Source organism: Pseudomonas sp. DE0010, assembly GCF_007680745.1.
Classification (GTDB): Bacteria; Pseudomonadota; Gammaproteobacteria; order Pseudomonadales; family Pseudomonadaceae; genus Aquipseudomonas; species Aquipseudomonas parafulva_B.
Genome location: NZ_VEJQ01000024.1, coordinates 1 through 56,279, shown reverse-complemented (window position 1 = coordinate 56,279; position 56,279 = coordinate 1). Strand labels below are relative to the sequence as shown.

Annotated in this window: 52 protein-coding genes and 1 other RNA gene (1 of these 53 running past the window's edge); 16 read left to right on the top strand and 37 right to left on the bottom strand. The window is 62.8% G+C overall.

Annotation, left to right across the window (positions count from 1 at the left end):
* A protein-coding gene (gcl, locus tag FS767_RS17530; RefSeq protein ID WP_144967058.1) for a glyoxylate carboligase crosses the window boundary here: on the bottom strand, positions 1-169 show its 5' end (the start). It extends 1,607 nt beyond the left edge of the window; 169 of the gene's 1,776 nt are visible here — the first part of the coding sequence; it begins with the start codon at positions 167-169; the stop codon falls past the left edge of the window.
* Positions 170-415: 246 nt separating this feature from the next.
* Here gcl and FS767_RS17525 point away from each other — a divergent pair, with 246 nt between their 5' ends.
* Positions 416-868, top strand: a complete 453-nt coding sequence (locus tag FS767_RS17525) for a heme-binding protein (RefSeq protein WP_144967057.1) — start codon at positions 416-418, stop codon at positions 866-868.
* Positions 869-949: 81 nt separating this feature from the next.
* Here the strand turns inward: FS767_RS17525 and FS767_RS17520 are convergent, their stop codons facing one another.
* Positions 950-1,561 (bottom strand): TetR/AcrR family transcriptional regulator, encoded by a 612-nt coding sequence (locus FS767_RS17520; RefSeq protein ID WP_027915993.1) that lies wholly within the window; start codon positions 1,559-1,561, stop codon positions 950-952.
* 298 nt (positions 1,562-1,859) lie between these two features.
* Complete coding sequence (gene poxB, locus FS767_RS17515; protein ID WP_144967056.1) at positions 1,860-3,584, bottom strand: ubiquinone-dependent pyruvate dehydrogenase; 1,725 nt, start codon at positions 3,582-3,584, stop codon at positions 1,860-1,862.
* A gap of 302 nt (positions 3,585-3,886) precedes the next feature.
* Here poxB and FS767_RS17510 point away from each other — a divergent pair, with 302 nt between their 5' ends.
* Complete coding sequence (locus FS767_RS17510; RefSeq protein WP_144967055.1) at positions 3,887-4,807, top strand: DUF808 domain-containing protein; 921 nt, start codon at positions 3,887-3,889, stop codon at positions 4,805-4,807.
* Positions 4,808-4,860: 53 nt separating this feature from the next.
* Here the strand turns inward: FS767_RS17510 and FS767_RS17505 are convergent, their stop codons facing one another.
* The 7 genes from FS767_RS17505 to puuE all read right to left on the bottom strand — a co-directional run bounded on the left by FS767_RS17505 (position 4,861) and on the right by puuE (position 11,799).
* Positions 4,861-5,643 (bottom strand): outer membrane protein OmpK, encoded by a 783-nt coding sequence (locus FS767_RS17505; protein WP_023535873.1) that lies wholly within the window; start codon positions 5,641-5,643, stop codon positions 4,861-4,863.
* 354 nt (positions 5,644-5,997) lie between these two features.
* Positions 5,998-6,783 (bottom strand): outer membrane protein OmpK, encoded by a 786-nt coding sequence (locus FS767_RS17500; protein ID WP_144967054.1) that lies wholly within the window; start codon positions 6,781-6,783, stop codon positions 5,998-6,000.
* 133 nt (positions 6,784-6,916) lie between these two features.
* Entirely contained in the window at positions 6,917-8,272 is a 1,356-nt protein-coding gene (locus FS767_RS17495; RefSeq protein WP_144967053.1) for a nucleobase:cation symporter-2 family protein, read from the bottom strand.
* Positions 8,273-8,431: 159 nt separating this feature from the next.
* Complete coding sequence (locus FS767_RS17490) at positions 8,432-9,745, bottom strand: urate hydroxylase PuuD (RefSeq protein WP_027915998.1); 1,314 nt, start codon at positions 9,743-9,745, stop codon at positions 8,432-8,434.
* 59 nt (positions 9,746-9,804) lie between these two features.
* A complete protein-coding gene (locus FS767_RS17485) occupies positions 9,805-10,308 on the bottom strand; it encodes an ureidoglycolate lyase (protein ID WP_023535901.1) in 504 nt (167 codons plus the stop codon).
* Between the two features lie 49 nt (positions 10,309-10,357).
* Positions 10,358-10,873 (bottom strand): 2-oxo-4-hydroxy-4-carboxy-5-ureidoimidazoline decarboxylase, encoded by a 516-nt coding sequence (gene uraD, locus FS767_RS17480; RefSeq protein ID WP_144967052.1) that lies wholly within the window; start codon positions 10,871-10,873, stop codon positions 10,358-10,360.
* Complete coding sequence (gene puuE / locus FS767_RS17475) at positions 10,873-11,799, bottom strand: allantoinase PuuE (protein ID WP_058638548.1); 927 nt, start codon at positions 11,797-11,799, stop codon at positions 10,873-10,875. Before puuE ends, uraD begins: the two co-directional genes overlap by 1 nt.
* Positions 11,800-12,172: 373 nt before the next feature.
* Here puuE and uraH point away from each other — a divergent pair, with 373 nt between their 5' ends.
* On the top strand, positions 12,173-12,526 hold the full coding sequence (gene uraH, locus FS767_RS17470; protein ID WP_144967051.1) for a hydroxyisourate hydrolase: 354 nt from the start codon (positions 12,173-12,175) through the stop codon (positions 12,524-12,526).
* A 70-nt stretch (positions 12,527-12,596) separates the two neighbouring features.
* On the opposite strand, the gene FS767_RS17465 is transcribed toward uraH, so the two are convergent.
* Both FS767_RS17465 and FS767_RS17460 read right to left on the bottom strand, forming a co-directional pair.
* Complete coding sequence (locus FS767_RS17465; RefSeq protein ID WP_167338589.1) at positions 12,597-13,340, bottom strand: RHS repeat-associated core domain-containing protein; 744 nt, start codon at positions 13,338-13,340, stop codon at positions 12,597-12,599.
* A 145-nt stretch (positions 13,341-13,485) separates the two neighbouring features.
* Positions 13,486-14,835 carry an NCS2 family permease gene (locus tag FS767_RS17460; protein ID WP_144967049.1) on the bottom strand — a complete coding sequence of 450 codons (1,350 nt, stop codon included), beginning with the start codon at positions 14,833-14,835 and terminating at the stop codon, positions 13,486-13,488.
* A 299-nt stretch (positions 14,836-15,134) separates the two neighbouring features.
* Between FS767_RS17460 and FS767_RS17455 the strand changes: the two genes are divergently transcribed.
* On the top strand, positions 15,135-15,890 hold the full coding sequence (locus FS767_RS17455; protein ID WP_144967048.1) for a GntR family transcriptional regulator: 756 nt from the start codon (positions 15,135-15,137) through the stop codon (positions 15,888-15,890).
* Between the two features lie 30 nt (positions 15,891-15,920).
* On the opposite strand, the gene guaD is transcribed toward FS767_RS17455, so the two are convergent.
* The 4 genes from guaD to xdhA all read right to left on the bottom strand — a co-directional run bounded on the left by guaD (position 15,921) and on the right by xdhA (position 22,013).
* Positions 15,921-17,231, bottom strand: a complete 1,311-nt coding sequence (gene guaD / locus FS767_RS17450) for a guanine deaminase (protein ID WP_144967047.1) — start codon at positions 17,229-17,231, stop codon at positions 15,921-15,923.
* A 10-nt stretch (positions 17,232-17,241) separates the two neighbouring features.
* A complete protein-coding gene (gene xdhC / locus FS767_RS17445; protein WP_144967046.1) occupies positions 17,242-18,087 on the bottom strand; it encodes a xanthine dehydrogenase accessory protein XdhC in 846 nt (281 codons plus the stop codon).
* A gap of 82 nt (positions 18,088-18,169) precedes the next feature.
* Positions 18,170-20,566, bottom strand: a complete 2,397-nt coding sequence (xdhB, locus tag FS767_RS17440) for a xanthine dehydrogenase molybdopterin binding subunit (protein WP_144967045.1) — start codon at positions 20,564-20,566, stop codon at positions 18,170-18,172.
* Positions 20,559-22,013, bottom strand: coding sequence for a xanthine dehydrogenase small subunit (gene xdhA / locus FS767_RS17435; RefSeq protein ID WP_144967044.1), 1,455 nt, complete (start codon positions 22,011-22,013; stop codon positions 20,559-20,561). Before xdhA ends, xdhB begins: the two co-directional genes overlap by 8 nt.
* Positions 22,014-22,281: 268 nt before the next feature.
* Here xdhA and FS767_RS17430 point away from each other — a divergent pair, with 268 nt between their 5' ends.
* The 5 genes from FS767_RS17430 (at position 22,282) to ffs (ending at position 30,397) form a co-directional block, all read left to right on the top strand.
* The gene (locus tag FS767_RS17430) at positions 22,282-22,941 is read left to right on the top strand and encodes a GntR family transcriptional regulator (RefSeq protein ID WP_144967043.1); all 660 of its coding nucleotides are present in this window, start codon (positions 22,282-22,284) and stop codon (positions 22,939-22,941) included.
* A 3-nt stretch (positions 22,942-22,944) separates the two neighbouring features.
* Positions 22,945-26,436 carry a chromosome segregation protein SMC gene (smc, locus tag FS767_RS17425; protein WP_144967042.1) on the top strand — a complete coding sequence of 1,164 codons (3,492 nt, stop codon included), beginning with the start codon at positions 22,945-22,947 and terminating at the stop codon, positions 26,434-26,436.
* A 204-nt stretch (positions 26,437-26,640) separates the two neighbouring features.
* Positions 26,641-27,531, top strand: a complete 891-nt coding sequence (zipA, locus tag FS767_RS17420; RefSeq protein WP_058604802.1) for a cell division protein ZipA — start codon at positions 26,641-26,643, stop codon at positions 27,529-27,531.
* Between the two features lie 224 nt (positions 27,532-27,755).
* Positions 27,756-30,086: an NAD-dependent DNA ligase LigA gene (gene ligA / locus FS767_RS17415; RefSeq protein ID WP_144967041.1), complete on the top strand. Its 2,331-nt coding sequence runs from the start codon at positions 27,756-27,758 to the stop codon at positions 30,084-30,086.
* Between the two features lie 214 nt (positions 30,087-30,300).
* Positions 30,301-30,397, top strand: an RNA gene (ffs, locus tag FS767_RS17410) — signal recognition particle sRNA small type.
* A 153-nt stretch (positions 30,398-30,550) separates the two neighbouring features.
* On the opposite strand, the gene FS767_RS17405 is transcribed toward ffs, so the two are convergent.
* Together FS767_RS17405 and FS767_RS17400 are read right to left on the bottom strand one after the other, a co-directional pair.
* Positions 30,551-31,000, bottom strand: coding sequence for a DUF2846 domain-containing protein (locus FS767_RS17405; RefSeq protein ID WP_144967040.1), 450 nt, complete (start codon positions 30,998-31,000; stop codon positions 30,551-30,553).
* 244 nt (positions 31,001-31,244) lie between these two features.
* Complete coding sequence (locus FS767_RS17400; RefSeq protein ID WP_144967039.1) at positions 31,245-31,754, bottom strand: helix-turn-helix domain-containing protein; 510 nt, start codon at positions 31,752-31,754, stop codon at positions 31,245-31,247.
* A gap of 80 nt (positions 31,755-31,834) precedes the next feature.
* On the opposite strand from FS767_RS17400, the gene FS767_RS17395 reads away from it, so the two are divergent.
* Positions 31,835-32,314 carry a DUF2938 domain-containing protein gene (locus tag FS767_RS17395; RefSeq protein ID WP_144967038.1) on the top strand — a complete coding sequence of 160 codons (480 nt, stop codon included), beginning with the start codon at positions 31,835-31,837 and terminating at the stop codon, positions 32,312-32,314.
* A gap of 3 nt (positions 32,315-32,317) precedes the next feature.
* Here the strand turns inward: FS767_RS17395 and FS767_RS17390 are convergent, their stop codons facing one another.
* The gene (locus FS767_RS17390) at positions 32,318-33,076 is read right to left on the bottom strand and encodes an ABC transporter substrate-binding protein (protein WP_144967037.1); all 759 of its coding nucleotides are present in this window, start codon (positions 33,074-33,076) and stop codon (positions 32,318-32,320) included.
* Positions 33,077-33,195: 119 nt separating this feature from the next.
* Between FS767_RS17390 and dnaX the strand changes: the two genes are divergently transcribed.
* The 3 genes from dnaX (at position 33,196) to recR (ending at position 36,371) form a co-directional block, all read left to right on the top strand.
* Positions 33,196-35,244 (top strand): DNA polymerase III subunit gamma/tau, encoded by a 2,049-nt coding sequence (gene dnaX, locus FS767_RS17385; RefSeq protein ID WP_144967036.1) that lies wholly within the window; start codon positions 33,196-33,198, stop codon positions 35,242-35,244.
* Between the two features lie 63 nt (positions 35,245-35,307).
* On the top strand, positions 35,308-35,643 hold the full coding sequence (locus tag FS767_RS17380; protein WP_023535908.1) for a YbaB/EbfC family nucleoid-associated protein: 336 nt from the start codon (positions 35,308-35,310) through the stop codon (positions 35,641-35,643).
* A 125-nt stretch (positions 35,644-35,768) separates the two neighbouring features.
* Positions 35,769-36,371 carry a recombination mediator RecR gene (gene recR / locus FS767_RS17375; RefSeq protein ID WP_023535938.1) on the top strand — a complete coding sequence of 201 codons (603 nt, stop codon included), beginning with the start codon at positions 35,769-35,771 and terminating at the stop codon, positions 36,369-36,371.
* Between the two features lie 93 nt (positions 36,372-36,464).
* Here the strand turns inward: recR and FS767_RS17370 are convergent, their stop codons facing one another.
* From FS767_RS17370 to ccoN (FS767_RS17290), 16 genes are all read right to left on the bottom strand, one after another.
* Complete coding sequence (locus FS767_RS17370) at positions 36,465-37,013, bottom strand: adenine phosphoribosyltransferase (RefSeq protein ID WP_023535921.1); 549 nt, start codon at positions 37,011-37,013, stop codon at positions 36,465-36,467.
* A 54-nt stretch (positions 37,014-37,067) separates the two neighbouring features.
* Positions 37,068-37,802, bottom strand: coding sequence for a Crp/Fnr family transcriptional regulator FnrA (gene fnrA, locus FS767_RS17365; RefSeq protein ID WP_027916015.1), 735 nt, complete (start codon positions 37,800-37,802; stop codon positions 37,068-37,070).
* Positions 37,803-37,980: 178 nt separating this feature from the next.
* Positions 37,981-39,363 carry an oxygen-independent coproporphyrinogen III oxidase gene (hemN, locus tag FS767_RS17360; RefSeq protein WP_144967035.1) on the bottom strand — a complete coding sequence of 461 codons (1,383 nt, stop codon included), beginning with the start codon at positions 39,361-39,363 and terminating at the stop codon, positions 37,981-37,983.
* Positions 39,364-39,540: 177 nt separating this feature from the next.
* Positions 39,541-40,224: a sulfite exporter TauE/SafE family protein gene (locus FS767_RS17355; protein ID WP_144967034.1), complete on the bottom strand. Its 684-nt coding sequence runs from the start codon at positions 40,222-40,224 to the stop codon at positions 39,541-39,543.
* A complete protein-coding gene (gene ccoS / locus FS767_RS17350) occupies positions 40,217-40,429 on the bottom strand; it encodes a cbb3-type cytochrome oxidase assembly protein CcoS (RefSeq protein ID WP_144967033.1) in 213 nt (70 codons plus the stop codon). The genes FS767_RS17355 and ccoS overlap by 8 nt, the downstream gene beginning before the upstream one ends.
* Positions 40,411-42,882, bottom strand: a complete 2,472-nt coding sequence (locus tag FS767_RS17345) for a heavy metal translocating P-type ATPase (protein WP_144967032.1) — start codon at positions 42,880-42,882, stop codon at positions 40,411-40,413. Before FS767_RS17345 ends, ccoS begins: the two co-directional genes overlap by 19 nt.
* A gap of 37 nt (positions 42,883-42,919) precedes the next feature.
* Positions 42,920-43,444, bottom strand: coding sequence for a FixH family protein (locus tag FS767_RS17340; RefSeq protein ID WP_144967031.1), 525 nt, complete (start codon positions 43,442-43,444; stop codon positions 42,920-42,922).
* A gap of 14 nt (positions 43,445-43,458) precedes the next feature.
* Positions 43,459-44,874 (bottom strand): cytochrome c oxidase accessory protein CcoG, encoded by a 1,416-nt coding sequence (gene ccoG, locus FS767_RS17335; RefSeq protein ID WP_144967030.1) that lies wholly within the window; start codon positions 44,872-44,874, stop codon positions 43,459-43,461.
* 471 nt (positions 44,875-45,345) lie between these two features.
* Positions 45,346-46,326, bottom strand: coding sequence for a cytochrome-c oxidase, cbb3-type subunit III (gene ccoP / locus FS767_RS17330; protein WP_144967029.1), 981 nt, complete (start codon positions 46,324-46,326; stop codon positions 45,346-45,348).
* Positions 46,323-46,520: a cbb3-type cytochrome c oxidase subunit 3 gene (locus tag FS767_RS17325; RefSeq protein WP_144967028.1), complete on the bottom strand. Its 198-nt coding sequence runs from the start codon at positions 46,518-46,520 to the stop codon at positions 46,323-46,325. The genes ccoP (FS767_RS17330) and FS767_RS17325 overlap by 4 nt, the downstream gene beginning before the upstream one ends.
* Positions 46,521-46,525: 5 nt before the next feature.
* Complete coding sequence (ccoO, locus tag FS767_RS17320; RefSeq protein ID WP_023535925.1) at positions 46,526-47,134, bottom strand: cytochrome-c oxidase, cbb3-type subunit II; 609 nt, start codon at positions 47,132-47,134, stop codon at positions 46,526-46,528.
* Complete coding sequence (gene ccoN, locus FS767_RS17315; protein ID WP_058604815.1) at positions 47,134-48,576, bottom strand: cytochrome-c oxidase, cbb3-type subunit I; 1,443 nt, start codon at positions 48,574-48,576, stop codon at positions 47,134-47,136. Before ccoN (FS767_RS17315) ends, ccoO (FS767_RS17320) begins: the two co-directional genes overlap by 1 nt.
* Before the next feature lie 369 nt (positions 48,577-48,945).
* Positions 48,946-49,887, bottom strand: a complete 942-nt coding sequence (gene ccoP / locus FS767_RS17305) for a cytochrome-c oxidase, cbb3-type subunit III (RefSeq protein WP_058638570.1) — start codon at positions 49,885-49,887, stop codon at positions 48,946-48,948.
* Positions 49,884-50,087: a cbb3-type cytochrome c oxidase subunit 3 gene (locus FS767_RS17300; RefSeq protein WP_144967027.1), complete on the bottom strand. Its 204-nt coding sequence runs from the start codon at positions 50,085-50,087 to the stop codon at positions 49,884-49,886. The genes ccoP (FS767_RS17305) and FS767_RS17300 overlap by 4 nt, the downstream gene beginning before the upstream one ends.
* Positions 50,088-50,092: 5 nt before the next feature.
* The gene (gene ccoO / locus FS767_RS17295; protein ID WP_058604818.1) at positions 50,093-50,701 is read right to left on the bottom strand and encodes a cytochrome-c oxidase, cbb3-type subunit II; all 609 of its coding nucleotides are present in this window, start codon (positions 50,699-50,701) and stop codon (positions 50,093-50,095) included.
* 13 nt (positions 50,702-50,714) lie between these two features.
* Complete coding sequence (gene ccoN / locus FS767_RS17290) at positions 50,715-52,139, bottom strand: cytochrome-c oxidase, cbb3-type subunit I (RefSeq protein ID WP_027916026.1); 1,425 nt, start codon at positions 52,137-52,139, stop codon at positions 50,715-50,717.
* Between the two features lie 49 nt (positions 52,140-52,188).
* Here ccoN (FS767_RS17290) and FS767_RS17285 point away from each other — a divergent pair, with 49 nt between their 5' ends.
* Positions 52,189-52,884 carry an alpha/beta fold hydrolase gene (locus FS767_RS17285; protein ID WP_144967026.1) on the top strand — a complete coding sequence of 232 codons (696 nt, stop codon included), beginning with the start codon at positions 52,189-52,191 and terminating at the stop codon, positions 52,882-52,884.
* Positions 52,885-52,955: 71 nt separating this feature from the next.
* On the opposite strand, the gene FS767_RS17280 is transcribed toward FS767_RS17285, so the two are convergent.
* Both FS767_RS17280 and FS767_RS17275 read right to left on the bottom strand, forming a co-directional pair.
* The gene (locus FS767_RS17280; protein WP_058604821.1) at positions 52,956-53,240 is read right to left on the bottom strand and encodes a pyrimidine/purine nucleoside phosphorylase; all 285 of its coding nucleotides are present in this window, start codon (positions 53,238-53,240) and stop codon (positions 52,956-52,958) included.
* A gap of 90 nt (positions 53,241-53,330) precedes the next feature.
* The gene (locus FS767_RS17275; RefSeq protein ID WP_144967025.1) at positions 53,331-53,876 is read right to left on the bottom strand and encodes an exonuclease domain-containing protein; all 546 of its coding nucleotides are present in this window, start codon (positions 53,874-53,876) and stop codon (positions 53,331-53,333) included.
* A 170-nt stretch (positions 53,877-54,046) separates the two neighbouring features.
* On the opposite strand from FS767_RS17275, the gene FS767_RS17270 reads away from it, so the two are divergent.
* Together FS767_RS17270 and FS767_RS17265 are read left to right on the top strand one after the other, a co-directional pair.
* On the top strand, positions 54,047-54,847 hold the full coding sequence (locus tag FS767_RS17270) for an ABC transporter substrate-binding protein (RefSeq protein WP_144967024.1): 801 nt from the start codon (positions 54,047-54,049) through the stop codon (positions 54,845-54,847).
* A gap of 85 nt (positions 54,848-54,932) precedes the next feature.
* Positions 54,933-55,946 (top strand): GNAT family N-acetyltransferase, encoded by a 1,014-nt coding sequence (locus FS767_RS17265; RefSeq protein WP_144967023.1) that lies wholly within the window; start codon positions 54,933-54,935, stop codon positions 55,944-55,946.
* Positions 55,947-56,279 lie beyond the last annotated feature (333 nt).

Genomic DNA, 56,279 nt, shown 5'->3' with positions numbered 1-56,279 from the left:
TGTGCGAGGCGCCTTCGACGTGGCGAGCGAGGACGTGATCGATGCCACCCACTTTCTTCAGGGCCGAATACAACGGGTTGATGGCAGCCCCTGGGATGCCGAACGCAGTCACCACACCTTCACGGCGCATGACCAGTACGGCTGCATCGATTGCTCTCATTTTGCTCATGATTTGTGCCTCATCGATTTTGTAATTGTATACAACCTGCGTTGCGATTCAGTGTATTCACGCTCAGGTGATCTGGTCAATGGGTTTTGATCGGGCAAGTCGATGCGGCCGTGAAATAGGGTGTTTGCGTTATCGAATACGATTGGATCTAAATATTGTATACAAAAATATTTTCGGTTGTGTTCTATTGCGGTATCGGTTTTCAACTGCCCTCAGGGCTTCTCACAATAAAAAGAGGACCTTCCCATGAATGCTTTGAACCTGAACCTGAACCTGAACCTGGCGCTGAGCCTGGTAAACGCCGCATTGGCTGCCGGGCGTACCATCCAGGCGGCGCCACTGACGGTGGCGGTGCTCGATGCCGGTGGGCACTTGCTCGCCTTGCAGCGTGAAGACGGGGCGAGCCTGATCCGACCCGAGGTCGCCACTGGCAAAGCCTGGGGTGCGATAGCGCTGGGCAAGGGCTCGCGTCTGCTGGCGCTGGATGCGCAGCAACGGCCGGCCTTCTTCGCCGCGCTCAACGGGTTGGGCGAACGGGCGGTCGTGCCGGCGCCAGGCGGCGTGCTGGTGCGTGATCAGGATGGGCGGGTGCTAGGTGCGGTGGGGATCAGCGGGGATACATCGGATATCGACGAGCAGTGTGCGATCAGTGCCATCGAGGCGCTGGGGCTGCGTGCCGATGCGGGCGCGGTGGCCTGACCCGCATCAACTGCCGTTGCTCGATGCCCCAGCCCCCAGCGGGCCTGGGCACGTGCAGGGCGAAGGGCAAGGCGGTACTGCTCAGGCCGGCTCGGGTTCGCAGCCTTTGAGCACCATGCGGATGATGGTTTCGGCCGCCGCGTCGTAGTCGCTGTCGGCCAGCTTGGCCTTGCCGGTCACTGCCGAGATCTGCCAGTCAAAATCGGCGTACGTCTGGGTTGCCGCCCAGATGCTGAACATCAGGTGATGCGCATCGACGTGGGCGATCTGGCCGCGGTCTATCCACTGCTGGATGCACTCGATGTTGTGCCGCGCCTGCTCGTTGAGCTGTTCGACCTGGCTGGGCGACAAATGCGGGGCGCCGTGCATGATTTCGCTGGCGAACACCTTCGACGCATGGGGCAGGTCGCGGGAGATGCGGATCTTGGAGCGAATGTATGCGCTCAGCACCTCGCGAGGATCGCCATCGGCGTTGAACGGGGTGGAGGCCTGCATGATCGGCGCGATGATGCTTTCCAGCACCTCGCGGTACAGGTTGTCCTTGGACTTGAAGTAGTAGTAGACGTTGGGCTTGGGCAGCCCAGCCTTGGCGGCGATATCGCTGGTTTTGGTGGCTGCGAAGCCCTTGTCGGCGAATTCCTCGCTGGCCGCGCGCAGGATCAATTCCTTGTTGCGCTCGCGAATGGTGCTCATGGTCAGGGATTTTCCTCGTGTCAGGCCACCTCTAGGCTCTGTGTGAAAAGCCTTGATACTCGGTGATGCTGCGTTGAAAACAGCCTGGATCGCCAGCCCGGTCGGAATGCTCATTTACAACCCGTAAAGTCGAGCGCGACTCCGACCGTTCCTCAGCTGTTTTCGCCTTGCCTTACCTTCGTCTCAAGACTTTTCACACAGAGCCTAGGAGGCAGCCGGCATGGTAGCACCGTGCCCAAGGGCGGCTCAAGGCAGCGGCTTTGGGCAAGGCCTTTGCATCCAGTGGCGCGCGTGGGCGCTAGCGCAGCAGGTTGGTCTTCGCCAGGTCCAGCACCTCGTCGCCACGCCCGCTCATCACTGCCTTGAGCATGTACAGGCTAAAGCCCTTGGCCTGCTCCAGCTTGATCGCCGGCGGCATGACCAGCTCTTGCGTGGCGGTGACCACATCGAGCAGTACGGGGCCGTCGTGGGCCAGGGCACGGCGCAGGGCCTGCTCCAGGTCTTCGGAGCGCTCGACGCGAATGCCCAGAATGCCCATGGCATTGGACATGGCGGCGAAGTCGGGGTTGTGCAGGTCGGTGCCGGTATCCAGGTAACCGGCAGCCTTCATTTCCATGGCGACGAAGCCCAGTGACGCGTTATTGAACACCACCACCTTCACAGGCAGCTTGAGCTGGGCGAGCGAGATGAAGTCACCCATCAGCATGCTGAACCCACCGTCGCCACTCATCGAGATCACCTGGCGCCCCGGGAAGGCCGCCTGTGCGCCCATGGCCTGTGGCATGGCGTTGGCCATCGAGCCGTGGTTGAACGAGCCGACCAGGCGACGCTGGCCATTCATCTTCAGGTAACGCGCCGCCCAGACCGTGGGCGAACCGACGTCGGCGGTGAAGATCGCGTCTTCGCTGGCCAGTTCGCTGAGCAGGCGCGTGACGTATTGTGGGTGGATCGGCCGGTCACCCTTGGAGGGTACCGCCAGATCGTCCAGCCCCTGCCGCGCCTTGCTGTAGGCTTTGAGTGCATCATCCAGGAAGCGCCGATCGGTCTTGCGCGTCAGGCGTGGCAGCAAGGCGTTGAGGGTTTCGCCGACATCGGCAGCGATGCCCAGCGATAACGTGGCGCGTCGTCCCAGTGCTTGCGGATCACGGTCGACCTGCACGATCTTGGCGTCGCTTGGGAAAAACTGCCGGTAGGGGAAGTCGGTGCCCAGCATCACCAGCGTGTCGCAGCCGAGCATTGCGTGGTAACCGGAACTGAAGCCGATCAAGCCCGTCATGCCGACGTCGAAGGGGTTGTCCCATTCCACATGCTCCTTGCCGCGCAACGCATGGACCACCGGTGCGCCGAGTGCATCGGCCAGGGCCACGACCTGGTCATGCGCACCGGCGCAGCCGCTGCCGCACAGCAGGGTCACCTTGTGGCTGTCCTGCAACAACTCGGTCAGGCGCTGCAGATCGACTTCGGTTGGCAGGATGCGTGGCTGCTGCAGGGAAGGCCAGGCCGCCGGTTTCTGCTCGACCTCCAGCAGCGATACGTCACCGGGAATCACCACCACCGCCACACCGCGATTGAGGATGGCCGAGCGCATGGCCCGGTGCAGCACCTGCGGCATCTGCGCAGGGTTGCTGACCAGTTCGATGAAATGGCTGCATTCCTTGAACAGTTCTTGCGGATGGGTTTCCTGGAAGTAGTTCAGGCCAATCTCCGAGGAGGGGATCTGCGCGGCGATGGCCAGCACGGGCACCCGGTTGCGGTGGCAGTCGAACAGGCCATTGATCAAGTGCAGGTTGCCCGGCCCGCAACTGCCAGCGCACACCGTCAACTCACCGGTGACCGCCGCCTCGGCACCGGCGGCGAAGGCGGCGACTTCCTCATGGCGCACGTGCATCCATTCGATGCTGTCCATGCTGCGCAGGGCGTCGGTCAGGCCATTGAGGCTGTCGCCGGTCAGGCCCCAGATCCGTTTGATACCAGCCTGTTCGAGTGTCGAGGCCAACTGCTGGGCCATGTTGAGCTTTGCCATGAAGACTCCTGGTGCGAATGAAAAGACGTGATCGATGGGATAGAGACAGGCGCTTGGCCACGGCTGTTCGTTTGCGTCCATGAACGAATCGTCATGCGCGCTGCCCCGTGCCTGACGCTGCCCTGAACCCCCTGTGCGCGTCCCGGGCTCATCTGCTGCCGACAGGCCAGGGCACCCGTGCCCGGCAGAACTGTTCAGCCACCGGCCGGTCTGTATGCCATCGTGATTGCCCTGGGAGCACGTCTGGCTATTCAGGCGTTTCAGGATGATGAAATCGCACGCGTCTACTAAGGGTGAATGGAATGGCTGGCAGCAGTTTTTTTGCGTTGTTGGATGACATCGCGGCCCTGTTGGATGACATCTCGTTGATGACCAAGGTCGCGGCCAAGAAGTCGGCCAGCGTGCTGAGCGATGACTTGGCCGTTAACGCCGAGCAAGTGACGGGCATGAAGGCCGATCGCGAACTGCCGGTGGTATGGGCCGTATTCAAGGGCTCTCTGAAGAACAAGGCCATCCTGGTGCCCTGCGCCCTGATCCTCAGTGCGGTGCTGCCGGCAGCGGTCAAATGGCTGCTCATGGCCGGCGGCCTGTATCTGTGCTACGAGGGCTTCGAGGCGATCAAGGACAAGTTTTCCCGCAGCGAGCATGGCGCCAAGGCGCAAGGAAAAAAGGCGCTTCCCAAAACCCCCGAGGAACTGGCCGCGTATGAGCAACGCAAGATCAAAGGGGCGATCAAGACCGACTTTATCCTGAGTGCGGAGATCATCGTCATCACCCTCAACGTGGTGGCTGAGGCCCCGCTGTACCAGCAGATCCTGACCTTGGTTCTGATCGCCCTGGTCATGACGATGGGGGTCTATGGGCTGGTCGCTGGCATCGTGCGGCTGGACGACGCAGGGTTCGCCTTGGCCAAATCCAAGGCCCAGGGTATGTGGGGTCGTGCGGTCAGAAAGTTGGGTGAAGTGCTGGTGTCGGCCGCGCCTTTCCTGATGAAGGCGCTGTCCTGGATCGGAACGGTCGCGATGTTCTTGGTCGGCGGGACATTCATTGCCGAAGGCATTGCGCCCCTGGAGCATGTCATCGAAGGCTGGGTTGCGCACAGCGGAAGCTGGGAAGCGGTTGCCAAGCACGTCGTGTTCGGGGTTGTCGGGGCTGTCGCCGGAGGCCTGACGGCACTGGTGGTCGGCGGATTCTCTTGGGTTCGCGCACGCGCTGCCGGTTGAGCGACACCGCTTGGGCAAAGGGGCCGCCTGGCGGCCCCGTCATCATGCCGTGATCAGAACAGCACCTTGACCAGGAAGCTCATGGTGTTCTGGTCGGTGGTGAAGGCGCCGGAGTCCTTGATGCCGTACTTGTTCTTCCAATAGTCGTACTCAACACCCACGTACAGCTGCTTCTCGCCCAGGTGCATGGCTTTGCCCAGGTCATACTTGATCTGCGGGTTGAAGTGCAGGTTGGCGTGGTAGGTGCCACGGCGGTTTTCATCGTTGTCCACCACCCAGTCCATGAAGCCATCGATCAACACGTCGGAGGAGCCGACCGGGATGGTGTAGGCCCACACCGGGGTGATCTGCCAGACATTGTCGCCAGGGCGGCTGCCATCGGTGGTGCGCTGGTAGAAGTTCAGCTGGAAGTAGTCAAAGCCTGGGATGTCCAGGTCGAAGCCGGGGCCGATCAGGTAGGCTTCCGTGTCGCCCTCGCCAAACTCATAGGTCATGGCCAGCAGCACGTCCTTGACTGGGCCGAAGGACAGCTTCTGGTCGAAGATCTTGTTGAACGACAGGCGCGGGCTGATCTCGCCGTAGTAGGTGTTGGGACCGTTGCCGGCGTCCTTCTGGCCTTGGTAGAAGATCTTGTCGACGAACAGGAAGTTATCGCCGTACTTCCAGCCGTCGGCGTGCTCGAAGGTCAGGGTCTGTTGGGTCGACGGGTTGACCTTGAAGTTCTTGCCCCACAGGTAGGTCAGGCTGTTGCTCTGCCACTGCAGCAGGTCGCCGGCGAAGGTGGTGCCACAGGCCAGCAGGCCGCCGGCGAGGATCAGGCTGTTGATGGTACGCATTGCGGATGTCGCTCCCTTGGTTGATCTGTTGTCAGCGCTCGGTGTTGGCGCTTTTTCTGTCTTTTTAGTCAGCTTTTTTCGATGGGCCACAGCTGTCTGGCAAGGGTTGAGCCAACTTTCTCCCGGTTGGCGAAACCGTCCTGCTCGACGTCGTTCTGAACGGATGAAAAGGGTCTTTCAGGCTGGCAACACGTTGGCCAACCGCCCGAATTCATTGACTGAGCGGTCAGTAAACGCAGGCAGAATCCGTCCTGCCCTGATCGAGGGGGCGCGCAGATTACTGGCTTGCGCGCCTGGCCTCAAGTGCTCCGTCGTGGAGCACGGTGGAGCAAACCTGTGCATGTGGTCAGGTTGTCAGAAGTGTATCTTGATCAAGGCACTGGCCACGCTCTGATTGCTGTCCAGGGCGCCCCGGCTGTCGATGCCGTATTTGTCCTTCCAGTAGCTGTACTCCAAGCCCACGTACAGCTGCTTGTCACCCAGGCTCAGCGCCTTGCCCAGGTCGTATTTCACCTGCGGGTTGAAGTGCAGGTTGGCGTGGTAGGTACCCCGTCGGTTCTGGTCATTGTCGGTCACCCAGTCCATGTAGCCGTCTATCAGAATGTCGGACTTGCCCAGTGGCACCGTGTAGGACCAGGCAGGCGTGATCTGCCATACGTTGTCGCCGGGGCGGCTGCCTTCGGTATTGCGCACGTAGAAATTGAGCACGAAATAGTTGAAGCCTGGCACGTCGAGGTCAAAGCCAGGGCCGATCAGGTAGGCTTCATTGTCACCTTCGCCACGCTCATAGGTCATGGCCAGCAGCACGTCCTTGACCGGGCCGAACGCGAGCTTGCGGTCGAGGATCTTGCCCAGCGAGAAACGAGGGCTGAACTCGCCGTAGTAGGTGGTCACCCCTTTGCCGGGGTCGGCCTTGCCGTTGTAGAAAATCTTGTCGACGAACAGGAAGGTGTCGCCATATTTCCACTTGTTGGCGTGCTCGAAGGTGAGCGTCTGCTGGATGCCAGGGTTGATCTTGAAATCCTTGCCGTACAAGTAGGTCAGGCTCTCGCCGTGCCATTGCAGCCATTGGCCGGCCTGGCTCGGTACGCTGGCCAGCAGGCTGGTGCCCAGCAACAAGGCTGTGGGGATGTGGTTCATGTGACAGCTCCCGGATGTTGTTCTTGTGGGTTGTCAGGCGCGTGCGCGCCCCGGGCGGCCCACGCGGGGTGGGCCGACGGCACAGCAGTGATTCAGGCGTAAAGCACGGGCGGGCAGGGCGCCGCCCGTTGGCTCAGTGGGGGTGGCAGGGCGCGTTGTGCGCCGCGCGGTCCGCGCCGCCGAGAATGTTGAACAGCACGTTGAGCACCAGCGCACTGACCGTGGCCATGGCGATGCCGCTATGGGTGATGGGCTCCATCCACTGGGGCATCTGAGCGAAGAATTCCGGCCGTACCACCGGGATCAGTCCGAAACCGACGCTGACCGCCACCAGCAACTGGTTGCGCCGATCCCCGATGTCCGCTTCCTGGAGGATCTTGATGCCAGTGGCAGTGACCATGCCGAACATGGCAATGGACGCGCCGCCGAGCACCGCTGGCGGAATCGAGGCGATCAGGTAGGCCGCCTTGGGCAGCAAGCTGAGCACCACCAGCAAGCCGCCGGCCACCACCGTGACGAAACGGCAGCGTACGCCGGTCATCTGCACCAGGCCGATGTTCTGGGCGAACGAGGAATGGGTGAAGGTATTGAAAAAACCTGCGATGAAGGAAGCGCCAGCGTCGCACAGCAGCCCGCGGCGCAGCATGCCTGGGGTGACGTCGCGGTCGGTGACCTTGCCCAAGGCCAGGAACATCCCGGTGGACTCGACAAAGATGATCACCACCACCAGGCACATCGACAGGATCGGGGCCAGGCTGAAGGTGGGCATGCCAAAGTGCAGCGGGGTGACCACCTGCAACCAGGGCGTGGCCCCCAGGCCCGAGAGGTCGACCATGCCGATCGATCCCGCCAGCAGGTAACCCAGGCCCATCCCTACCAGCACCGACACGTTGACCCAGAAGCCCCGCATGAAGCGGTTGATCAACAGAATCACTGCCAGCACCAGGCCGGCGACCAGCAGGTAGATCGGTGAGCCGAAGGTGGTCGCTTGCTGGCCGCCTCCGGCCCAGTTCACCGCCACGGGGAACAGCGACAGGCCGATGGACGTGATCACCGTGCCGGTCACCAGCGGCGGGAAAAACCTCACCACCTTGGACATGAAGGGTGCGACCAGCATGCCGAAGAAGCCTGCGGCAATGGTGGCCCCGAAGATGCCCTGCAAGCCCACACCGGGCATGCCGGCCATGGCCACCATGCTGCCAACGGCGGCAAAACTGGCCCCCATCATCACGGGCATGCGAATGCCCACCGGGCCGATGCCCAGCGATTGCACCAGGGTGGCGACCCCAGCGACCAGCAGGTCGGCGTTGATCAGAAAGGCGACTTCTTCGCGGGACAGGCCTGCGGCCTGGCCGATGATCAGCGGTACCGCGATGGCGCCACCGTACATCAGAAGCACATGTTGCAGGCCAACCAGAAAGAGCTGGAACAGGGGCAGGGGCTGTCGCGGCGGCGCTACCGGGATAGACGCCTTGGATGACTCGGACATGCAGCACCTCGAGTTTTGTTTTTATTCTCGGATCCAAGCGGCGGGCGAGCCCAAGGTTCAAGCGGCGATCTTCGACATGAAGATCGCGTTGCTTTAAGCCTGGGCCAGCGCCTGCGCTCGATGCTTGCGTACGACGTTATGCGGTGTAGCCAATTGCGGTCAGTTGACAGGCGCGCCCTTGGCGATCCAGTCGCCTACCAGCTTGCGCTCTTCGGTGGTCATCTGGGTGATGTTGCCCAGCGGCATGATCTGGCTGGCAACCGCTTGCGCCTGGATGCGCGCGGCCTGGGCCTGGATCTGTTGCGGGGTGTCGAACATCACGCCACCTGGGGCGGCACTGAACAGTGGGCTGGTCGGCTTGGAGGAGTGGCACACGGTGCAGCGTTCCTGGATGACGTGGTGGATCTTCTCGAAGCTGTCACCGCCGGCCTGCGCCGTCGCCTCGGCCGGCACTGCCGGTTCGGCGGGCTTGGCCGCGTCTTCGGCGCGGCGCTCGGCCGCCGTCTTGCCGCCCACGGCAGTGGCTGGCAACGGCTGGTACTCGATCTTGGCAGCGGCCTGTTCCGGGCTGACCGGCATCGGCTTGGGACCTGTGACATAGGCCAGGCAGATCATGGCCAGGGCGCCGACCGGCAGCGTCCAGGCGTACTTGTTGCTGTCGTGGCGGGTGTTGAAGTAGTGACGAATCAACACCGCCGCCACTGCGATCCCCGCCAGGATCAGCCAGTTGTACTGGCTGCCGTAGGTGCTGGGGAAGTGGTTGCTGATCATGATGAACAGCACCGGCAGCGTGAAGTAGTTGTTGTGGCGTGAACGCAGCAGGCCCTTGGCCGGCAACACCGGGTCCGGGGTCTGGTTGTTCTCGATGGCAGCCACCAGCTGGCGCTGGGCCGGCATGATGATGCGGAACACGTTGCCGACCATGATGGTGCCGATGATCGCGCCCGTGTGCAGGTAGGCCCCACGGCCGCTGAACACCAGGCTGAAGCCCCAGCAGGCGGCAATGATCAGTACGAACAGCACCGCACCCAGCAGGGCAGGGCGCTTGCCCAGGGGCGAGTCGCAGAGGAAGTCGTAGACGAACCAGCCCACGACCAGCGATCCGATACCGATCGCCACGCCCTCGGCGCCGCTGAGGGTGCTGCCAGGTGCCAGCAGGTACAAGGTGGGGTTCCAGTAGAACACCACGCATAGCAGGGCAATGCCGGACATCCAGGTGAAGTAGGCTTCCCATTTGAACCAGTGCAGGTTCTCGGGCATTTTCGGCGGGGCGAGCTTGTATTTTTCCAGGTGGTAAATACCACCGCCATGGATGGCCCAGAGGTCACCTGACAACCCATCGCGCGGGTTGCTTCGATTCAGGTGGTTCTCCAGCCAGACAAAGTAGAACGATGCACCGATCCAGGCCACGCCGGTGATCATGTGAACCCAGCGAATGCTCAGGTTCAGCCACTCGTGAAGGTGTGCTTCCACAGTATGTACCTCTTGCCGGTCACAGGCGCGGGCAGTGCCCTGGCATGACCGACCTTTTCTTATTGGTGGGGGTTGAGGATCAGCATCTGTTCCTCGCTGAAGTAATGCTCATCGCAGTTGTTGCCAGAACCACTGCGATCAACCACCAGGAAGTCATCCCGCTTTTCGATCGTCAGCACCGGGTGGTGCCAGACGCCGCGATGGTAATTGACGCCCTGCCTGCCGTTGCTGCGGAAGGCGCGGACCAAGCCTGATACAGGTGCATCGCCAAGTGGCGCGACCACGATCAGAAAGGGGTTGCCGAGCAGCGGAATGAAAGCCTGGCTGCCCAGCGGATGGCGTTCGAGCATGCGTACGGTCAGCGGCATTTCCAACGCGTCGGCGCGGAAAATACTGATGATCGCCTTGTCTTCGGGCTCGGCGGTCTCGACCGTGGCGAGCTTGTGAAAGCGCATGGTCGAGCCGTTGTTGATCATGAAGTGGTCGCTGCCGTCGGTTTCGATCACGTCACCGAAAGGGGCGAAGGCTTCTTTGGTCAGGGGCTCGATCATCAGGGTGCGCATGCGGTTATCTCTTCTATTGTTCGTTGTTCTGTTAAGAATCGTCGGTCGCTTACAGCTGTTGCAGGCGGAACAGGGCGATCTGGTTGATCTGCTTGAGCGCCTCGGCGAATTCGGCCTTGGCATCGTTGTGGATGCGCTGTTCGAACGAGGCCAGGATCTGGTGCCGGTCGCTGCCCTTGACGGCCATGATGAACGGGAACTGGAACTTGGCCTTGTACGCCTCGTTGAGCGAGGTGAAGCGCGCAAATTCCTCGGCGGTGCATTGGTGAATACCGGCGCCGGCCTGTTCGTTGGTGCTCGAGGCGGTCAGTTCACCCTGGACGGCAGCCTTGCCAGCCAGGTCCGGGTGGGCGTTGATCAAGGCCAATTGGTCGGCGTGGGGTGCGCTCAGCAGGATGTCGCTCATACGCTGGTGCAGTGTGTGCACGTTATCCAGTTCGTCCAGTTGACCGAGGTCGTAGGCCTTCTCGGCGACCCAGGGCGAGTGCTCGTAGATGTCGGCGAAGGCGTGGACGAACGCGTCACGGTCGAGGGTGGACGGCTTGAGGGTCTTGAAGGTGGTCATCAGACGGTCTCTTTCTGGTACGGGTGGGTGGCTTGCCAGTGGCGGGCGATGTCGACGCGGCGGGCGAACCATACCTGCTCGTGGCTTTTGGCGTAGTCGACGAAACGCTTGAGCGCTGCCAGGCGTGCCGGCCGACCGACCAGGCGGCAGTGCAGGCCGATGGAGAGCATCTTCGGCGCCTCGGCGCCCTCGGCGTACAGCACGTCGAAGGCGTCCTTGAGGTATTGGTAGAACTGCTCGCCACAGTTGAAACCCTGGACTTGGGTGAAGCGCATGTCATTGGTGTCCAGGGTGTAGGGAATGACCAGGTGCGGCTTGCCGGTGGGGTTGTTCGGCTCCCAGTAGGGCAAGTCGTCGTCATAGGTGTCGCTGTCGTAGAGAAAGCCGCCTTCTTCCATGACCAGTCGGCGGGTGTTGGGACCGGTGCGGCCGGTGTACCAGCCCAGCGGGCGTTCGCCAGTGATTTCGGTGAGGATGCGGATGGCTTCGAGCATGTGCTCGCGCTCCTGGGCCTCGTCCATGTACTGGTAGTCGATCCAGCGGTAGCCGTGGCTGCAGATTTCATGGCCGGCCTGGACCATGGCGCGGATCACGTCGGGGTGGCGCTGGGCGGCCATGGCCACGGCGAAGATGGTCAAGGGAATGCCGCTGTCCTTGAACAGTTTGAGCAGGCGCCACACGCCTGCGCGGCTGCCGTATTCGTAGAGCGACTCCATGCTCTGGTTGCGCACGCCCTGCAACGGCTGGGCAGCGACCATCTCGGAGAGGAAGGCTTCGGACTCCTTGTCGCCGTGCAGGATGTTGCGCTCGCCGCCTTCTTCGTAGTTGAGCACGAATGACAGGGCAATGCGGGCGTTGCCTGGCCATTGCGGGTGAGGAGGGTTATTGCCATAACCGATCATGTCGCGAGGGTAGTCAGCGCTCACTGCAGTCTTCCTTCTTGTACGTGTGGGCAGGGTGGCGGGCCGCGTCGCTGTGTCGCACCACCGGATGCGATGATTGTATACAACTTATGAATTCTTTTGTAAGTCTGAATTTCCGTATTTCTGTCCAGGAGTCGTGTCTGGATACCTTGCAAGAAACCTGCCCACTTGGTCAGCTAAGCCTGACGAAAACGCAGCGCGCCGCTTTATTGCTGCTGGTGTCATGGCCCGTTACCCCCCTTGACCGGGAAAGCAAAAAAATTGTGTACAATTTTCCTAGCGAATGTCTTAATTAGGCCAGTTCAAGGCGCATGCTGCCCCGGTTCGGATCACTGGCGTGCGTACTTGCCCCTGGCAAACAAGAGGCGACAAGCAGATGGGACGTTTGACCACTCACGTACTGGACGCAGCCCACGGCTGCCCAGGCAGCGCAATCAAGGTGGAGTTGTACCGTGTCGAAGGCAGCCAGTTGACGTTGGTCACCTCGGCGCTCACCAACAGTGATGGCCGCGTCGACGCGCCATTGTTGCAAGGCGATGACTACCGTTCGGGTGTTTACCAGCTGCAGTTCAGTGCCGGTGACTACTACCGCGGGCGTGGCGTGGCGTTGCCTGAGCAACCGTTTCTGGATGTGGTGGTATTGCGCTTTGGCATCGATGCGCAGCAGGAGCACTACCATGTCCCGCTGCTGATTTCGCCGTACAGTTATTCGACCTATCGTGGGAGCTAGTTGGTCGCTAGACGAATCTTCGTAGGTCCTTGGCCCGCTCTCACACTGGCGGGCTTTTTTTCGCCTAGGTCTAGGTGGTTTCGGTACGAATGCTCTGTTGCATATGTGCCAACGACTTGCCGGTCTTGAACAATGCGTGGTCTTCCGCGCCTGCGGTCAACGCACCTAGCAGATTGAAACTCGTGCCGATCAGGCGCGGTGCTCCCCGTTCCTTCATCCATTCCTGACTGGCCAGTAAATGCGCAGATGTGTTGGAAATGCTAGCGCGTCTAGTGCGATCGGCGATGTCTACATAGGCTTGCGCGTGCTCGATGCTCAGGGAATTATCACCGTGGCTGGCCAGGTTGCTGTTGACCACGCCAAGCTTGTGGATGAAAGGCGTACTGGTTGAGAGTTTCCTCGTGTATTCATGGATCACGGCCCGTCCCCCATTGAAGCTAGGTATGAACTGCGGGTTTGGCGATAGCGACTTTCGGGTGACATCCAAGCTTTCGGCCGCGAGCTCATGACTTGACCTCCACCACTTCTTGATTGCGCTGAACATCAAGGGCGCTCGACCCGACGGGTCGGCCATGTTCACCGGATCGCCCTGGCAGTAGGCGTATGGATTGAGCCCACCCTGAGCAAATGGACTCCAGTGGTCAGGGCTCTGAAACCTCATCAGCGTTGGGTCGTAGAGCCGGTGGCCTTTGCCTAGAGGGTACAGGCGGGAAATCGGATCACTGAACTCGCCGTTGAAGCCCAATGAGCTCTTGCTCCATAGGCTATGACCATATGGGGTATAGGTGGGTAAGGCAGAGGTAGGTATGTGCATCGGCAGGCCTCCGTAAAGGCTTTCACTTGTAACAAGCACCGATTCAGTTTGCACCTGGCAAGAATCCTAGTTTGATTGATTTGCACGCCAATCGCGCCGGTAATGACAAATGGGCGCCGAAGCGCCCTTGGCTGTTGCGAAAGTTTCAGAGGAAGATGAACTTGGCAATAAAGATCGCACACAGCACCCACAGGCTGGCAGAGATCTCCTTGTATTTACCCGTACCGGCTTTAAGCGCCACGTAGGTGATGAAACCCAGCGCAATGCCATCGGCTACCGAGAACGTCAGTGGCATCATGATCACGGTGACGATTGCCGGAATGCTGTCGGTCGCCTCGTCCCAGTTGATGTGCGCCATGCTGCCCATCATCAGCATCGCGACGTAGATCAAGGCGCCAGCGGTTGCATAGGCGGGGATCATGCCAGCCAGCGGTGCAAAGAACATGGCGGCGATGAACAGCACACCTACCACCACCGCCGTCAGGCCGGTGCGCCCCCCGGCGGCCACCCCCGCGGCACTTTCCACATAGCTGGTGACCGGCGGCACGCCGACTACGGCGCCGAACACGCTCGAAGCACTGTCGGCCTTGAGCGCTTTGGACAGGTTTTCGATACGGCCGTCGGGGGCCACCAGGTTCGCCCGCTGCGCCACGCCCATCAGCGTGCCCGCTGTGTCGAACATATGCACGAACAGAAACGCCAGGACCACGCTGATCATGCTCACGTTGAACACGCCCGCCACGTCCATGGCCATCCAGGTCGGCGCCAGGCTGGGCGGCATCGACACCACGCCGCCGAACTTCACCAGCCCCAGGCCCCAGCCCGCCAGCGTCACGCCAATGATGCTGATCAGGATCGCACCGAATACCCGTTTGTAGCTGAGGATGGCGATCATCAGAAAACACACTGCCGCCAGCAGCGGGCCTGGCTCATGCAGCGAACCGAGCTTGATCAGGGTGGCGGGGCTGTCGACGATGATGCCTGCGGTCTTCAGGCCGATCAGGCCGAGGAACAGCCCCACACCGGCGCCCATGGCGTGGCGCAGGCTGACGGGGATACTGTTGAGCAGCCATTCGCGCACCTTGGACAGCGTCAGGAACATGAACAGCACGCCGGAGATGAAGACTGCGCCCAGTGCCGTTTCCCAGTTGTAGCCCATGGTACCGACCACGGTGTAGGTAAAGAACGCATTGAGGCCCATGCCCGGGGCCAGGCCCACTGGCCAGTTGGCATACAGCCCCATGAGCAGGCAGCCAAGGGCGGCGGCGATGCAAGTCGCCACGAAGGCTGCGCCATGATCGATGCCGGCATCGGCCATGATGTTGGGGTTGACGAAAATGATGTAGGCCATGGTGATGAAGGTGGTCACCCCGGCGATCAGCTCGGTCTTGACGGTACTGCCGTGTTGCCTGAGTTTGAAAATGCGCTCCAGCCAACCCGTGGCGGGCGGTGAGGCGATGTCCAGCGTAGGGACTTCGGTTTTGCGGCTTTCCACAGCGAGTACTCCTCAAGTCTTTCTTGTTGTTATGGAGCCCGTGGTCCTGAGCAATGCACTTGGCGGCTCCGCGAGGGCGGCAACTGGCCAGCGGCATGCAGTGCCGTGGCGTATTGTTGACCGGAAGGTCAGGAAGTTGCCTGAGCGATTATGCTTTTGTGTACAAAGAAAGCAAATACTGTTTTATGTTTTGTATGCCACGTGAGGTGAACAATCGCTATATGCGTTAAAGCGCGCCTGCAGAAACGGCTCAGCCTGTGTACAATGACGCCATACTTTCCTTCGTGCCTCGAGAGCCCATGAACGAACAGCTGCAACCCCTGAAAAAACCCGCGCGTGCTGGCAAGGCCGGTCGCAGTGGTACCCAGGACGACATTGTCTATGCGCACATCTTCGAGGCCATCCTGGAGCAACGTCTGGCGCCGGGCACCAAGCTCAGCGAAGAGGCGCTGGGCGAGATTTTCGGCGTCAGCCGCACCATCATCCGCCGGGCCCTGTCACGCTTGGCCCATGAGAGCGTGGTGCTGCTGCGGCCCAATCGGGGTGCCGTGGTCGCCAGCCCAACCGTGGAGGAGGCGCGCCAGGTGTTCTTCTCGCGGCGCATGGTCGAGCGTGCCATCACCGAGCTTGCCGTGGAGCACGCCACCGCCGAGCAGCTGGCCGAGCTTCGGCAGATGGTCCGCGAAGAGCGCGACAGTTTTTCCCGAGGGGATCGCGGCGCCGGCATCCGGCTGTCCGGCGAGTTTCACCTCAAGCTTGCCGAAGCGGCGGGCAATGCGCCGCTGGTGAGCTTCCAGCGCAGCCTGGTATCGCAGACCTCGCTGATCATCGCCCAGTACGAAAGCGGCAATCGTTCCCACTGCTCGTACGACGAGCATCTGCAACTGATCGATGCCATCGAAGCGCGTGACGCCGCCCAGGCCGTCAGCCTGATGATGCATCACATGGACCACATCGACAGCAAGCTGAACCTGGACGAGGAGAGCGCCTCGGACGATCTGCATGCGGTGTTCTCCCATCTGCTGAAAAAGCCCAAGGTCGCGGTCAAGAACTGACCGTTCGCCTGGGCTCGCACCCAACGAACCTTACCCTTCGCGCTGATGCACGCAGCGCCCGGCCGCATAGGTTTCACGAACCGTGCGGTCGTCGCCCAGGGTGGTCAGCACGAACAACGTTTCCTCAATGCTTCTGGACTGCTGCAGGCGATAGTCCAGCAGCGGCGTTGCCTTGTAGTCCAGCACCACGAAGTCCGCGTCATTGCCCGGGCGCAGGCTGCCGATCCGGTCATCCAGGCGCAGCGCGCGCGCACCGCCCAGGGTCGCCAGGTAGAGCGACTTGAAAGGGTGCAGGCGTGCGCCTTGCAGTTGCATCACCTTGTACGCCTCGTTGAGCGTGTTGAGCAGCGAGAAGCTGGTGCCGGCGCCCACGTCGGTGCCCAGGCCGACATTGACCTTGAAGCGCTCCGCCTGAGGCAGGTTGAACAGCCCGCTGCCCAGGAACAGGTTGGAGGTGGGGCAGAACGCGACCGCCGAGCCCGTCTCGGCCAGGCGCTGGCATTCTTCGTCGCACAGGTGCACGCCATGGGCGAAGACCGAGCGCTCGCCCAGCAGTTCGAAGTGGTCGTACACATCCAGGTAGCCCTTCTGTTCGGGGAACAGCGACTTGACCCAGTCGATTTCCTGAAGGTTCTCCGACAGGTGCGTGTGCAGGTAAACGCCTGGGTGTTCCTTGAGCAGTTGGCCGGCCCGTGCCAGCTGCTCTGGCGTGCTGGTCGGTGCGAAACGCGGGGTGACGGCGTAGTGCAGGCGGCCTTTGCCATGCCAGCGCTCGATCAGCGCTTTGCTCTGGGCATAACCGGACTCGGCGGTGTCGGTCAGGTAATCGGGGGCATTGCGGTCCATCATCACCTTGCCGGCGATCAGGCGCAGGTCCAGGCGCTCGGCTGCTTCGAACAAGGCGTTGACCGATTCGGGGTGCACACTGCCGAACACCAGGGCGGTGGTGGTGCCGTTACGCAGCAGCTCCTTGAGGAAGATCTGCGCCACCTGGTCGGCATGATCCTTGTCGGCGAATTGCTTCTCGCAAGGGAAGGTGTAGGTGTTCAACCAGTCCAGCAACTGCTCCCCGTAGGAGCCGATCATGCCGGTCTGGGGGAAGTGGATGTGGGTGTCGATGAAACCTGGGGTGATCAACGCGTCCTGGTAGTGCTCTACCGGTATGTCGGCGTCCAGGGTCGGCAACAGGTCGCTGGCATGGCCCACGGCCTGGATGCGTCCACCGTCGATCACAAGCACGCCGTCTTCGAAGTACTCATGGGAAGCGTCCAGGCCTACCTCGGCCGGGTCGGCGATGCTGTGCAGGATGGCGGCTCGGTAGACTTTGCGGGTAACGGTCATATCTCACTCGTCAAATGGCTTGGCTGCGCCGTGAAGGCGGCAGCAACTGGGCAATGGGGCCGGCGTTGGCGGCAGCGTCGTGCTGGCCGAAGCGGGCGTTGTAGGTGGCGATGATTTCGCCGGCGATGGACACGGCGATTTCGATGGGCAGCTTGCCCTTGACCTCGGTCAGGCCCATCGGGCACCGCATGCGCGCCACCAGGGCGGGGTCGAAACCGCGCTCGCGCAGGCGATGCTCGAACTTGACCCGCTTGGTCTTCGAGCCGATCAGGCCGAACCAGGTGAAATCGTTGCGCTTGAGGATGGCAGCGGTCAGCTCCAGGTCGAGCTGATGGTTATGGGTCATGACGATGCAGTAGCTGCCCGGCGGCAGGTCTGCCACTTCGTCGACCGGTTCCTCGCTGACCACGCGCGTCACGCCGGCGGGAATCTGGGCAGGGAATTCCTGCTCGCGCGAATCGATCCAGCGCACCCGGCAGGGCAGCGCGGCGAGCAAGGGTACCAGAGCCCGGCCGACATGGCCCGCGCCGAACACGGCGATCTGCGCCTGCACGGCGGCCATGGGTTCGAACAACAACACCGTCACACCCCCGCAGCACTGGCCGAGGCTGGCGCCAAGACTGAAGCGTTCCAGGTGCGGGGTACCGCGGTGCTCGCCGAGCATCTGCCGGGCGATGTGCAGCGCCTTGTATTCCAGATGGCCGCCGCCGATGGTGTCGTATGATCCGCAGGCGCTGACCACCATCTTCGAACCGGCATTGCGCGGGGTGGAGCCGCGTTCTTCGATGATGGTCACCAGTACGCAGGCCTCGCCGCGGGCTTGGTGTTCGGCCAGGGCGTTGATCCATTGGTGCATGATGCAAGATCCTCATCTGTGGGTGCCTGTTCGGGCCTTCTCGCCGACTTGCCGGCAATGGGCCCGAACAGGCAACGCACCTTCAATTGTTCACTGCGTCCAGTTCCTGCACCGCAGGTTGCAGGGTGGCCGCCTTGCGCATCTGCTCGCAGCCCCACAACACCCGCTCCGGCGTGGCAGGGGCATCTATGTTCGGTTGCACGCGGTAGTCGGCAAGGCTGGCCACCGCATCCTTGATCGCGCACCAGGCGGCGATCCCGAGCATGAACGGCGGCTCGCCCACGGCCTTGGAATGGAACACCGTGTCCTCCGGGTTCTTGCGGTTCTCCACCAGCTTGACCCGCATGTCCAGCGGCATGTCGGCCACCGCTGGAATCTTGTAGCTGGCCGGGCCGTTGGTCACGAGTTTGCCCTTGGCGTTCCACACCAGCTCCTCGGTGGTGAGCCAGCCCATGCCCTGGATGAACCCTCCCTCGACCTGTCCGATGTCGATGGCCGGGTTCAGCGAGTCGCCCACATCGTGCAGGATGTCGGCGCGCAACATCTTGTACTCGCCGGTCAGGGTGTCGACGATCACTTCCACGCAGGCCGCGCCAAAGGCGTAGTAGTAGAAGGGGCGCCCCCGTGCCTGGCTGCGGTCATAGAAGATCTTTGGCGTGCGGTAGAACCCGGTGCTCGACAGCGACACCTGACCGAAATAAGCCTGCTGCACCAACTGCTCGAAGCTGACGATCTGGTCGCGCACACGCACGTGGCCATTACGGAACTCCACGTCTTCCTCGGTGACCTGGTAGTGCCTGGCAGCGAATTCGGTCAAACGCTTCTTGAGAATCTCGGCTGCATGCTGTGCGGCCTTGCCGTTCAAGTCAGCCCCACTGGAAGCGGCGGTGGGGGAGGTGTTGGGTACCTTGTCGGTGTTGGTGGCGGTGATCTGGATCCGGTCGATATCCACTTGGAAGACCTGGGCCACCACCTGCGCCACCTTGGTGTTCAGGCCCTGGCCCATTTCAGTGCCGCCGTGGTTCAGGTGGATGCTGCCATCGGTGTAGATATGGATCAGCGCCCCTGCCTGGTTGAGGAAGGTGGCAGTGAACGAGATGCCGAACTTGACCGGGGTCAGCGCCAGGCCTTTTTTCAGGATCGGGCTACCGGCATTGAAGCGGCCGATGGCCGCCCGCCGTTCGGCGTAGTCACTGCTGGCTTCAAGCTCGGCGGTCATCTCCTCGAGCATGTTGTGCTCGACGGTCTGGTAATAATGGGTGACGTTGCGCTCGTCCTTGCCATAGTAGTTGGCCTTGCGCACGGCCAGCGGGTCGCGGCCAAGGTGCCTGGCGATGTGGTCCATCACCTGCTCGATGGCGACCATGCCCTGCGGCCCGCCAAAGCCCCGGTAGGCCGTGTTCGACGCGGTGTTGGTCTTGCAGCGGTGCCCGTGGACGGTGGCGTCGCCCAGGTAGTAGGCGTTGTCGGAATGGAACATGGCGCGGTCGACGATCGAGCCGGACAGGTCCGGGGAGTAGCCACAGTTGCCGGCCAGGTCCAGGTTGATGCCGTGCAGGCGACCCTGGTCGTCGAAGCCTACGTCGTACTCGACGTAGAAGGGGTGTCGCTTGCCGGTCATGGTCATGTCCTCGACCCGCGGCAAGCGCATCTTCGTCGGTTGCCCGGTCAGGCGGGCGATGACGGCGCACAGGCAAGCCGGGCTCGCGGCCTGGGTCTCCTTGCCGCCAAATCCGCCGCCCATGCGGCGCATGTCCAGCACCACCTTGTTCATGGGCACATCGAGCACTTCGGCCACCAGTTTCTGCACCTCGGTGGGGTTCTGGGTCGAGCAGTAGACGATCATGCCGCCGTCTTCGGTGGGCATCACCGAGGAAATCTGGGTCTCCAGGTAGAAGTGTTCCTGGCCGCCGATGTGCAGGGTGCCTTGCAGGCGATGCGGGGCGCTGGCCAGGGCTGCAGCGCTGTCGCCGCGCTGATGGGTGTGGCTGTCGAGCACGAAGTGCCGCTTGCGCAGCGCCTGGACCACATCGAGCACCGGTTCGAGGTCCTCGTATTCGATGACGGCGGCCATGGCGGCGCGGCGTGCGGTGTCCAGGTCACGTGCGGCCACGGCCAGGACCGGCTGGCCGAAGAACTCGACCTTGTCGATGGCCAGCAAGGGATCGCCTGCCACCACCGGGCCGATGTCCTTGAGCCCGGGAATGTCCTGATGGGTGATCGCGATTCGCACCCCTTCGAAGGCGTAGCAGGGCGTGGTGTCGATGCGCAGGATGCGCGCATGGGCACGGTCTGCGGTACGTGCATAGACGTGCAGCTGGTTGGGGAATTCCAGTCGGTCGTCGATGTACAGCGCTTCGCCGGACACGTGCTTGTCGGCGCTGTCGTGCTTGACGCTGCGCCCGACCCCGGTGGTCAGGTCCTGGCGGAACAGGTCGGCCATTTCGGCCTGGCTTTCGGGCACGTGATGGTTAGACATAAGCGGTCACCCGGGTTTCGATGTGCGGCGTTTGCAGTTCGATGAAGTACTTGCGCAGCAGGTTCTGCGCGGTCAGCAGGCGGTATTGCTGGCTGGCGCGGAAGTCGCTGAGCGGGGTGAAGTCTTCGGCCAGGGCCTGGCAGGCGCGCTCCACGCTGGCCTTGTTCCAGGGTTGGCCCAGCAACGCCGCCTCGCAGGCACGGGCGCGCTTGGGGATGGCCGCCATGCCGCCGAAGGCGATGCGTGCGCCGCTGACCACCCCGTGCTCGATGCTCAGGTTGAACGCTGCGCACACCGCCGAAATATCATCGTCCAGGCGCTTGGAAACCTTATAAGCGCGGAACGTCCAGTCGTGTCGGGCGAGGGGTACCAGGATCTTCTCGATGAACTCGCTGTCCTGCCGGGCGGTGATGCGGTAGTCGATGAAATAGGCTTCCAGCGGCATCGTGCGCTGGCGCTCGCCCTGGCGCAGGACCACCTGGGCCTCCAGCGCGATCAACAAGGGCGGTGAGTCGCCGATGGGCGAAGCGTTGCCGATGTTGCCGCCCAGGGTGCCCTGGTTGCGGATCTGCAGCGAAGCGAAGCGATGCAGCAGCGCGCCGAAGTCCGGGTATTGGGCGTTCAACGCCTGGTAGCAGTCAGTGAGCGGGGTAGCGGCACCGATTTCAAGATGGGTGGCGGTCTGCTCGATCCGCTTGAGCTCGGCCACATGCCCCACGTAGATCATCACCGGCAGGGTCTTGTGCATTTGCGTGACTTCCAGCGCCAGGTCGGTACCGCCTGCCAGCAACCGGGCTTCGGGGTGCGAACTGTACAGCTCGGCCAGGTCGGCGACGGTCAGCGGGACCAGGCAACGTTTGTCGCCACTGTTCAGCTCGCCGGTCTGCGACGGTGCAATGGCCTTGAGGCGGGCGATGGTCTGCGCTTGCTGGGCATCGAACTGGTCGCGGCAGGGCTGCCGGCAGCTCTGCTGGGCGGCGTCGAGGATGGGCCGGTAACCCGTGCAGCGGCACAGGTTGCCGGCCAGTGCTTCCTGGGCCTGATGCACGTCGGCACCTTGACTGTTCTTTTGCAGGGCGAACAACGACATCACAAAGCCTGGCGTACAGAAACCGCATTGCGATCCATGGCAGTCCGCCATGGCTTGTTGCACGCTGTGTAGCTGGCCTTGGTGCTTGAGGCCTTCGACGCTGATCAGTTGCTTGCCGTGCAGGCTGGACACGAACGTCAGGCATGAGTTGAGGCTGCGATAGCGCAAGGCGTCGTTGCCGGCGTCGTCCTGGGTCAGTTCACCGATCACCACGGTGCAGGCACCACAGTCACCGCTGGCGCAGCCCTCTTTGGTGCCGGGTTTGCCCAACTGCTCGCGCAGGTATTGCAGCACGGTCATGTTCGGGTCCAGGGCGTGCTCGCTGCGCAGCTCCTGGTTGACGAGAAACTGGATCACGGGGATGGCCTCGCAATGGTTTTATTGTTGTTGGGCCGACTCTAAGCAACACCTGTCGCGCGGGTCAATGTTTTTCTGACTCAAAGGTCAGGAAATCGTCCGGCGGCCGGCCCACCCTGGTTGATGATGCTTACACCAAGCATAGATCGCGCCGGCCCGGCAGCTGTCCGGGTGGTCAAATAAACCCCGATACACCGCTGCGCTTCCCAGGGGCAAGTAGGCTACAATCCGCCCCCTTGTGTCCCGTTCAGTGATTTGAAGGAAAACCATGACGTTCAAGGCCCCGGACAGCCTCGCCGAGCAGATTGCCGATTACCTGGCCGAGCGCATCATCCGCGGTGAACTGGCGCCTGCAGAGCGTATCCAGGAACAGAAGGTGACCCAGGCGCTCAACGTCAGCCGGGGTTCGGTGCGCGAAGCGCTGCTGATCCTTGAACGTCGCCACCTGGTGGCGATATTGCCGCGCCGGGGCGCCCACGTCACCGAACTGGACGAGCGCAGCGTGCGCAGCCTGTGCACGCTCATGAGCGAGTTTTACATCCTGCTGGGCAACGCGGTTGCACAACGCTGGCGCAGCGAAGACGAACTGCGCCCGTTTCTGGACATTCAGCAGCGTCTGCATGTGGCGCATGCCGCACGCGACATCGAGGCGTTCGTGGCCGAGAGCTTCGAGGTGATGCGTGCTGCCTACCCCTTCGCCGACAACCCGTTCCTGCAGGAAACCGTCGAGAACCTGCAGCCAGCCATGAGCCGCGCCTATTACCTGTCCCTGGACCAGCGCCAGGCGAACATGGTCGACTACCTGGGCCTGTTCGGTCACTTGCTCGAGGCGGTGATGCTGCGTGACTTGCCGCGCATTCGTGAAGTACTTACCGCCTATGGCCAGCGCAGTTGCGAACTGGTACTGGCGGCGCTGGCCCGGCCCTGACCGATGCGCCTCAAATGCATCCGCCTGGCGGGGTTCAAGTCTTTCGTCGACCCCACCACCGTCAACTTCCCGAGCAATATGGCGGCGGTCGTGGGCCCTAATGGCTGTGGCAAGTCCAACATCATCGACGCCGTACGCTGGGTAATGGGCGAAAGTTCGGCAAAGAACCTGCGCGGCGAGTCGATGACCGACGTCATCTTCAACGGCTCCAGCGGCCGCAAGCCGGTCAGCCAAGCCAGCATCGAACTGGTGTTCGACAACAGCGAGACTACCCTTGTGGGCGAGTATGCCGCCTACGCCGAGATCTCGATTCGGCGCAAGGTGACTCGCGATAGTCAGAACAGCTATTACCTCAACGGCACCAAGTGCAGGCGTCGGGACATCACCGATATCTTCCTGGGCACAGGCCTTGGGCCTCGCAGCTACTCGATCATCGAACAGGGCATGATCTCCAAGCTGATCGAAGCCAAGCCCGAGGAACTGCGCAATTTCATCGAGGAAGCGGCGGGTATCTCCAAGTACAAGGAGCGTCGCCGCGAAACTGAAAACCGCATCCGCCGAACCCAGGAGAACCTGGCGCGCCTGACCGACCTGCGCGAGGAGCTGGAACGCCAGCTCGAACGGCTGCACCGCCAGGCCCAGGCGGCGGAGAAATACCGTGAATACAAGGCGCAGGAACGCCAGCTCAAGGCGCGCCTGGCGGCGTTGCGCTGGCGCGAGCTGGACGAACGGGTTCGTCAGCGTCAGTCGGTGATCGGTAACCAGGATGTGTCCTTCGAGGCGCTGGTGGCCGAGCAGCGCAATGCCGATGCCAGCATCGAGCGGCTGCGTGACGGTCATCATGAGCTGTCCGAGCGCTTCAACCAGGTGCAGGCCCGGTTCTACTCGGTGGCCGGCGACATCGCCCGGGTCGAGCAAAGCATCCAGCACGGCCAGCAACGTTTGCGCCAGTTGCAGGACGATTTCAAGGAAGCCGAACGCACGCGCCAGGAAACCGAATCGCACCTGGGGCATGACCGTACGCTGCTGGCAACCATGGCAGAAGAACTGGCCATGCTCGAGCCCGAGCAGGCGCTGACCCTGGCGGCTGCCGAAGAAAGCGCTGCCGTGCTGGAAGAGGCCGAATCAGGCATGCACGGTTGGCAGGAGCAGTGGGACACCTTCAACAGTCGCTCGGCTGAACCGCGTCGCCAGGCCGAAGTGCAGCAGGCGCGCTTGCAGCAGTTGGAAAGCGGCTTGGAGCGCCTGGCCGAGCGTCAGCGCAAACTCACCGACGAACAGGTGCAGTTGGGCGAAGACCCGCAAGACGCGGCCATGCTGGAGCAGGTTGAGCAGTTGGCCAGCAGCGAGGTGTCGCTCGAAGCACTGCAACTGGAGGAAGAGGAGGTTATCGAGCGCCTGGAAACGGTGCGCCAGGCGCTGCAGGAGGCCGGGCTGGCTCAGCAACAGGCCCAGGGTGATGTGCAACGCCTGGGCGGGCGCCTGGCATCGCTGGAAGCCCTGCAACAGGCAGCCCTGGACCCAGGTGCTGGTGTGGGCGAGTGGTTGCAGGGGCAGGGGTTGACAGACTGCCCCCGCCTGGCACAAGCGCTGCGCGTGGAGCCCGGGTGGGAGCTTGCGGTGGAAACCGTGCTGGGCGCCGATTTGCAAGCGGTGCTGGTGGACGACTTTGCACCGTTGGATCTGGCTGGCTTGCAGCAGGGCGATGTGAGCCTGCTGCTCGCAGCTTCCGCCAGCCAGGCGGTGCCTTCCGGCAGCCTGCTGGACAAGGTACAGGGCCCCGTCGACCTGGCGCCATGGCTGAGCCAGGTCAGGCCCGTGGAAGACCTGGCCGAGGCCTTGGCCTTGCGTGCTGCGTTGGGCGAAGGGCAAAGCCTGGTCAGCCGCGATGGCTACTGGGTCGCCCGCCACAGCCTTCGTGTGCGCCGCGGTGGCAGCGGTGAAAGCGGGGTGCTGGCGCGCGGTCAGGAGATCGAACGGCTCGAGCACAGTCAGCGTGAGCAGCACATCGCCCTGCAGCAGCTTGACCAGCAGCTGCACACCCTGCGTGAAAGGCAGCAGCACCTGGAAGCGCAGCGCGAGCAGGTACGCCGTCGCGCCCAGGAAGAAAGCCGCCTGCAGGCCGAACTCAAGGCCAGCTTGTCAGCCAACCGGGCCCGTGCCGAACAGGTCGCGTTGCGCCGCCGCCGTTTGGAAGAAGAGCTGGCTGAGCTCGACGAGCAGCGCGCCCTCGAGCATGAGCAACTGGGCGAAGCCCGTTTGCTGTTGCAGGATGCCCTCGAACTCATGGCCCAGGACACCGATCAGCGCGAAGTGCTGCTGGCCCAGCGCGACCGGCTGCGTGAGGGCCTGGACCGCATTCGTCAGGAAGCCAGGCAACACAAGGACCATGCCCACCAGCTGGCCGTGCGCCTGGGGTCGCTGCGCGCCCAGCATGACTCCACGCGTCAGGCCCTGGAACGCCTGGAACTGCAAGCGGCCCGGCTGAGCGAGCGGCAGGAGCAACTGAGTCTGAACCTGGAGGAGGGGGAGGCGCCGTTGGAGGAGCTGCGGCTCAAGCTCGAAGAGCTGCTGGAACGGCGCATGGGTGTCGACGAAGAAATGCGCCAGGCACGCCTGCAAATGGACGAGGCCGACCGCGAACTGCGCGATGCCGAAAAGCGCCGCACCCAGGCCGAGCAGCAGGCTCAGTTGCTGCGTGGTCAACTCGAACAACTGCGCCTGGAGTGTCAGGGTCTGGAAGTGCGGCGTACCACATTGCAGGAGCAGTTGCTCGCCGACGGTTACGACTTGCAGGGCGTTCTCGCCACGGTAGAGCCCGACGCTACCGAGGCCGGCACCGAGCAGGCCTTGGAGCAACTCGATGCCCGTATCCAGCGGCTGGGCGCGATCAACCTGGCCGCCATCGAGGAGTACGAACAGCAGTCCGAGCGCAAGCGCTACCTCGATGCCCAGGATGCTGACCTGGTCGAAGCGCTGGACACGCTTGAAAATGTCATTCGCAAGATCGACAAGGAAACCCGCCACCGCTTCAAAGATACCTTTGATCAGATAAATGCCGGATTGCAGGCACTTTTCCCAAAAGTTTTCGGCGGTGGCAGCGCTTATCTGGAACTGACGGGCGAAGATCTACTCGATACAGGGGTGACGATCATGGCGCGACCACCGGGCAAGAAGAACAGCACCATTCATCTGCTGTCCGGTGGCGAAAAAGCACTGACCGCCTTGGCGCTGGTGTTTGCCATCTTCAAGTTGAACCCCGCACCGTTCTGCATGCTCGATGAAGTCGACGCACCGCTGGACGATGCCAACGTCGGGCGGTATGCCCGGCTGGTGAAGGAAATGAGTGAGAGCGTGCAGTTCATTTACATCACGCACAACAAGATCGCCATGGAAATGGCCGACCAGCTGATGGGGGTCACCATGCACGAGCCGGGCTGTTCGCGCCTGGTGGCCGTGGATGTAGAGGCGGCCATGGCGATGGTCGATGCGTGAAACCTGTGGTCGAACGGCACAATCTTCATTGAAATGCCCCTGTCATGTGAGACAGACGGTGTAAAGTTGTCTTTGGTCGTGCTAGCTTTATGTCACTCGTTTTCTGCGTGGGTAAAACGCCTGTCAGAACATAGGCTTGGCGCCACGTGTTAAAGGCCTTTGAAGCCTTTGTTTTCAGCATATTCATTAGAGGCACGGGATTACATGGAAATCGGTCTGCGCGAGTGGCTGATCCTTATCGGCATCATTGTCATTGCCGGCATTCTTTTCGACGGCTGGCGCCGTATGCGCGGCGGCAAGGGTAAGTTGAAATTCCGTCTGGACCGCAGTTATGCCAATGCGGCGGACGATGAAGGCGGTGGTGCCGAAGTGCTCGGCCCACCCCGCGTGCTCGACACCCACAGGGAGCCTGAGCTGGACGAAAGTGATCTTCCGTCGCTCAGTGCCTCGGACCGGGACCGTGAGCGCGAACCCAAACCTGCCAAGGTCAGCAAGTGGCCCAAACGCCCGGCGGCTGCAGAAGCGCCGCGCGTTGACGCAGGCTTCAGCGCGCCTTCCCGTGAAGCGGATATCGTGATCGACGACGAGGACGACTTCGCGGCGGACAAGGGGCGTAGCCCATCCCCTGCAGCGGCCAACAACAGCGTCAAGGAGCTGCCGCCGGCCGAGGAAGTGCTGGTGATCAGCGTTATTTCCCGTGACGAGGGTGGGTTCAAGGGCCCGGCGTTGCTGCAGAACATTCTGGAAAGTGGCCTGCGGTTCGGCGAGATGGACATCTTCCACCGTCACGAGAGCATGGCCGGTCACGGCGAAGTGCTGTTCTCCATGGCCAATGCCGTCAAGCCTGGCATCTTCGACCTGGATGACATCGACCATTTCAGCACGCGTGCGGTGAGCTTCTTCCTCGGCCTGCCAGGCCCGCGCCATCCGAAGCAGGCCTTCGACGTCATGGTGGCGGCGGCTCGCAAGCTGGCCCATGAGCTCAACGGTGAACTCAAGGATGACCAGCGCAGCGTGTTGACGGCGCAGACCATCGAACACTACCGCCAGCGCATCGTGGAATTCGAGCGCCGTGCGCTGACCCAGAAGCGCTGATAAATCCAGACGAAGAGCAGCCTCGGGGCGTGCTGGTCGGTTCAGGCCTCTTGCTCATCGACTCGGCTTTCGGCAAGCGAGCCCGCTTCACGGTTTCACCGCAGCCTTTGAAGGCTGTGGCGAACCTGTGGAGCGGGCTCGCTGCCTAAGGCACAAGGCGATGACGAGACCTGGCTCTCCAGAGGCTGCCAGGCTGCTCTTTCGTTTTGCAAGAGAAGCCCAAAATGACCGCTGAAACCCGCATCCACGAACTGCGTGCCGAACTCGACCAGCACAACTACCGCTACTATGTGCTGGACGAACCCAGCGTGCCCGACGCCGAGTACGACCGGCTGTTCAACGAACTCAAGGCGCTGGAGGCCGAGCATCCCCACCTGGTCACGCCCGATTCGCCCACCCAGCGGGTAGGTGGGGCGGCCCTTGCCGCATTCAGCCAGGTTCGTCATGAGGTCCCCATGCTCAGCTTGGGTAATGCCTTCGAAGAGGCTGACCTGCGTGAGTTCGGTCGCCGTGTGACGCAAGGGCTGGACCAGCCAGGCGCGGTGGATTTCAGCTGCGAGCCCAAGCTCGATGGCCTGGCGGTCAGCCTGCTCTACCGTGACGGTCACCTGGTGCAGGGTGCCACGCGAGGCGACGGCACCACGGGTGAGGACATCAGCGCCAACGTGCGTACCGTGCGCAACATTCCCTTGAAGCTGCACGGGCAAGGCTGGCCTGCGGTGCTGGAAGTGCGGGGCGAGGTGTTCATGAGCAAGGCCGGCTTCGACCGGCTCAATGCGTCCCAGGCCGACCTCGGCGGCAAGACATTCGCCAACCCGCGCAATGCCGCGGCAGGCAGCCTGCGTCAGCTGGACTCCAAGATCACTGCCAGTCGCCCGCTGGAGTTCTGCTGCTACGGTGTCGGCCAGGTGTCCGCACCTGTGGCCGACAGCCATATCGCCACGCTGGAGCAGCTCAAGACATGGGGGTTGCCGATCAGTCGCGAACTCAAGCACGCGGCCGGCATCGAGCAATGTCTGGACTATTACCGCGACATCGGCGAGCGGCGTAACAGCCTGCCTTACGAGATCGATGGCGTGGTGTTCAAGGTCAACAGCCTGGCCGCACAGCGTGAGCTGGGTTTCCGTGCCCGGGAGCCGCGCTGGGCCATCGCCCATAAATTCCCGGCGATGGAGGAGCTCACCGAGGTGCTGGATGTGGAGTTCCAGGTGGGGCGTACGGGCGCGGTCACCCCAGTCGCCCGCCTGAAGCCGGTCAAGGTCGCCGGTGTCACGGTGTCCAACGCCACCTTGCACAACATGGACGAGATCGCTCGCCTGGGCTTGCGCATTGGCGATACGGTCATCATCCGCCGCGCAGGCGATGTGATCCCGCAGGTGATGCAGGTTGTGCTGGAGCGTCGCCCGGAAGGGGCGCGTGAAGTGCAGGTGCCCAGCCAGTGCCCGGTGTGCGGCTCGCATGTGGAGCGCACTCAGCTGGTCAAGCGCAGCAAGGGCAGGGAAGTGACCAGCGAGGGGGCCGTGTACCGCTGCGTCGGCCGCCTGGCCTGTGGGGCGCAGCTCAAGCAGGCGATCATCCACTACGTGTCGCGCCGGGCCATGGACATCGACGGGCTGGGTGAGAAAAGCGTGGAGCAGTTGGTGGACGAGGGCCTGATTGCCTCACCCGCCGACCTTTACACGCTCACGTTCGACCAAATCGTCGGCCTCGAAGGTTTTGCCGAAGTGTCCAGCCGCAAGCTGCTCGATGCCATCGCCGCCAGCAAGCAGCCGACTCTTGCCCGCTTCATCTATGCCCTGGGCATTCCCGATGTCGGTGAAGAAACCGCCAAGGTGCTGGCCCGCTCACTGGGCAGCCTGTCGCGCGTGCAACAGGCATTGCCGCAGGTGCTCACTTATCTGCCGGACATTGGCCTGGAAGTGGCCCATGAGATCCACAACTTCTTTGAAGACGAACACAACCAGAAGGTCATCCGCCAGTTGCTGGACAGCGGCATGCAGTTGCAGGACGAAGGCGAACTGGCCGCGGAGTTCGCCGCCAGTACCACCCTGGCCGACATGCTCGCCAAGCTCGACATCCCCTCGGTAGGGCCGACCGGCGCGCAAAAGCTGGTGGCGCGCCTGGACAACCTGGACAAGATCATCGCCGCCGACGGCATCGACCTGCGCCAGGCGCTCAATACGCGCCAGGCAGAGGCTGTACGCGCGTTTTTCAGGGATGAAGCCAACCAGCGTCTGGCCCATGCCATCGAGGCGCAGCTGCTGGCCTTCGGCATGCACTGGCGCAGCGAGAAGAAGGTGGCCGAGGGGCTGCCTCTGGCGGGCCAAACGTGGGTGCTGACCGGCTCCCTGGAACGCATGAGCCGCGACATCGCCAAGGAGAAGCTTGAAGGCCTGGGGGCGAAAGTGGCGGGGTCCGTTTCTGGCAAGACCCACTGCGTGGTGGCAGGGCCGGGTGCCGGGTCGAAGCTGGCCAAGGCCAGCGAGCTGGGCGTGAAGGTGCTCGATGAAGAGGCGTTCGTGGCGTTTCTTGCCCAGCAGGGCATCGAGGTCTGATAACCCTGGAGCCGTGTTGGCCCGGTGCGTGATTGTCGGCACTTGGCCATCTTGGCGTGCGGGGGTGGCTGGCGAGGTGTTTGACCGCGTGGCGCGCGCTAGCCAGACAAGTCATTGAGAAATGATGACTTTTTCTGCTGCAGAGGTTGTATCTGGGCTCAGGACCGGTACAATGGCGCCACTCGCTGTTCAGCGAGACATGTAGTGGTGGCCCTGTCGGTCCTCCCGCATTGATTACCCGTTAACCTGGTCAGGCCCGGAAGGGAGCAGCCATAGCGGGAACATCGAGTGCCGGGGTGTGGCTGGCGGGGCCGCCTCCATTTCAGGCCCTGAATTCTCCAAGGCCAAGCGCTTGGCCACTCAGGCTTTGCCGTTTCTGTCGTAAGTGCAGCCCGAACACCACCTTGCGAATACTGGCTCTAACGCTGCGCACACTATCGCACACGCAGCATCAGGTGCTGGCGTTACTGCGATTTTGCCAACTTGCACTTTTGCAGATGGGCCTGGCCCACGCTTTCAGGCACCACCTCCAACTTCGCACCACCGACGAAAACGCCCACTTTGATTGATTGGCGGATGTAGTAATTCTTCCCGCCTACCGCCATCAGGTCGATGACATTGTCACTGAACTCCGACTCAGTGCCGATCTTGTGCAGCCCTGGGGTGACCAGGCGGTAGAAGTAGACCCGATTTGCAGTTTGTCCCACGATCTTGCCGTCGACAGTGACGATTTTCTTCAGGGCTTTGCCGACGAAGTTATCACGGTAGATATAGAGGCCGGCCTGATCTGCGGGCGGTGCTGCAAAAGTCTTGAGCGCTGCGTCAGCTTCAGGGCTCTCCATGGGTACCGAGGCGCAGCCCGTTAAAATGGCGAGGCTGATGGCAGTAGCGAACAGCTTGATGCGAGACAGCATCGAGATTTCCTTGTCGATAATGAATGTTGAATGATCAGCGCTTCGCTCCATCATTAATATCATTATGCCATGTTGCCTCGCGGTGCATCGAGGCTTGAGTACAAAGCGCTTTGGGCGTTGCACTCAGGGGGTATGCAGGTGAAACCGACTTTGGCAGTTGTCGGCAGTATTCAGCACCTAGGCTCTGTGTGAAAAGCCTTGATACTCGGTGATGCTGCGTTGAAAACAGCCTCGGAATGCTCATTTACAACCCGTAAACTCCGCTTCCTCGGCTGTTTTCGCCTTGCCTGACCTTCGTCTCAAGACTTTTCACACAGAGCCTAGGTTTGCCCGCTGAAGGGGTTGCCCCTTTCAAGCCGCGCAATACATTCGAATGTGCTGACCGTGCTGAGGCCACTGCCATCAACCGGCGAAACCTCGGGCAAGCCAGATGATCGTCGGCAGGGCACTCAGCCGCGTGGCGCAAGCCTTTGCTCATGGCCTGCAACGTCTTGATCCGGCTGTCGAGCTCATCGGCCTTGGCCAGCAGTTGACCACGGTCGACCTTCATGTCCACCAGCAGGGTGCTGATTTCGTCCAGCGAAAAACCGGCGGCCTGGCCCAGCGCTATCAATGCGAGCCTCTCAGTCACGTCAGCCGAAAACTGCCGGCGTTGGCCAGGCTCGCCACGCGCTGTAAGTAGACCCTTCTTCTGGTAATAACGCAGCGTTGAAGACGGCACGCCCGTGCGCCTCGCCACATCGGCAATGTCCATGTACAAGTCCTTGACTTGAAGTTGACTTCAACTTGCATGCTGACCGGCGTATCCGACAACGTCAAATCAGAGGGAGCGTCATGGGCATCAGCGAACAGTGGATTGCAGCAATAGGCATCGGCGTCGGGGCCACACTTTTCATGGACGGCTGGTCGGCGGTCTCCAGGCGCCTGGGCGTTAGCACGCTCGATTACGCCTTGGTGGGTCGCTGGGCGGGGCATGCACTGCGAGGGCGCTGGCGCCACCAGGCAATCCGTCAGGCCCCGCCCATCAAGCATGAGCGGATCTTGGGCTGGACGCTGCACTACGTCATTGGCGTGGCGTTCGCGATGCTGCTGGTCATCACGGCGGGCACCCCCTGGCTGAGCGCCCCGACCCTGTGGCCGGCATTGGCTGTGGGCTCAGGTACGGTACTGGCGCCCCTGTGCCTGATGCAGCCTGCCATGGGCATGGGCTTTTTTGCTTCACGCATGCCCAGCCCCTGGCGTGCGCGGTTCAAGAGCCTGGTGAACCACCTGGTATTCGGTATCGGGATGTACGTGACGGCCTTGGCGCTGTAGGTGTCAGGTCTCCGTCCCGGCGGGTTGGGGCTCTTCGGTGCTGCCGTAGCGTTGCAGCAAGCGCTCCATCTCCCCGCTCTGCTTGAGGCGCACCAATGCGCGCAGAAGCGCTTGGGCGGGGATATCAGGGTCGTTGCGTACCAGACAGCCCAGGTCCTGTTCGTCCAGCACCGCCAGTGGCTGCAGTTGCGCATGGCGCTGGTGGTTGAACCAGCGCAGTGACAGTTGGTTGCTGACGGCATAGCGATACCGTCCCGCTTGCAGCTTCTGCAGGGCCAGCTCCTGGCTGCGGCTGTCCTCCCGGTAAAGGCGGTGTGCCGCCAGCAGGGGTTCAAGCGTGGTGTAGGTGTAGCCCAGGACGGTACCGATGGGCTGGGGTGACAACCGTTGCGGCGAAATCGGGCCGCCTTCGCCTAAGCGGCCTACCAGTACATCGCGCTGGTGAATCAGCGGCACGCTCCAGATGAAGTCCTTCGGCCGCGCCATCAGCCACTGATCGCTGACATAGCAACGTACATCGATATCACCCTGGTTCATCGCCTCCTCGAGGCGCATTCGAGCCATCACATGATATTCGGCGCGTGCACCGGCTTGCTCGGCGGCTGCCTGCATCACATCGAACAACAGGCCCTCGACCGGCTGGCCGTTCTCGATGCGAATCAGCGGCATGCTCCAGCTCTCGGCCACCGAAAAACGCAGTACCGGCTGTTCAGCCAGGCTGTGGGCCGACCAGAAAAGAAGCAACGTCAGCAGGGTCCGCACCGCAGGTCCTCCATGATCCGCTGTCCATCGTCGCGCCCGGCCAGTCAGGCAGTGCAATTTTGCCCCCGCTCCGCTAGCATTAGCGATCTTCCGCTCGATCAGGCTACGATGGTTTTTCGATGAGTTATCAGGTTCTTGCACGTAAATGGCGTCCGCGCTCGTTTCGCGAAATGGTCGGCCAGGCCCATGTGCTCAAGGCCTTGATCAACGCGCTGGACAACCAGCGCCTGCACCATGCCTACCTGTTCACCGGCACGCGCGGTGTAGGCAAGACTACCATCGCGCGCATCATCGCCAAATGCCTGAACTGCGAAACCGGCATTACCTCCACGCCCTGCGGTACCTGCTCGGTCTGCCGGGAAATCGATGAAGGGCGTTTCGTCGACCTGATCGAGATCGACGCCGCCAGCCGTACCAAGGTCGAGGATACCCGCGAGCTGCTGGACAATGTCCAGTACGCGCCGAGCCGTGGTCGCTTCAAGGTCTACCTGATCGACGAAGTGCACATGCTCTCGACCCATTCCTTCAACGCGTTGCTCAAGACGCTGGAAGAACCACCGCCCTACGTCAAGTTCATCCTCGCCACCACCGACCCGCAGAAACTGCCGGCTACCATTCTGTCGCGCTGCCTTCAGTTCTCCTTGAAGAACATGAGCCCGGAGCGTGTGGTCGAGCACCTGAGCCACGTGCTCGAGGCCGAGAACGTGCCGTTCGAAGCCGATGCGCTGTGGTTGCTCGGCCGTGCGGCCGACGGCTCGATGCGCGATGCCATGAGCCTGACCGACCAGGCCATCGCCTTCGGTGAAGGCAAGGTGCTGGCTGCCGATGTGCGTGCCATGCTCGGTAGCCTGGACCACGGCCAGGTGTACGGGGTGCTGCAGGCATTGCTCGAAGGGGATGCACGCGCACTGCTCGAAGCCGTGTGCAACCTGGCCGAGCAGGGCCCGGACTGGGCCGGGGTGCTGGCCGAAATGCTCAACGTGCTGCACCGCGTGGCCATCGCCCAGGCCTTGCCCGAGGCGGTGGACAACGGCCAGGGTGACCGGGAGCGCGTGCTGGCCCTGGCTGCTGCCTTGCCGGCCGAAGACGTACAGTTCTATTACCAGATGGGCCTGATAGGGCGGCGTGACCTGCCCTTGGCGCCCGACCCGCGTGGTGGCTTCGAAATGGTACTGCTGCGCATGCTGGCGTTCCGCCCGGCCGATGCGGACGGGGCCCCGAGGCCGGTGCTAAAGCCAGTGGGGATCAGCCAGGCCACAGCTGATTCCGTCGAGCCGGTGGCGCCCCCGGCAGCGGTTGCCCAACCGGTAAGCGAACCGGTTGCGTCGGCGCCGCCAGCGCCCGTGATCGAGGTGCCTGCGCCGGCAACGGCCGACCATGAACCCGAAGCTGAGCGTGACCGCGAACTCGAGGCGGAAATCTCCGCCATCTCGGTGCCTGAGCCCATTGCGCCAGTTGTCGATCTGCCATGGGAAGAGCCTGCCGCACCGGCCGTGCCGGAGCCCCAGCCGGCCCCAGCACCCGTTGCTGCAAAACCTGCGCCTGCCCAACAGGCGCCAGCCCACGATGACGTGCCCCCGTTCGATCCAGGTGCGTACGCGTCGGTGGGCATGGACCGCGACGATGAGCCGCCGCTCGACGAAGACTACTATGCTGGCGAAAGCGATCCGGTGGGCTTCAGCTACCTCGATGAGCTGGCCGAGCACGTCCAGGAGCAGCCCCAGGCCCCCGCCGAGCCGCTGCCCGCTGCCAAGCCGGCGACCGGGTTGGCCTTGCAATGGCTGGAATTGTTCCCGCAGTTGCCTGTCTCTGGTATGACGGGCAACATCGCGGCCAACTGCACGTTGATCGCCGCCGACGGTGATGACTGGCTCCTGCACCTGGACCCGGGGCAAGGCGCGTTGTTCAACGCCACCCAGCAAAGGCGCCTGAACGAGGCGCTCAACCAGCACCTGGGGCGTACGTTGAACCTGCGCATCGAGCTGATCCGTCCCGAACAGGAAACGCCAGCCCAGGCCGCGGCCCGCAAGCGCCTTGAACGCCAGCACGAAGCCGAGGCGTCAATCGAGCACGACCCGCTGATCCAGCAGATGATCAAGCTGTTTGGCGCCAAGGTGCGGCACGATACTATTGAGCCTGTAGAGGCCCTGGCCAGTCAGGGCCAGTAACGGATAACCATGCGGCCAGCCTAGTGCCAGGCCGCATCACATGACCCAATCGAGGTATTCCCCATGATGAAAGGTGGCATGGCCGGCCTGATGAAGCAGGCCCAGCAGATGCAGGAAAAGATGCAGAAAATGCAGGAAGAGCTGGCCAACGCAGAAGTCACCGGCCAGTCCGGCGGTGGTCTGGTCAGCGTGGTGATGACCGGCCGCCACGACGTCAAGCGTGTGAGCATCGACCAGAGCCTGATGTCGACCGAAGAAGACGACAAGGAAGTACTTGAAGACCTGATCGCTGCAGCCCTGAACGATGCCGTGCGCAAGATCGAACAGAGCAGCCAGGAAAAGATGGGCGGCATGACCGCTGGCATGCAGCTGCCGCCAGGCTTCAAGATGCCGTTCTGAGCATTTGCGCGCCGACGAACCGTCGCTGGTAACAGCGGCGGTTTTTTTATGGCCGCCGTGCCGATTTGACGCCACTCCCCATGGTGGGTATAAACCGCCTCTTAATGACTTGTCAGGCGTTTCCCATGAGCTTCAGTCCTCTCATCCGCCAGCTGATCGACGGCTTGCGCATTCTGCCCGGCGTTGGCCAGAAAACGGCACAGCGCATGGCCCTGCAATTGCTGGAGCGTGACCGCAGCGGGGGGCTGCGGCTCGCCCAGGCGCTGACCCAGGCCATGGAAGGGGTAGGACATTGCCGTCAATGCCGCACCCTGACCGAACAGGACCTCTGCCCCCAGTGCGCCGACCCACGGCGTGACGACACGCAACTGTGCGTGGTCGAAGGCCCGACGGATGTCTATGCCGTCGAGCAGGCTGGCTATCGCGGGCGTTATTTCGTGCTCAAAGGGCATCTGTCGCCGCTCGACGGACTGGGCCCGGAGGCGATCGGCATTCCCCAGCTGATGGCACGCATCCAGGAGCAGGGCACCTTCACCGAAGTCATTCTTGCCACCAATCCCACGGTGGAAGGTGAAGCCACGGCGCACTACATTGCCCAGTTGCTGGCTGAAAAGGGTCTGGTCGCCTCGCGTATCGCCCATGGCGTGCCCTTGGGCGGCGAGCTGGAGCTGGTGGACGGCGGCACGCTGGCCCATGCCTTTGCAGGGCGTCGTCCTATTTCGCTCTGAGGCAGCGATCGGGTTCGACTGGCAGTGCCGTGACATAGGGGTTCCAGCGGCGAAGCTGATCCCGCACCCCATCGCCGCCCATCCGCCCCCCCCTCAGCGCTCGCTGAGGGAAAACTCGGTCAGGCAGAAGGTCGGTACGCCCGCCGCCTGCAAGCGGCGCGAGCCGTCCAGCTCGGGGAGGTCGATGATGGCTGCCGCCTCGAACACCTGCGCACCCGTACGGCGCACCAGGTTGGCGGCGGCCAGGAGCGTACCGCCGGTGGCGATCAGGTCGTCGAAGATCAGTACCGAGTCGCCCTCGCACAGGCTGTCGGCGTGCACTTCCAGGAAGGCTTCGCCGTACTCGGTCTGGTACCCCTCGCTGAGCACGTCAGCGGGCAGCTTGCCTTGCTTGCGGAACAGGATCAGGGGTTTGTTCAGCTGGTGGGCGATGATCGAACCGATCAGAAAGCCACGCGCGTCCATGGCGCCGATGTGGCTGAACTCGGCCTCGACATAGCGCTCGATGAACTGATCGGCCACATAGCGCAGCCCGCGCGGCGACTGGAACAGTGGGGTGATGTCGCGGAAGATCACGCCCGGCTTGGGGAAGTCCACTACCGGACGGATCAGGGCTTTGAGGTCGAAGGCGTCGCTGTGCATTGTTGCAGGTATCCTGGGAAAACGAATGGCCCAGTATACCTGCTAATGCAACCCTCAGGCCTCCATTGCCCCACCGGCCAGCGCGCAAAGCTGGATCGGGTCGAGGATATGCACTTCCTTGCCTTCGGCGCGCAGCAGGCCATTCTGCTGGAAGCGGGTGAACACGCGCGACACGGTTTCCACCGCCAGACCCAGGTAGTTGCCCATCTCGTTGCGCGACATGCTCAGGCGGAACTGGTTGGCCGAATAACCACGGGCACGAAAGCGCGCCGACAGGTTGACCAGGAACGTCGCGATGCGCTCATCGGCGGTCTTCTTCGACAGCAGCAGCATCATCTGCTGATCGTCGCGAATTTCGCGGCTCATCACGCGCATCAGCTGGCGACGCAGCTGCGGCAACTGCACCGACAGCTCATCCAGGCGCTCGAACGGAATCTCGCAAACGGATGTGGTTTCCTGGGCCTGGGCCGACACCGGGTATGCCTCGGTGTCCATGCCGGACAGGCCCACCAGCTCGCTGGGCAGGTGGAAACCGGTGATCTGCTCTTCGCCGCTGTCGCTCAGGCTGAACGTTTTCAGGGCGCCGGAGCGTACGGCATAGACCGAGCCAAAATTATCCCCTTGGCGGAACAGGAACTCGCCTTTCTTCAGAGGGCGACCTCGCTTGACGATTTCGTCCAGTGCGTCCATGTCTTCCAGGTTGAGTGAAAGGGGCAGGCACAGGGGGGCCAGGCTGCAATCCTTGCAATGGGCCTGGCTGTGTGGGCGCAGTTTGACTGGCTCGGACATTTGACTCGATCCTTGTGGGAAAGCACACATAAGTCGTAAGGGTAACCCACGACATAGGGTGTAGGCCAGTGGCCGCGACCAGCAGGATGACCTGTCAGACCCGCCAGCGCATTGCCCGATCGCCTGTGTGCCAAGAGCCACATGGCCGGGGCGTGGTGAGTGCGGCCAAATGTCTCGCTCAGATCACACGGGAGAACCGTTGGCGATTGTGCATGGCCAAGTAGGCATCGAAGACCATGCACACCGCGCGGGCCAGCAGTCGCCCAGCCGGCAGGATCCGAATGCCCTTGTCGTCCAGGCGAATCAGGCCGTCGCGCTGCAAGGTCAGAAGCTCCGGCCACAGGTCGTTGAAATAGCCACGAAAATCGATGGCGAATGCTTGTTCGATCGGCTCGAAGTCCAGCTCGAAGTGGCAGATCAGCTGCTGGATGACCGCCCGGCGCAGGCGGTCGTCGGGGGTGCACAGCAGGCCACGCTGGGTGGCGAGCTGGGCGTTGGACAGGCTGTCCTGGTAGGTGGCGAGGTCGCTGCTGTTCTGGCAGTACAGATCGCCGATCTGGCTGATCGCCGACACGCCCAGGCCGATCAGGTCGCAGTGCCCATGGGTGGTGTAGCCCTGGAAGTTACGCTGGAGCGTGCCTTCCTCCTGGGCGACGGCCAGTTCGTCATCGGGCAGGGCGAAGTGGTCCATGCCGATGTAGCGGTAGCCGGCAACGGTCAGTTGCTCGATGGTGGCGTGCAGCATGTCCAGCTTGGCCGCTGCACTGGGCAGCTCCCCGGCTTCGATGCGCCGTTGCGGCATGAACCGTTCAGGCAGGTGGGCGTAGTTGAAGACCGACAGGCGATCGGGCTGCAGGCGGATCACTTCCTCAACGGTGCGGGCGAACCCTTCGGGCGTCTGGCGCGGCAGTCCGTAGATCAGGTCCAGGTTCACCGAGCGGAACTGCAAGGTGCGAGCCGCCTCGATCAAGGTCCGCGTCTGCTCCAGGCTCTGCAGGCGGTTGACGGCGCGTTGCACGGCCGGGTCCAGGTCCTGCACGCCGAGGCTGACACGATTGAAGCCCAGCTCACGCAGCAGGCCCATGGTCGACCAGTCCGCCTCGCGCGGGTCGATTTCGATGCCATAGTCGCCGGAATCGTCATCGAGCAGGCTGAAGTGCTGGCGCAGCGTGGCCATCAGTTGACGCAGCTCTACGTGGCTCAGGAAGGTTGGGGTGCCGCCGCCAAAGTGCAGCTGCTCCACACGTTGCCTGCTGTCCATGTGGCAAGCCACCAGCTGGATTTCCTGTTCCAGGCGTTGCAGGTAGGGGGCAGCGCGTGCCCGGTCCTTGGTGATGACCTTGTTGCATGCGCAGTAGTAGCAGATGTTGGCGCAGAACGGCACATGCACGTACAGCGACAACGGGCGTACGGCCCGCCGGCTTTCGCGCAGGGCGTGCAGCAGGTCGAACGAGCCCACTTCGCTGTGCAGTTGCACGGCGGTTGGGTAGGAGGTGTAGCGTGGCCCGGCCAGATCGTAGCGGCGGATCAGGTCGGTGTCCCAACGTAGGTCGTCGAGCATGAGGGCGGTCCCCGGAAAGAGCAGCAATGTTCCGGAGTCTAGGGATGTCTGTAGGAATCTGTGTTGATTTGTATCAAGCGCTAAACGGCCTGAGGGCGCTGCGTCTAGCACAAGCGATGCGCGGTCGTCACGGCCGGTTAATGGCCATAAGCCATGCGCTGCGCCGCCTGGCGCGCTTCAATGGCCCATCAGCCAGTGTTGATGAGGCCCGGGCAGTGTCCACAGGCCGAATAGCACCACGAGCATGCCACCGGCCACCCGCACGCTGCGTCGTCTCAACACCTTGTTTACCCGCCCGGCCGCCAACCCGGTGGCCAGCAGCACGGGCCAGGTCCCCAGCCCGAATGCCGCCATCAGGGCTGCGCTGTGCAAGGCGTTCCCCTGGCTCGCAGCCCACAACAAGGTGCTGTACACCAACCCGCACGGCAGCCAGCCCCACAAGGCACCCAGCAGCAATGCACGAGGCAGGCTAGAGACCGGAAGCAGGCGCGACGCCACCGGCTGGATGTGCCGCCACAGCCCGCGACCCATGGCCTCGATGCGGGTCAGTCCGCTCCACCAGCCGGCCAGGTACAGGCCCATGGCGATCAGCAGCAAGGCGGCCATGGTGCGCAAAACCAGCACTGCAGGGCTGTTGGCCACCGCCCAGCCCGCCACACCGAGCGTCAGGCCCGCGACGGTATAGCTGAGCACACGCCCGACGTTGTAAGCCACCAGCAGCCGCAGGCGACGGCCGCGCTGGGCCGGGGGAATGGCCAGGGTCAGGGCGCCCATCAGGCCGCCGCACATGCCCAGGCAGTGACCCCCTCCGAGCAGGCCGAGAACCAGCGCCGAGCCCAGCAAGGGCAGCAGGTCAGCCACGCGTCGGGGGCTCGGGATGGGAATCAGGCGTTTGTTCGGGCATGACGGCGGCCTGGTGACGGGGATCCTGATCGTCGAAGAGGATGCTGTGAGCGGGGCTTTCGAGGTCTTCGTACTGACCGCTGTCCACCGCCCAGAAGAAGATGTAGACGGCCACGCCGACCAGCAGCAGCGCTGCGGGGATCATCACATAGAGGGCGGGCATGGCAGGTTCCTCGCAGGGGTAGGTGCTGACGCGGCCAGGGCAGGCGCAGCAGCAGGCATACGGGTCAGGCGCAGGGCATTGAGCACCACCACCAGTGAACTGACCGACATGCCGACCGCTGCCCACACCGGGGTGATCCAGCCAAGGGCCGCGAACGGCAGCATGAGGCCATTGTACAGGCTGGCCCACAGCAGGTTCTCGATGATGATGCGCCGAGTACGCCGCGCCAGCGAGACCGTCTGCACCAGCGCCTGGAGCCGGTTGGAAAGCAGCACCGCGTCGGCGCAGGTCTTGGCCAGGTCAGTGGCGCTGCCCATGGCGATGCTGATGTCTGCCGCTGCCAGCACCGGCACGTCATTGACCCCGTCCCCCAGCATCAGCACCTTGTGCCCGGCCTTTTGCAGGGCCTTGAGCCGCGCCAGCTTGTCATCGGGCCTGAGGCCGCCAGCGGCCTCGTCGATGCCCAGTTGCGCGGCCACCTCGCCGACCATCGGCGAGCTGTCTCCGGACAACAGCACCGTACGCCAGCCAAAGGCCTTGCAGGCGGCGAGCAGGGCAGGGGCGTCTTCGCGCAGGCGATCGTCCAGCCCGAACCACGCCAGCGGGCCGCGGCGGTCGCCCAGCAGCAGCCACTGCCCCCGTGGCTCGGGTATCGCCGGCGGCGGTGTGCCGCTCAAAGCGCAGACGAAGCTCGCCTGGCCTATGCGCAGGCGTTGGCCTTCAACCTCGCCCTCAAGGCCCAGACCGGGCACGGCCAGCACACCATCGGCCGGCGTGGCCACCTGACCGAAGGCCCGTGCGATGGGATGCTCGGAGCGGTTTTCCAGGGCTGCGGCCCAGGCCAGGCAGGTGTCGGCCGTTGCACGGCCCAGCGGCCTGATGCTGCGCAAGGTCAGGCGCCCTTCGGTCAACGTGCCGGTCTTGTCGAAAATCACCGTGTCGATCTGGTTCAGGCCCTCCAGCACATGACCGCGTGTGACCAGCAGGCCCAGCTTGTGCAACGTGCCTGTCGCCGCCGTCAGCGCGGTCGGGGTGGCCAGCGACAGCGCGCAGGGGCAGGTCGCGACCAGCATGGCCAGCACGATCCAGAACGCCCGCTGCGGCTCCACTTGCCACCACCACACGCCAATCGCGACGGCCGCCAGCAGTGAACACAACAGGAACACCTGGGAGGCGCGGTCGGCGATCTGGGCCAGGCGCGGCTTTTCGGTCTGGGCGCGTTCCAGCAAGCGCACGATGGCGGACAACCGCGAATCCTGGCCCACGGCTTGCACCTGCACATGCAGGGCACTTTCCACGTTCAGCGTGCCACCTGTGACCCGATCACCCACCTGGCGAGGTTGGGGCAGGTATTCGCCGGTCAGCAGCGATTCATCGACACTCGAGCGCCCTTGCACGATGCGCCCGTCAGCCGGGATCACTGACCCAGGCAACACCTGCACGCTGTCCCCGCAGCGCAGTTCACTGAGCAGGATGCGCTCGCTGCGGCCCTGGGCGTCGACACGCAGGCAGGATGCCGGCAACAGGTTGACCAGCTGCGCCGTCGCGGCGGCCGTGCGTTCGCGGGCGCGCCGTTCCAGGTAGCGCCCGGTCAGGAGAAACAGGGCGAACATGCCGACCGTGTCGAAATACAGCTCGCCGCTGCCGGTCACCGCCGTCCAGATCCCGGCACCGAACGCCAGGGCAATAGCCAGCGAGACGGACAGGTCCATGGTCAGGTGGCGGGTGCGCAGATCACGCGCCGCGCCCTTGAAAAAGGGCGCGCAGCTGTAGAAAACGATGGGAATGGTGAGGAACAAGGCCACCCAGCGCAGGATGGTGTGCAGCTCGGCGGACAGGTCCATGTTGAATTCCGGCCACGTGGCCATGGTTGCCATCATCGCCTGGAACCATAGCAATCCGGCCACCCCCAGCCTGCGCAACGCGCTGCGGTTTTCCCGGCTCAATTGTTCGGCCGCCTGGTCCGGCTGATAGGGGTGGGCGGCGTAGCCAATCCGGCGCAGCGCCGCCAGCACCTGCGACAGCGGCAATTGCCGATCGTCCCAGCTCAGCAGCAGCCGATGATTGGACAGGTTCAGGCGCGCTTCGGCCACCCCCGGCAGGTTGCGCAGGTGCTTGTCGATCAGCCAGCCGCAGGCCGCGCAACTGACGCCTTCGACCAACAGCGTGGCTTCGGCCAGCTCGCCCTCGTGCCGCACGAATCGCTGCTGCACATCGCTGCGGTCGTATAGCGCCAACTCGTCTTGCAACTGCCGAGGCAGGGCTTGTGGGTTGGCGCTGTTGTCGCTGCGGTGCTGGTAGTAGTGCTCAAGGCCCCCGGCCACGATCGACTCGGCCACCGCCTGGCAGCCGGGGCAGCAGAAGGCCCGGGGCTGCCCCAGAACCACGGCGGTGAACGCGCGACCGGCGGGGACGGGCAGTGCGCAGTGGTAGCAGGGGGTGGGTTGGGTCATCGCATCATTGCCTTGCACAGGTCGACCGCGAGCACGATCACAGGTGTTGAGCGCCTTGCAGCGCCTCGTCACCCAGCTCCAGGGTCACGCCATGCTCAACCTTCTCTTCTTCGAACAGGCGCCACACCTGATCGCCTTCGCTGCCCAGCAGCTCGACGAAGCGGCGGCCATCGACCTTGTCTTCCAGCTGGCCGACATAGCGACCCTGTTCGACACGGCTGAGCAGCACCTGGCGGTCCATGGCCGGTTGGGTGGGGGAGATAAGGTTCAGCTCAAGCTTCTGCGGGTCGCTGCTGCCGGTCAGGCGCACGTCTACTTCACCGGTCAGGTCGTCCAGGTGAACGCTGGCCTTGAGCGCCAGTTGCTGGGCCAGCAGCTCCCTGTCCAGGGAGCGGTTGATGCCCTTGCCGGCCTCGTAATAGTTGTCGTTCACCAGGTTGTCCGGGTTGCGCACGGCGATGCTGACCATGGTCAGGCTCAGGCACACCGAGGTGGTCAGGATGCCGATGATGATCCAGGGCCAGAGGTGCTTGTACCAGGGGCTGGCGGCGGTGGCAGGCATGGTGTTCATCCTTCTTAGCGAATCTGCGGGCCGATGAAACGGCTCTTGGCTTCAACCTGGGCGTCGCTGTCATCGGCGCTCTTGAGGATGAAGGTGATTTCGTTGGTGGTCGAGGGCAGTTTTTCCGGGGCCACCGACAGTTGTACGGGCAGGCTGACGATGTCGCCAGCGGCCACGCGGATTTCCCGTCGGCCATCGAGCATCAAGTCGGGCAGGCCGGTGGCATCGAGCACGTAGACGTGATCGCGCTGGTCCTTGTTCATGACCTTGAGGCTATACACGTTTTCGATGCGCCCCTGCGCATTCTCCCGGTACAGGACGCGGTCCTTGCTCACATCCAGGCCTACCAGCGAACGGGTGGCAAAGGCGCTGGCCAGGGCGATGATCATGACCAGCAGCACCACGGCATAGCCGATCAGGCGAGGGCGCAGCAGGTGGGTCTTCTGCCCGGACAGGTTGTGCTCGGTGGTATAGCTGATCAGCCCTTTGGGGTAGTGCATCTTGTCCATGATGCTGTCGCAGGCGTCGATGCACGCGGCGCAGCCGATGCACTCGATCTGCAGGCCATCGCGGATGTCGATGCCCGTGGGGCATACCTGCACGCACAGGGTGCAGTCGACGCAATCGCCCAGGCCCTTGGCCTTGTAGTCCACGTCTTTTTTGCGCGGCCCGCGGGTCTCGCCACGGCGCGGGTCGTAGGACACGATCAGCGTGTCCTTGTCGAACATCACGCTCTGAAAGCGCGCGTAGGGGCACATGTACACGCACACCTGCTCACGCAGCCAGCCGGCGTTGCCATAGGTGGCCAGGGTGAAGAAACCGACCCAGAAGTAGGCCCAGCCGTCTGCCTGGCCCGTGAAGAACTCGACCACCAGTTCGCGGATGGGGGCGAAATAGCCGACGAAGGTCATGCCGGTGACGAAGCCGATCAGCAGCCACAGGCTGTGCTTGGCGAGCTTGCGGGCGAACTTGTTGGCGCTCATGGGCGCCTTGTCCAGCTTCATTCGCTGGTTGCGATCACCTTCGGTGACCTTCTCGCACCACATGTAGATCCACGTCCACACGCTCTGCGGGCAGGTATAGCCGCACCAGACCCGGCCTGCGAACACGGTGATGAAGAACAGGCCAAAGGCCGCCACAATCAGAATGCCCGACAGCAGGATGAAGTCCTGGGGCCAGATGGTTGCGCCGAAAATGTAGAACTTGCGTTCCGGCAGGTTCCACCACACCGCCTGATGCCCGCCCCAGTTCAGCCAGACGGTACCGAAATACAGCAAGAACAAGACCGCACCGCCCACCATGCGCAGGCGTCGGAACAGGCCGGTGAAGGCACGGGTGTAGATTTTTTCGCGCGAGGCGTAGAGGTCAACGGAATCCTTTCCTGTGTTGGCAGGCGGGGTTACATCATGTACCGGAATATGCTTGCTCATCATCATGTCCCACGGCAGTGGAGAAATGCCGCGGCCAGTACATGCCGGCCGCAGTCTCGCGCAATCTGCTAGGCCCTGTGTGAAAAGCCTTGATACTCGGTGATGCTGCGTTGAAAACAGCCTGGATCGCCAGCCCGGTCGGAATGCTCATTTACAACCCGTAAAGTCGAGCGCGACTCCGACCGTTCCTCAGCTGTTTTCGCCTTGCCTGACCTTCGTCTCAAGACTCTTCACACAGAGCCTAGCGCTGCGCGGCCATGATACGCCCCTGGCAGACGTTCAGACCGGGGTGCGACCTTTGGCCGCATTGGGTTGATCTTGTGAAACGTGATATGGGAAGTGTCAATTGATCCAGGTCAGCCGGTGACGCATTTGTTGCCCACCTGTTGAACAATCCGGTTGCGCAGAGGGTCAGCGCAACCGGGTCAAGAACCCGGTTGCTGGGTTCACGCCTCGCCTGGCAAAACCCTCTCACTCGCTTTTATCGCCTGCCTCTGGCGTGTGCGAGAGGCTGTACACGTAAGCGGCCAGCAGATGCACCCGGTCGTTGCCCTGCAACTGCGCCTGGGCTGGCATCTGCCCCTGGCGGCCGTAGCGGATGGTCTGTTGCAACTGCGCAAAGCTCGACCCGTAGATGAACGCCTGCGGGTGCGTCAGGTTCGGTGCGCCCATGGCCGGGGTGCCCTTGCCCTCCGGCCCGTGGCAGGCCACGCAGCTGCTGGCGAAGATCGCCTTGCCCTTGGCTGGGTCGGCATTGATGCCCTCCGGCAGGCGGCGACCGTCCAGGTTGGTGAGCACGAACGCGGCCACATCGGCCACGCCCTGTTCGCCCAGCACCTCGGCCCACGCCGGCATGACCCCGTGGCGCCCGTTCATGATCGAGGCCTTGATGGTTTCCGGCTCGCCGCCCCAGCGCCAGTCATTGTCGGTCAGATTAGGAAAACCATAGGCACCCTTGGCATCGGAGCCGTGGCAGACCGAGCAGTTGGAGGCGAACAGGCGACCGCCCATCTTCAGGGCCTGCGGGTCCTTGGCCACCTCTTCAATGGGCATGGCTGCGAACTTGGCGAAGATCGGCCCGAACCGGGCGTCGGCCTTGGCCATTTCCTTCTCCCATTCGTGCACACCGCTCCAGCCGGCCTGACCGTCCGAGAACTCGGCCTGCTTGTCGTTATCCAGGTACGCATAGCCGGGCAGGATGCCTTTCCAGTTGCCCAGGCCCGGGTACAAGGCCAGGTAGCCCAGGGCGAAGAAGATAGTGCCGACGAACAGCCAGAACCACCACTTGGGCAGCGGGTTGTCGTACTCCTCGATGCCGTCGAACGCATGGCCGACGGTCTCGCTGGTGGTTTCCTCGCGCTGGCCCTTGCGGGTGGACAGCAGCAGCCAGGTCAGGGCGAAGATGGTGCCCAGGGTCAGAACGGTGACGTACACACTCCAGAACGTTGTCATGGTTTCTTGCTCCTGGATGCCTTTTCTTGTGCGTGCTCGACGTGTTGGCGGGCCTTGGGGTCATCGGCAAAGGGGAGTTGGGTCGCTTCGTCGAAATCTTTCTTGCGCCGCGGGCTGAACACCCACAGGGCCAGGCCGATGAAGGCCACCAGCACCACCACGGTGCCCAGGCCGCGAATCATTCCAATATCCATCGCCGTCACCGTTTGCTCTTGATGAGGGTACCAAGGCCTTGCAGGTACGCCACCAGGGCGTCCATTTCGGTCTTGCCCTTGACCGCATCCCGGGCGCCGGCGATGTCGGCATCGGTGTAGGGCACCCCGAGCGTGCGCAGCACCTGGAGCTTGCGCGCCGTGTCCTTGCCATCGAGGGTGTTTTCCACCAGCCACGGGTAGGCCGGCATCTTCGACTCCGGCACCACGTTGCGCGGGTTGTACAGGTGGGCGCGGTGCCAGTCATCGGAGTAGCGCCCACCGACCCGGGCCAAGTCCGGGCCGGTGCGCTTCGAGCCCCACAGGAACGGGTGGTCCCAGACGCTTTCGCCGGCGACCGAGTAATGGCCGTAGCGCTCGGTTTCTGCCCGGAACGGGCGGATCATCTGCGAATGACAACCCACGCACCCTTCGCGGATGTAGATGTCCCGGCCTTCAAGCTCCAGTGCGGTGCGCGGCTTCATGCCTTCGACCGGCTGGTTGGTCACGTCCTGGAAGAACAAGGGGACGATCTGGGTGAGCCCGCCAATGCTGACGGCGATCACCATGAAGAAGGCCAGCAGGCCGATGTTCTTCTCTACGGCTTCGTGCTTCATCAGTGCGCTCCCACGACAGCGATCTTGGCGGCTTCTTCAGCCTGAATCGGGTTGGCCGCGCGCACGGTGCGCCACACGTTGTAGGCCATCAGCAGCATGCCGCTGGCGAAGAACGCGCCGCCCAGCGCGCGAACGATGTAGCCCGGATGGCTGGCCTGCAGGGCTTCGACGAACGAGTAGGTGAGGGTGCCGTCGTCGTTGATGGCGCGCCACATCAGGCCCTGGGTAATGCCATTGACCCACATCGAGGCGATGTACAACACGGTGCCGATGGTCGCCAGCCAGAAGTGAGCATTGATCAGGCCGATGCTGTGCATCTGCTCACGCCCGTACAGGCGCGGGATCATGTGGTACACGGCGCCGATGGAGATCATCGCGACCCAGCCCAAGGCCCCGGCATGCACATGGCCAATGGTCCAGTCGGTGTAGTGCGACAGCGAGTTCACCGTCTTGATGGCCATCATCGGCCCTTCGAAGGTGGACATGCCGTAGAAGGCCAGTGACACCACCAGAAAGCGCAGGATCGGATCGGTGCGCAGTTTGTGCCAGGCTCCGGAGAGGGTCATCATGCCGTTGATCATGCCGCCCCAGCTTGGGGCCAGCAGGATGATCGACATCACCATGCCCAGCGACTGCGCCCAGTCCGGCAGGGCGGTGTAGTGCAAGTGGTGCGGGCCTGCCCAGATGTACAGGGTGATCAGCGCCCAGAAATGTACGATGGACAGGCGGTACGAATAGATCGGCCGCTCGGCCTGCTTGGGCACGAAGTAGTACATCATGCCCAGGAAGCCCGTGGTCAGGAAGAAGCCGACGGCGTTGTGGCCATACCACCACTGGATCATGGCATCGGTTGCGCCCGAATAGGCCGAATACGACTTGAACAGGCTGACCGGCAACGAGATGTGGTTGACGATGTGCAGCATCGCGGTGACCACGATGAACGCCCCATAGAACCAGTTGCCGACATAGATGTGCTTGGTCTTGCGCTTGACGATGGTGCCGAAGAACACCGCGCCGTAGGCCACCCAGACAATGGTCAGCAGGATCGCCAGCGGCCATTCCAGTTCGGCGTATTCCTTGGTGGTGGTGTAGCCCATGGGCAGCGTGACCAAGGCCCCGGCGATCACGGCCTGCCAACCCCAGAAGGTGAAGGCCGCCAGGCGATCGGAGATCAGCCTGGCCTGGCAGGTGCGCTGCACCACGTAGTAGCTGGTGCCGAACAATGCACAGCCACCGAAGGCGAAGATCACCAGGTTGGTGTGCAGCGGGCGCAGGCGGCCGAAGCTGGTCCAGGGCAGGTCCAGGTTGAGCTGCGGCCACACAAGCTGCGAGGCGATGAAGACGCCCAGGCCCATGCCGATGATCCCCCAGACCACCGTCATGATGGCGAACTGGCGGACGACCTTGTAGTTATAAGCAGTCGAACTGATTGCAGTGCTCATTCTAAGGTTCCACGGTTTTATGTTCTTGTTGGTCGAAATCGGCATCAGTATCGGAAACCCCCTGGGTTACCGCAACGCAACTTTGGTACGCCGACCCGTGTCCAGCCCTGTTCGACAATGGCACGCAGTGAACGGGGGATGCCATGGATTGTACACAAATAAATATTTGTAATGTGTACCGTTTCTCGGTTTTTTCTGATCGAACGGTCAGGCTTTTTTCGGGAGCCCCCAAAGTTGGCGACAGGGTACCGGGAGGGCGTGTCTTGAGTGAGGTGGGGTGTCGCAAACCGGCTGAGGTGCTGGAGGCGCACAAATGAAAAGCGCCGCTAATGCGGCGCTGTGGGGCGGGGCAGGAAGACGTAGAATGCGTTACTTGACCGTTACGCCTTGGGCTGCATCGCCCTGCGAGAGGCTGTAGACGTAGGCCGCCAGCAGGTGCACCTTGTCGTTGCCCTGGATCTCGGCTTGCGCCGGCATCTGGCCCTGGCGACCATAACGAATGGTCTGTTGCAGCTGGGCGAAGCTCGATCCATAGATGAAGGCCTGCGGGTGGGTCAGGTCCGGCGCACCCATGGCAGGGGTGCCCTTGCCCTCAGGTCCGTGGCAGGCCACGCAGTTGCTCGCAAACAGCTCCTTGCCCTTGACCGGGTCGGCCTTGACGCCTTCGGGCAGCTTGCGCCCATCGAGGTTGGTCAGCACGAACGCTGCCACATCCGACACGCCCTGTTCACCGATCACCTCGGCCCAGGCCGGCATCACGCCGTGACGGCCGTTCATGATCGACGCCTTGATCGTTTCAGGCTCACCGCCCCAGCGCCAGTCGTTGTCGGTCAGGTTGGGAAAGCCATAGGCGCCCTTGGCATCGGACCCATGGCAAACCGAGCAGTTGGAGGCGAACAGGCGGCTGCCCATCTTCAGTGCCTGCGGATCCTTGGCCACTTCTTCCACGGGCATGGCGGCGTACTTGGCGAAGATCGGGCCGAACTTGGCGTCAGCCTTGTCCATCTCCTTCTGCCATTCGTTGACACCGGTCCAGCCATCCTCGTAGCCGGGCAGGATGCCTTTCCAGTTGCCAAGGCCCGGATACAGCACAAGGTAGCCTGCGCTGAAGACCAGGGTGCCGACGAACAACCAGAACCACCACTTGGGCAGCGGATTGTCGTATTCCTCGATGCCATCGAAGCTGTGCCCCATGGTCTGGTCGGTCGTGCTGTTGCTCTGGCCCTTGCGGGTGCCGAGCAACAGCCAGGTCAGGCCGATCAGGCTGCCGATGGTCAGTACGCTGATGTAGGTACTCCAGAAGGCGGTCATTGTGCTTTGCTCCTCGCAGCTGCACGGGTTTCAGGTGCCTGCTCGACAGAAGGCAGGCGGTCGTCGTCGAAGGGCAGCAGGCGCGCTTCGGCGAAGTCCCGGTCGCGGCGCCGGTTGAATACCCACAGGCTCAAGCCGATGAAGGCGATCAACACCACCAGGGTGCCCAGGCCGCGGATCATGCCGATGTCCATTTCCATCGCATTCACCTCTTGTTCTTGATCGAAGTGCCCAGCACCTGCAGGTAGGCAACCAGGGCGTCCATCTCGGTCTTGTTCTTGACCGCCTCGCGCGCGCCGGCAATGTCTTCGTCGGTGTAGGGCACGCCCAGGGTGCGCAGCACGCGCATCTTGGTGTCGGTGTGGCTGTTGTCGACCTGGTCGGCCACCAGCCACGGATACGACGGCATCTTCGACTCCGGTACCACGTTGCGCGGGTTGTACAGGTGCGCCCGGTGCCAGTCGTCCGAATAGCGCCCGCCGACCCGCGCCAGGTCTGGCCCGGTGCGCTTGGAGCCCCACAGGAACGGGTGGTCCCACACGCTTTCACCGGCAACCGAATAATGGCCATAGCGCTCGGTCTCGGCGCGGAACGGGCGGATCATCTGCGAGTGGCAGCCCACGCAGCCTTCGCGGATGTAGATGTCACGGCCTTCGAGCTGCAGCGCGGTGTAGGGCTTCATGCCCTCGACCGGCGTATTGGCTACGTCCTGGAAGAACAACGGGACGATCTGGGTAAGGCCGCCGATGCTGACGGCGAAGACCATCAGCAAGGCCAGCAGGCCGACGTTTTTCTCGATGACTTCATGTTTCATCAGGCAGGTCTCCTCAAGCCAGCTGGGCGTTCGCAGGGACGGTATCCAGCGCTGGCGAACGCACCGTGCGCCAGGTGTTCCAGGCCATCAGGAACATGCCGCTGAGGAAGATCGCGCCACCGACGAAGCGCACGACGAAGCCTGGGTGGCTGGCCACCAGGGTTTCGACGAACGAGTAGGTGAGCGTGCCGTCGCTGTTGACAGCGCGCCACATCAGGCCCTGGGCGATGCCGTTGACCCACATCGAAGCGATGTAGAGCACGGTGCCGATGGTGGCCAGCCAGAAGTGCGCGTTGATCAGCCCGATGCTGTACATGCGCTCTTTGCCGAAGACCTTGGGGATGGTGTGGTACAGGGCGCCGATGGAGATCATCGCTACCCAGCCCAGGGCGCCGGCATGCACGTGGCCGATGGTCCAGTCGGTATAGTGGGACAGTGCGTTGACAGTCTTGATGGCCATCATCGGGCCTTCGAAGGTGGACATCCCGTAGAACGCCAGCGACACCACCAGGAAGCGCAGGATGGGGTCGCTGCGCAGTTTGTGCCAGGCGCCGGACAGGGTCATCATGCCGTTGATCATGCCGCCCCAGCTTGGAGCCAGCAGCACCAGCGACATCACCATGCCCAGCGATTGGGCCCAGTCGGGCAGGGCGGTGTAGTGCAGGTGGTGAGGGCCTGCCCAGATGTACAGGGTGATCAGCGCCCAGAAGTGCACGATCGACAGGCGATAGGAGTACACCGGGCGTTCGGCTTGTTTGGGCACGTAGTAGTACATCATGCCCAGGAAGCCTGCGGTCAGGAAGAAGCCCACGGCGTTGTGGCCGTACCACCACTGCACCATGGCATCGGTGGCCCCGGCGTAGACCGAGTAGGACTTGGTCAGGCTGACAGGCAGCTCCAGGTTGTTGACGATGTGCAGCATCGCCACGGTCAGGATGAAACCGCCGAAGAACCAGTTGCCCACATAGATGTGCTTGGTGTTGCGTTTGATCAGGGTGCCGAAGAACACCACGGCATACGCCACCCACACGATGGTGATCAGGATATCGATCGGCCATTCCAGTTCGGCGTATTCCTTGGAGCTGGTGTAACCCAGCGGCAGGCTGATGGCAGCCAGCAGAATCACCAGTTGCCAGCCCCAGAAGGTGAACGCGGCCAGGCGTGGCGCGAACAGGGTGGTCTGGCAGGTGCGTTGCACCGAATAATAGGAGGTGGCGAACAGCGCACAGCCGCCAAACGCGAAAATCACCGCATTGGTATGCAGTGGGCGCAGGCGGCCGAAGCTGGTCCAGGGGAGATCGAGGTTCAGGAAAGGCCAGGCAAGCTGGGCGGCGATGAAGACGCCGAGCCCCATCCCGACGATTCCCCACACCACCGTCATGATGGCGAATTGGCGGACCACCTTGTAGTTATAGGCGGTACTGCTGGTTGTGTTCATGTATGGGTTCCCATCCACGGTTATTGGCAGGCTATAGAGCGAGGCAAGCATGAGTAATGGGCAAAATGCCTGCATTGACGGGGATCAATGGGCCAAGGTCGGAAATGTCCCAGGCTTGCGCTGCACACCTGAACACGGGGTGTACGGTGAGCCGTATCGGACCTGCCTGATCCTTGCCCATGGCGCCGGGGCGCCGATGGACAGCGGGTTCATGGAGCAAATGGCGCAAAGGCTTGCAGAACGTGGCGTAGCCGTGGTGCGCTTCGAGTTCCCGTACATGGCCCAGCGTCGGCACGGCGGCAGTAAAAGGCCACCCAATCCGCAGCCTGCCTTGCTGCAGTGCTGGCGTGAGGTGTATCAACAGGTGCGACCATTGGTCGCGGGCAAATTGGCGATCGGTGGCAAGTCGATGGGCGGGCGCATGGCCAGCCTGGTGGCTGACGAGCTGGGAGCCGATGCACTGGTGTGCCTGGGCTATCCGTTCTATGCAGCAGGCAAGCCGGAAAAACCACGGGTCGAACACCTGGCCGGGTTGCAGACCCCGACCTTGGTCGTACAGGGTGAGCGCGATGCCTTGGGCAATCGGGAGGCGGTCGAGCGGTACACCTTGTCACCTGCGATCGAGGTGCAGTGGCTGGCGACGGGCGATCATGACCTAAAGCCCCTGAAGGCTTCCGGGTTCAGTCATGAACAGCACCTGCAGGCAGCGGCCGACAAGGTGGCGCGCTTTCTGAATGGGCAATGACGGTGCGCGGTGAGCGGGCCCGCGTTCATCAAGGGTGGCGGCCGAGTGAAGGTACTCGGCCTGCGGCAGGCTTAGTCGCGGTACTCGCAGAGGTAGGCCGTTTCGACCTTGACTTGCAGCTGGAACTTGCTGTCGGCCGGCACGTTGAACTGGGTACCAGCAGCGAAGGTTTCCCAGGCGTCGCTGCCTGGCAGCTTCACGATCAGCGCGCCCGAGACCACGTGCATGATTTCACGCTTGGCCGTGCCGAACTCGTATTCACCAGGGGCCATCACACCGACGGTGGCCGGGCCTTCTTCGCCAGTGAAAGCGATCGACTTGACGGTGCCGTTGAAGTACTCGTTGACCTTGAACATGGGCGACTCCAGTAACAGAAGAGGGCAAAAAGGCTGGCCAGTATGCCCAAGGCCACTGGCGCCGTCATCCGCTTTGAAAGGCGCCGCCCGTCAACCGCTCGGCAGGCTCAACGGCAGCAGGCGCGCGGTGTTGCGCGCGTCTTCCAAGGCCCGGTGCTGCTGGCCGCAAAAGTGCATGCCGGCCATGTGCAGGGCACTGTTGAGCCCGGTGGGACGCTGCAGGTGACGGGCCTTGGCAAAACGCTGCTTGAGGTTGATGTGGGGCAGTGCCCGCAGCGCGCTGTCCAGGCCATGCTGCCGCCATTCCTGGAGCAATTGCACACGGTCGTAGTCGCCCCAGCTCACCCAGGCCTGCAACTGCGCCTGATGGTGCGCCAGCCACCGTTCGAAACTGGGCCACACCTCGGTAAAGGGGGCGGCCGAGTCCACGTTCGTCTGGCTGATGTGGGTCAGCTCGCGGCAGAACGGCGTCAGCTGAGGCCGCCTGCGTGGCCGCACGAAACGCTGGAAATGGTCGACCTCGCGGCCTTCGCCAGTCACCAGGCTCGCGCCGATTTCAATCACTTCCATGTCTGCGACCGGCCATCCGCCGTCGTCTGTCGTCGCTTCCAGGTCGATCACCAACCAATGGCCCATGTCAGGCTCCCTTCCAAATCTTGCTTGAGCGTAGCCAAAGTCCTGCCACCCGACACCCCTGGCATTTTGCCGCCTGCTTTGGCATAAAGAGCGCGGCCCGGCGGTTGTGCCCGGTCGGGAAAGCGCCTAGCGTAAGCGGATTCCGTTCTTGCATGTGATGAGTGTTCGTTTTGACCCTAGCGCCCGGCCTCAAGGTCCTGTCCGCACTGTTTATTTCTGCCGCCTGCTGGCTGGCGCCGTCGGCACGGGCCGTGGAACGGGTGGAGGTCAGGGTTGGGGCTGCTCATTTCCCGCCGTACACCGTGCGTCCCGAGCAAGGGGCGGGCACTGGCCTGCTGGCGCAGTTGATCGACGCGCTGAACCTGTCGCAACCCCGTTATCGCTTTGTGCTGGTGCCCACCTCGGTGCAACGACGCTTTGGCGACCTGCTGCAAGGCCGCACCGACATGGCGGTGTTCGAGAACCCGCACTGGGGTTGGGCACAGGTGCCGCACGAGGCGGTGGACATGGGCCTTGAAGATGCCGAAGTGTTCGTGGGGCGTACCAGCAGCCTGGCCGACCCGCACTATGTGGATGACCTGCAGGGCAAGCGCCTGGCCATGTTCAACGGCTACCACTATGCCTTTGCAGGGTTCAATCCCGACCCCACCTACCTGCGCAAAGCCTTCAACGCTACCTTGACCTACTCCCACGACAGCAACCTGCTGATGGTGCAGGCCGGTCGCGCCGACATCGCGCTGGTGACGCGCTCGTACCTCACCGACTTTCTGGCCCGTAACCCCTCTAGTCAGGGCCGGCTGGCGGCATCGGGGCGTATCGATCAGGTCTACCACCACTATGCCGTGCTGCGTGCAGGTGGGCCGTTGTCAGCCACTGCTTTCACCGGGTTGCTGCAGGCGCTGCGCGAGAAGGGCGAGCTGGCGCGCATTTTCGAACCCTATGGCATCACGGTCACTGCCGGGCGCCCGTAGCCCCGTCAACGGCAGCGGCTAAATCCGGGGGAGCTGGCATCGTCTTGCAGAGTGAGCCTTTCTTTCACGTCACCGAGTATCACCCATGCCCTCAGATGCCGCCTTGCAGACAACCCACACGCCACGCTGGCGCAGCCTGAGCGCCGAGCAGCGCGACGGTTTGCTGTGCCTGTCGCTCGAAGCGCGACCCTTGATCACGTTGCAGGTGCACACCCACGGCACTCCAGTGGTGCAGGTGGAATACGTCTGCTCGCAGCGGCCCTACCAGGCGCTGTGGGCGGCGTGCTACTGGCTGTTGTCCCAGCACGTCACCTGCCAGACGTTGACCTGGCAGCTGCATGAAGTACCCGCCCAGGCGTTGGCCTCTGGCTTGTTGGTGAGCAGCGAGCAACCAGGGCAGTACTTGTGCGAGCGGGCTTTGTTCTGGCAGTTGCCTCAGCCGTGGCTGGGTGATGCGCAGGCCGCGGTGTACCCGCAACAGATGCGCATCACCGCTGGTAAACGACACCCGCTGCGAGCGCCCAAGCCGCGAGGCGAAGTGTACCGGCGCTTCGATGCGCGGCTTGGCAGCTGGGTATCGCTGCGCACCCTGGACATCGAGCACGACCTTGAGCGCTTCAACCGCTGGCAGAACGAGCCGCGGGTAGAGGCGTTCTGGCAGGAAGGGGGTAGCCTGGCGCAGCACCGCGAGTACTTGGCCAAGCTCGAAGCGGACCCCCATACCCTCACGCTGATCGGCTGCTTCGATGACCAGCCGTTTGCCTACTTCGAGGCCTATTGGGCCAAGGAAGACCGCATCGCCCCGTTCTACCAGGCCGACGATTATGACCGTGGCATCCACATGCTGGTGGGCGAACAACAGCACCGCGGCCCCCATAAGGTCGCCAGCTGGCTCTGCGCGCTGGTGCACTACCTGTTCCTGGACGACCCGCGCACCCAGCGCGTTGTCGCCGAGCCGCGTGCCGACAATGCGCGGATGATCGGCTACATGCAGGACCAGTGCTTTCATTGTGACAAGGAGTTCGACTTCCCCCACAAGCGGGCGGCGCTGATGATTCTGGGGCGGGAGCGGTTTTTTGATCGTTGTGCTCTGGTTTGAGTGTGGTACTGAAGGCGGTCAAACCCCTACCTGGTCTCGCACTTGAAACCAGTGATTTTGCGGATGCGCCCCGGCAAGGCCGCTCCCGGCATTTAGCTATAATGCTCACATCTCTGGGGCTGCTGCGCAGCCCATCGCGGCACTAGGCCGCTCCTACCGTGATCGTGGTATGGCCGAAGTAGCGCGATTGCGGGAGCAACTGCCTTTGACCGCATCTGAGGGCCAGCGAACCCCCGTGTGGGAGATTCTATGGTTTTCAGCAAGCCAGTTTCCCCTTTCTGGTGACATATTCGTCCTGATTTCTCATCAGGGCGAACGCCACCCGCGCAAGTT

What these genes read in the sequence shown, in the direction of transcription:
- ccoP (WP_144967029.1), bottom strand. Translation starts at nt 46,326, where the DNA reads ATGACAACGTTCTGGAGTGTGTACGTCACCGTTCTGACCCTGGGCACC.
- dnaX (WP_144967036.1), top strand. Translation starts at nt 33,196, where the DNA reads ATGAGTTATCAGGTTCTTGCACGTAAATGGCGTCCGCGCTCGTTTCGC.
- FS767_RS17395 (WP_144967038.1), top strand. Translation starts at nt 31,835, where the DNA reads ATGGGCATCAGCGAACAGTGGATTGCAGCAATAGGCATCGGCGTCGGG.
- FS767_RS17265 (WP_144967023.1), top strand. Translation starts at nt 54,933, where the DNA reads ATGCCCTCAGATGCCGCCTTGCAGACAACCCACACGCCACGCTGGCGC.
- ccoO (WP_058604818.1), bottom strand. Translation starts at nt 50,701, where the DNA reads ATGAAACATGAAGTCATCGAGAAAAACGTCGGCCTGCTGGCCTTGCTG.
- ccoP (WP_058638570.1), bottom strand. Translation starts at nt 49,887, where the DNA reads ATGACCGCCTTCTGGAGTACCTACATCAGCGTACTGACCATCGGCAGC.
- FS767_RS17400 (WP_144967039.1), bottom strand. Translation starts at nt 31,754, where the DNA reads ATGGACATTGCCGATGTGGCGAGGCGCACGGGCGTGCCGTCTTCAACG.
- FS767_RS17405 (WP_144967040.1), bottom strand. Translation starts at nt 31,000, where the DNA reads ATGCTGTCTCGCATCAAGCTGTTCGCTACTGCCATCAGCCTCGCCATT.
- FS767_RS17325 (WP_144967028.1), bottom strand. Translation starts at nt 46,520, where the DNA reads ATGGATATTGGAATGATTCGCGGCCTGGGCACCGTGGTGGTGCTGGTG.
- FS767_RS17300 (WP_144967027.1), bottom strand. Translation starts at nt 50,087, where the DNA reads ATGGAAATGGACATCGGCATGATCCGCGGCCTGGGCACCCTGGTGGTG.
- poxB (WP_144967056.1), bottom strand. Translation starts at nt 3,584, where the DNA reads ATGGCAAAGCTCAACATGGCCCAGCAGTTGGCCTCGACACTCGAACAG.
- FS767_RS17505 (WP_023535873.1), bottom strand. Translation starts at nt 5,643, where the DNA reads ATGCGTACCATCAACAGCCTGATCCTCGCCGGCGGCCTGCTGGCCTGT.
- ligA (WP_144967041.1), top strand. Translation starts at nt 27,756, where the DNA reads ATGACCGCTGAAACCCGCATCCACGAACTGCGTGCCGAACTCGACCAG.
- FS767_RS17455 (WP_144967048.1), top strand. Translation starts at nt 15,135, where the DNA reads ATGAACGAACAGCTGCAACCCCTGAAAAAACCCGCGCGTGCTGGCAAG.
- FS767_RS17520 (WP_027915993.1), bottom strand. Translation starts at nt 1,561, where the DNA reads ATGAGCACCATTCGCGAGCGCAACAAGGAATTGATCCTGCGCGCGGCC.
- ccoN (WP_027916026.1), bottom strand. Translation starts at nt 52,139, where the DNA reads ATGAACACAACCAGCAGTACCGCCTATAACTACAAGGTGGTCCGCCAA.
- FS767_RS17500 (WP_144967054.1), bottom strand. Translation starts at nt 6,783, where the DNA reads ATGAACCACATCCCCACAGCCTTGTTGCTGGGCACCAGCCTGCTGGCC.
- xdhB (WP_144967045.1), bottom strand. Translation starts at nt 20,566, where the DNA reads ATGTCTAACCATCACGTGCCCGAAAGCCAGGCCGAAATGGCCGACCTG.
- FS767_RS17370 (WP_023535921.1), bottom strand. Translation starts at nt 37,013, where the DNA reads ATGCACAGCGACGCCTTCGACCTCAAAGCCCTGATCCGTCCGGTAGTG.
- uraD (WP_144967052.1), bottom strand. Translation starts at nt 10,873, where the DNA reads ATGACCACCTTCAAGACCCTCAAGCCGTCCACCCTCGACCGTGACGCG.
- hemN (WP_144967035.1), bottom strand. Translation starts at nt 39,363, where the DNA reads ATGCTCGACGACCTACGTTGGGACACCGACCTGATCCGCCGCTACGAT.
- uraH (WP_144967051.1), top strand. Translation starts at nt 12,173, where the DNA reads ATGGGACGTTTGACCACTCACGTACTGGACGCAGCCCACGGCTGCCCA.
- FS767_RS17430 (WP_144967043.1), top strand. Translation starts at nt 22,282, where the DNA reads ATGACGTTCAAGGCCCCGGACAGCCTCGCCGAGCAGATTGCCGATTAC.
- zipA (WP_058604802.1), top strand. Translation starts at nt 26,641, where the DNA reads ATGGAAATCGGTCTGCGCGAGTGGCTGATCCTTATCGGCATCATTGTC.
- ccoG (WP_144967030.1), bottom strand. Translation starts at nt 44,874, where the DNA reads ATGAGCAAGCATATTCCGGTACATGATGTAACCCCGCCTGCCAACACA.
- FS767_RS17285 (WP_144967026.1), top strand. Translation starts at nt 52,189, where the DNA reads ATGAGTAATGGGCAAAATGCCTGCATTGACGGGGATCAATGGGCCAAG.
- FS767_RS17340 (WP_144967031.1), bottom strand. Translation starts at nt 43,444, where the DNA reads ATGCCTGCCACCGCCGCCAGCCCCTGGTACAAGCACCTCTGGCCCTGG.
- FS767_RS17525 (WP_144967057.1), top strand. Translation starts at nt 416, where the DNA reads ATGAATGCTTTGAACCTGAACCTGAACCTGAACCTGGCGCTGAGCCTG.
- ccoN (WP_058604815.1), bottom strand. Translation starts at nt 48,576, where the DNA reads ATGAGCACTGCAATCAGTTCGACTGCTTATAACTACAAGGTCGTCCGC.
- guaD (WP_144967047.1), bottom strand. Translation starts at nt 17,231, where the DNA reads ATGACCGTTACCCGCAAAGTCTACCGAGCCGCCATCCTGCACAGCATC.
- recR (WP_023535938.1), top strand. Translation starts at nt 35,769, where the DNA reads ATGAGCTTCAGTCCTCTCATCCGCCAGCTGATCGACGGCTTGCGCATT.
- FS767_RS17280 (WP_058604821.1), bottom strand. Translation starts at nt 53,240, where the DNA reads ATGTTCAAGGTCAACGAGTACTTCAACGGCACCGTCAAGTCGATCGCT.
- FS767_RS17495 (WP_144967053.1), bottom strand. Translation starts at nt 8,272, where the DNA reads ATGTCCGAGTCATCCAAGGCGTCTATCCCGGTAGCGCCGCCGCGACAG.
- fnrA (WP_027916015.1), bottom strand. Translation starts at nt 37,802, where the DNA reads ATGTCCGAGCCAGTCAAACTGCGCCCACACAGCCAGGCCCATTGCAAG.
- smc (WP_144967042.1), top strand. Translation starts at nt 22,945, where the DNA reads ATGCGCCTCAAATGCATCCGCCTGGCGGGGTTCAAGTCTTTCGTCGAC.
- FS767_RS17510 (WP_144967055.1), top strand. Translation starts at nt 3,887, where the DNA reads ATGGCTGGCAGCAGTTTTTTTGCGTTGTTGGATGACATCGCGGCCCTG.
- FS767_RS17380 (WP_023535908.1), top strand. Translation starts at nt 35,308, where the DNA reads ATGATGAAAGGTGGCATGGCCGGCCTGATGAAGCAGGCCCAGCAGATG.
- xdhC (WP_144967046.1), bottom strand. Translation starts at nt 18,087, where the DNA reads ATGCACCAATGGATCAACGCCCTGGCCGAACACCAAGCCCGCGGCGAG.
- ccoS (WP_144967033.1), bottom strand. Translation starts at nt 40,429, where the DNA reads ATGCCCGCCCTCTATGTGATGATCCCCGCAGCGCTGCTGCTGGTCGGC.
- FS767_RS17485 (WP_023535901.1), bottom strand. Translation starts at nt 10,308, where the DNA reads ATGCGCACCCTGATGATCGAGCCCCTGACCAAAGAAGCCTTCGCCCCT.
- ccoO (WP_023535925.1), bottom strand. Translation starts at nt 47,134, where the DNA reads ATGAAGCACGAAGCCGTAGAGAAGAACATCGGCCTGCTGGCCTTCTTC.
- FS767_RS17345 (WP_144967032.1), bottom strand. Translation starts at nt 42,882, where the DNA reads ATGACCCAACCCACCCCCTGCTACCACTGCGCACTGCCCGTCCCCGCC.
- FS767_RS17465 (WP_167338589.1), bottom strand. Translation starts at nt 13,340, where the DNA reads ATGCACATACCTACCTCTGCCTTACCCACCTATACCCCATATGGTCAT.
- FS767_RS17275 (WP_144967025.1), bottom strand. Translation starts at nt 53,876, where the DNA reads ATGGGCCATTGGTTGGTGATCGACCTGGAAGCGACGACAGACGACGGC.